The following is a 53,905-nucleotide window of genomic DNA, read 5'->3' as shown; positions in this document are numbered from 1 at the left end:
CCGGATCGAGCCCGACGGGCGCAAGACCCACCATCTCAGACATTTCCTGCTCTCCAGGGAAATCAGTGCCGAGGCTTTCCTGCGGGTAGTCAGGGCGCACTGGACGATCGAAAACCAGTTACACTGGGTACTCGACGTAGCCTTCTGTGAAGATGCGGCCCGTAATCGCAAAGACAACGGCCCGCAAAACCTCTCTATCTTGCGAAAACTCGCACTCAACATCATCCGCCAGCACCCAGACAAAGCATCCATCCGACGAAAAATCAAAAAAGCGGGATGGGACGATCAGTTCCTCATCTCAATGATCGCTCATATGCAATAGCCCTGCCCCTCAAGGGGGGAGATCGGCAAGATCAAGGCCCTGTCTACATTCCTGAAAAGGCCGTCATCACAAATAGTCGTTGAAGAATGGCGCTTTGTCCGCATTGCAATCTCCCCCCTTGAGGGGGAGATGCCTGGCAAGGCAGAGGGGGGTAGGCCACGCCGCATTCTTCAGCGTCGTGTACTGTGGTTTCCGTGAAACAATGAACCGCTCTAAAACAGCCTTGACGCGAGAATATTACTTGAAAAACATACTCATGTTTTATATCGAGGGTGGAAAACCCGCGCCATTTCGACTTTCGCGCTGATGCGCCAATCCGGGAGCGGGCTTTATTCGACATCTGGAAGGATAGAAACATGGTTCAAGGCAGCCCGAAACCTTTCATTCGCATGAGCGCCGTGCTTGTCATGGCGCTTGGCGGTTGCCTTGTTTCGGCAACGGCTCCGGCACAGCAGCCCGCAACACAGGCGGAAATGCCGTTGAGCCCGGCCCCTGCCGCCGAACAGGCCGCACCGCAACCGCAATCGGCAGCGCCCGCACCGGCTGCGGCATCGGCACAAGACGCCACCATTCAGTCCCCATCTGGCCAGTCCCCATCTGGCCAAACCCCATCCGGCCAAACCCCATCCAGCGAGACCCCGTCCGGCCAATCTGCAAGCGGGCAGGAAGGTGCCCAACATGAGACGGCCGCACACGGCACGACCGCGCGCGCGGATATTCCTCATGACCTTTCGCCTGTCGGCATGTTCATGGCCGCCGACTGGGTGGTCAAGGCGGTCATGACGGCTCTTGGTCTTGCCTCTGTTGCCACCTGGACGATTTTTCTGGCAAAATTCCTGCAACTTTCCACGGCAAAGGCCAAGCTTGGCCGTGCCACACGGGTGCTGCAATCCTCCGGCACGCTGGCCCAGGCGCTTGGCGAATTGCAGAACCGCCGCGGCACTGTGCCGTCCATGGTGGTTGCCGCCGCCCGCGAGGTCAAGGCATCCGAGCCGGCCATCGACTATGCTGGAAACGAGGGCGTCAAGGAGCGCGTCACCTCGGCCCTGTCGCGGATAGAGGCAAGTGCCGGCCGCGCCATGACCGGCGGCACGGGCACGCTGGCAACCATCGGTTCGATCGGCCCCTTTGTCGGTCTGTTCGGAACGGTATGGGGTATCATGAATTCCTTCATCGGCATTTCTCAGGCCCAGACCACCAATCTCGCGGTTGTTGCGCCGGGCATTGCCGAGGCCCTGCTGGCCACTGCCATCGGTCTCGTGGCCGCCATTCCCGCCGTCGTGGTCTACAACATCTTCGCCCGCGCCGTGACCGGCTATCGGGCGCGGCTGGTGGATGCCGCCGCGATGATCGAGCGCCTCGTTTCCCGCGATCTCGACTTCCGCAAGATCCCCGCAGACCTGCGCGCCTCGCGCCTGAAAGTGGTGACGGAGTAAGTCATGGCTGGCGGTATTCGCGAACATCATGGCGACGATCTCGTGGAAAATCACGAGATCAACGTCACTCCCTTCATCGACGTCATGCTGGTGCTGCTCATCATCTTCATGGTGGCCGCGCCGCTTGCCACGGTGGATGTCAATGTCGATCTGCCCGCCTCCAGTGCCGCACCGGCCAAAAGGCCGGATGAGCCTGTCTATCTCACGCTCAAGCAGGATCTGACGCTGGCGCTCGGCAACGAGACCGTGGCGCGTGAAGGACTGCCAGCAGCGCTTGAGCGGGTATCGCAAGGCAACCGGGATACCCGTATTTTCCTGCGCGCCGACAAGAATGTCGGCTATGGCGAGTTCATGACCGTCATGAACCTGCTGCGCGATGCGGGCTATCTGAAGATTGCGCTGGTTGGGCTTGAGACCCTGCCTGCCGCAACCACGGCACCGGCTGAGGATCAGAACGGCCAATGAAAAAAGGCAACCATTCCACCGGGCGCAACCCTCTTGCAGAAGGGCTCATCTGGGTGGCGGCAGGCGTCACCGCCTTTGCCGCCCATGCCGGTGCGGTTGCCTATATGTTGCAGGAACCGCCAGCACCGGCCGGAACCAACGAGCCACCCGCCGCAATCATGATCGAAATGGCGCCGGAGCCGCAGGCAACCAATACCGAGGAAGACCAGGTCGCGCCCGACCAGCAAAACGTGGAAGAGGTAAAGAGCGAGGCAACGGAACCGCCGCCCGAGCCCCAGCCTGAACCGCCACCGGAAGAACCGGCACCTGAGCCGGAGCCGGTGGTGGAGCCACAGCCGGAACCGCCCCCGGTGGAGCAGCCGCAAATCGTGGAACAGCAGCCACCCGAACCGGAAAAACCGCCGGAACAGGCAACCGCGCCGATGGAAAATGTCGAGGTGCCGCTTCCCGTGGTCCGCCCGCCGCCGCCGGTGCAGAAGAAAAAAGAGGTTGCCGAACGCAAGCCTGAGCAAAAACCGAAACCGCAGCCGCAAAAGCAGGTTGAACAGGTGGAGGCGAAGGCTCAGGTCACGCAGTCTGACCGGACAGCCGCCAGCCAGAACAGTTCCGGCCTGTTTTCCTCTTCGCCATCGCCCGCCAAATGGCAGTCCCGATTGGTGTCCTATCTGGAGCGCCGCAAGCGCTATCCCAAGGAATCGCGGGAAAACAAGGAAGAAGGCACCGTTACGGTTCGAATGCAGATCGACGATAGCGGTAATGTGCTTTCAGTCTCGGTCTCACGCTCGTCCGGCTTCCCGGCGCTCGATCAGGCAACGCTGGAAGCGATCCGCAAGGCCTCGCCCGTTCCAGCACCACCGCCCGGAGCGGGGAAATCCATCACCGTTCCCTTCCGCTTTTCGCTGCGATAGGGGCCTGCCCCGAGAAAGATGCTGAAATTCCCGCTTTTCTCGGGGCGAGTCACCCACAGTTGATGTGAGGCGCATCATGCCAATGGTCTTTCCAAAGACCACTGGCATCACGCTGCAAGCGATGCCAGCTCCTGCGGCAGGCAATGGCGGGTGGCAGCGATCATTTCGTTGAACATGCGCTCTGCCTTGTCCAGCCCGATCGGCTGAACCAGCGGATCGGAAACGAAAAGCGGAAGCAGGGCCGAAACCTCCCTGTCGATCACCGCATTCAAAAGCGCCGTTTGCCGGGTGGCGTGGGGCAGCACCAGCGCCTCCACCGCAGGCGGCAGGCGTCCGGCAAAGACCGGCTGGATGCCAAGCCCGCTGAACCGGGCATTGGTTTCAACGATTGTCCCCTCCGGCAACCCGGCGACCTGGCCGCGATTGGGCAGGTTGACATTGCTGACATGTTCCTCGCCGCCCATCAATGCGCGCATCTGCTCGACGATTGCCTCCTCCGAAGGAGCGGCAGGCGGCAAGGGTCCGCCGGCATCGAGCGCCTCGGCGGCGGCGACCTTCTCCTGCCGCTCGCGAATGCGGTAATCCACCGGCGTCAACCCGAAGGCAAAATCCTGATGGCGGTCGAGATACCAGCTTTGCGGCAGAAATTCGCTCAAATGCCGGTCGCCAGCCGCCGCGGCAATACCGAAACGGCAGGTGAGATCGAACTTCACCCGGCTCATATCCTCGAAATAGCGGGCATGTTCGTCACGCATGTCGATGGGGCGCTCCCGCCAGCCGCTGTCGCGATGTCTGGCGGCAAAGGCAAGATAATCCTCCATCATGTCAACGCCATCCACGCTCATGCCCGTGACCCAGGTGAAGTGGTTGATGCCAATGACATTGACCTTGGCGTCGGCGATGCGATAGCGAATTTCGCCGCGCTTCTGATTGGCAAGAAAGGCAAGCGTGCGCCGTGTCTTGATAACCTCGTGGCAGGCGCCCCAGGCACGCATCTGTGGGAAGGCCCGGAACAGTGCCCCGGTCAGCACCGACATGGGATTGGTGAGATTGACGACGAAAGCCTTGGGGCAATGCTCGGCTATGGCGAGCCCGATGTCGTAAATCGCCGGAATGGCCCGCAGGGCGCGGATGAAACCGCCCGGCCCCACCGTATCGCCCACCGATTGAACGATGCCGTATCGTTCGGGAATGGCAATATCGCTCGCCATTTCCGCAAAACTGCCGGGAAGAATGGAAATCACGACGAAATCGGCGCCACGCAGCGCCGCCGCCAGCGTTTTTTCCGCCCGGTAGCGGACCTTGACGCCAGATGCCATGGCGCCATAACGCTCACCGATGCGCGCGTTTCGTTCCGCTGCCGCATGATCGATGTCGTAAAGCGTCACATCGGCGGCCATGCGCCCGTCATGGGCCAGATCGCCCATGAGCTTGGTGGCCCAGTTCAGCGATCCACCGCCCACATAGGCAATCCGTACCGGCTTGTCATTTTCGAATGTCCGCATTTCCTTCTTCGGGCCGGTCGGAAAGGGCGCAAACCCGCCTGCTCCGGCCTTCGCCCGCTCCTCCCGTGAACAGGTTCAAACCGTGACATCATATCCGCTCCTCAAAAGCGGATAAGCTAGTATGTCAGATTGACTGCCGCACGTACAGCGGAAAGCCGGGCCTTCTCACTTTTTGAGGATAACCCAGATGGCGTGAATGATGCCTGGAATGTAACCGCAAAGCGTCAGCAGGATATTCAGCCAGAAATGCAGGCCCAGGCCCACCTGGAGGAACACCCCGACCGGCGGCAGGATGATGGCAAAGAGAATGCGAATGACGTCCATGACAGTTCCTTTCCTGTTCGATGTCTTCGAAATGGGAAGGAGGGTGCTTTTGATCCAGAGCCTGACGGAAAAATGAAAATCCCGTGAAACGGCCCCGATGTCATAAAGCCTGTGCCGCCTTGCAGCGCAGCAACATGCCATAGAGGTCGCGCGGTTCGTCGGGATCGGCCAGAAGGTCGAGTTCGCAGAAAAGCCCGGTCTGCTCAAGCTTGCCGCGCACATAACGCAGCGCCGAAAAATCCTCGATGGCAAAGCCGACGGAATCGAACAGCGTGATCGCCCTTTCGCTGGAACGGCCCGGCCTCTGCCCGTTGATGACCTGCCAGAGTTCCTGCACCGGAAAATCCTCCGGCATCTGCTGGATTTCACCTTCGATGCGCGTTTGCGGCGGATATTCCACGAAGACTTCGGAGCGGGTGAGAATATCCCTGTGCAGTTCCGTCTTGCCGGGGCAATCGCCGCCCACCGCATTGATGTGCACGCCCGGACCAACCATGTTATCGGTCAAGACCGTCGCCAGGTTCTTGTCGGCCGTAACGGTGGTGATGACGTCTGCCCCTTCCACCGCCTCTTCGGCGCTTGCGGCAATGATGATGTCGAAACCCTCTCCTTGCAGATTGGCCCGGCATTTTTGGCTGGCCGCGGGGTCAATATCGTAAAGCCGCAGCCGGTTGACGCCGCAAATGGCCTTGAAGGCCAGCGCCTGAAATTCCGATTGCGCGCCGTTGCCGATGATTGCCATGCAGCGCGCATCCGGCCGTGCCAGATATTTGCCCGCCAGCGCCGAGGTGGCCGCCGTGCGCAGCGCCGTGAGAATGGTCATTTCCGACAACAGCGCGGGGTAGCCATTGCCAACATCGGCCAGCACGCCAAAAGCCGTCACGGTCTGGCGGCCCTCCCGCATGTTCTTCGGGTGGCCATTGACATATTTGAAGCCATAGAGCCTGCCATCGCTGGTCGGCATCAATTCGATCACGCCCTCATCGGAATGGCATCCGATACGGGGACGCTTGTCGAACACCTCCCAACGGCGGAAATCCTCTTCGATGACCCCGGCCAGTTCGCGAATGAAGGTTTCCACCCCCACCGTCAAAACCAGTTTCATCATGTGATCGACACTGACGAAAGGCACGATATTGAGATTGGCAGGCGCCTGAGGTTTCATGGTCTGTGTCATGATCTGCTTCCCACATAATCCTGGGTGGGACGGTCCATTACCTGCCGCCCCATGAGGCTTGCCGTCAGATCGGCCATCAGCAGGGCCGTGCGGCCCCGCACATCGAGAAAAGGGTTGAGTTCCACGAGATCGAGGCTGCGCACCAGCCCGCTGTCATGCAGCATTTCCATTGCCAGATGCGCCTCGCGGAAGGTGGCGCCCCCCGGAACCGTGGTGCCGACGGCGGGCGCAATCGACGGATCGAGAAAATCCACATCCAGGCTCACATGCAAAATCCCGTTTTCAGATTTCACACGCTCCAGAAATCCCCGGAGCAGCACGCCCATTCCGTATTCATCGATCATGCGCATGTCATGCACCGTAATGCCGCTGCCCTTTAAGGCCTGGCGCTCGGCGGGATCGACGCTGCGAATGCCGATCATGGCCATGCGGGCCGGATCGAGGGGATGCGACAGCGGCGGATAATAGCCCCCGAAACCGGAGCGGCCAGTGAAATAGGCAACCGGCGTTCCATGCAGATTGCCGCTGACGGTGGTTTCGAGCGTGTGGAAATCGGTATGCGCATCGAGCCACAGCACGAAAAGCGGACGATGTTCTTCGGCTGCGCGCCGCGCCATGCCTGCAACCGTTCCTGCGGAAAGCGCGTGATCGCCGCCCAGAAAGATCGGCATGGAGGACAGGCTTTCACGAAACGCCGTCTCGCTTAAAACCTCTATCCAGGCCGCCGTTTCGGCCAGATGATGCACCGCCGGGTTGGGGTGCGGCATATCCGTGAAGGGGCGCGGCGCAACATTGCCAATGTCGCGCACGCCATGTCCCAGATCGGCAAGAGCAGCGTGCAAACCGGCAATGCGCAAGGCGCTTGGCCCCATTTCGCATCCCAGCCTGCCAGCCCCGATCTGTATGGGCACCCCGATGAGCGTTACATCCATGACAATTCTCCCTCCCCTCGATTGAAACAGCCAGGACTGGCGATGTGAACAGGACAGATTGGCAATATTTGCGATTTGACTTATCGTTCTGGCAAATCAGGGAAAGCAAAACGGCAATGGACGGTCTGGACGAAAAGCTCATCACCCTTTTGCGCCATAACGGGCGGCGCAGTATCTCGGATCTGGCCATCGAAACCGGCGCCTCGCGCGCCACCGTGCGGACAAGGCTGGAAAAGCTGGAAAAGGATGGCACGGTTCTGGGCTATACGGTCATCCTGCGGGGCGATGCGCTGGATGTGCCGGTGCGCGGCATCATGATGATCGAGATCGAAGGCCATGTGAGCGACAAGGTGGTGCGTCTTCTGGCTGGCCTGCCGGAAATTTCCGCCATTCATTCCACCAATGGTCGCTGGGATCTGATCGTGGAGCTGGGTGCGGCCACCTTGAGCGCTTTTGACGGCGTGCTGAGCCGGATCCGCCGCGTGCCGGGTATTGCAAACAGCGAAACCAGCCTTATCCTGTCCACACCGCGCAGCACGAAGGCGCGGCTTGGTTGAGCATTCGACCCGCATTATCCGGGCGGATGTCAGGCGCCATGCTGTTTGCCGTCGGTGAAAATCGCGCGCACGAGATCGTGCAGGTCTGCCGCGGCCGGCGTGAGCGGCACGCCCTTTCTGGAAACAAGGCCAATCTGTCGCGTGACGCCGGGATTGTGCAGAAGGCACAGGCGCAGCCAGTCTTCATCGGCAGATGAAAACGCCATGCGCGGCACCACCGCCAGCGCTGCCCCCGCCCGCGCCATCGCCAAGGCCGTCTGCAAATGTTGCGCCTCATACTGCCAGAACAGATGATCGCATCGTCCGGCCAGGGCATCGTCGATAATCATCCGGTTTCCGGATTGCTGGCTCACCCGCACCAGAGGGTGGCCCTCAAGGTCGGCCCAGTTCACCTGTTTTTTGCGGGCCAGCACATGGTCCAGCGGACAGGCCAGCACGAAAGGATCATCCACCAGCACGTCCGTATCGAAATCCCAGCGATGGCTGGCAATGATGGTCACGCCGAAATCGACGATGCCGCGTTCGACCAGATCGGAGATTTCAGACGCGGACTTATCGTATATTTCGACGGCAACGCCCGGCCGCGCCTGCTGAAACCCTTTCAGCACATGGGGAAGCCTGCCTGCGGCGATGGTGGGCAGACAGGCGATCGCCACCTTGCTCTGCCGCTCCCGGCCTGCCTGCTTCAACCCATCGACGGTGGCCATCAGATCCGCAAGCGTCTGCTTTACCTTCGGCAGAAGATCAAGCCCGGCCTGGGTCAGGCTGACTTCGCGATTGCTGCGCACGAAGAGTTTGGTGCCCAGATCCTCTTCCAGCTTGCGAACACGATGACTGATGGCCGTGTGAGAGAGATTGAGATGCACGGCCGCATCGCGAAAGCTACCGCGATCGGCAATCGCCACGAAAGCGCTCAGGCCCAGAAAGTCGATTCGTGAAGAGTAGTTCACGTCGATAACTCCGTTCGAGATGAAATTCATTCATTAAGTGGTTCAGAAAAATCGTTTGTTTCATACCACAAAATCCCCAATCCTTGCGGAAATGCAAGGGAGGTGCATGAATGTCGATTCAAGGGAGGTTCAGGTTCGATCAGGACATGATCGGTGGCCTGACATTGATTGCCGTCAGTGCCGGTGTGCTTTGGCTATCGAGCGATCTTTCGCAAGGCAGCCTCGCATCGATGGGTGCTGGCTTTCTGCCCCGCTGGCTTGCACTGGCCATCGGGCTGATCGGGGTTGCGCTCGTCGTCAATTCCATGCGTTCCCAAACCTCTGCATTCGGGCAGGCAAGCTGGCGGGGCGTGGGGCTGGTTCTTCTGGCCATCATCGGCTTTGCCGTCATGATCCGGCCGTTTTCCCTGGGAACGATCACGCTTCCCGGCCTTGGCATCATCGTCGCGGGGCCTTTTGCCGTTATTGTCAGCGGCTTTGCAACGCCTGAGGCGCGCCTGCGGGAACTCGTTGCGCTCGCGCTGATGTTGACGGCTTTCTGTATGCTGCTTTTCGGCGATCTCCTGAACCTGCCGATCCCGATATTCCCGCAGGGCCTGTTGAAGATCCTTCCCGGCATATCGGCAAAGCTGCTGTTGCGCATCACGGCGGCCCTGATGATTGGCGTTTCCGTCGCCGTGATCCTCATCAAGCGCCAGGCCGGGCATGTCGGCGGCAAAGCCCCTGTGCCGGTTGCGGAGAAACGGTCATGACCGATCTCCTTGCCAATCTCAGCCTCGGCTTTTCCGTGGCCTTCACGCCGATCAATCTCTGGCTTGCCTTTGTCGGCTGCCTCGTCGGCACGCTGATCGGCGTTCTTCCCGGCGTCGGCCCCATCGCAACGATTGCCATGCTGTTGCCGATCACCTTCGGCTTCGACCCGACCGGTGCGCTCATCATGCTGGCGGGCATTTATTATGGCGCCCAATATGGCGGCTCGACCACGGCAATCCTCGTCAATATTCCGGGCGAGGCCTCCTCGGTGGTGACGGCGCTGGATGGCCACCAGATGGCACGACAGGGCCGGGCGGGCGTGGCGCTTGGCGTGGCGGCCATCGGCTCCTTCTTCGCCGGAACCGTAGCCACCGTGGTCATCGCCGCCCTGAGCGGCCCGCTCACCAGCGTTGCCCTGATTTTCGGCGCTCCGGAATATTTCGCACTTGTGGTCATGGGGCTGGTTTTCGCCGTCGTGCTGGCGCGGGGCTCGGTGTTGAAAGCCGTCGCCATGATTGTGCTCGGCATCCTGCTCTCGACAATCGGCACGGATCTGGAAACCGGCGAGGAGCGGATGACATTCGGCCTTCCGTTTCTGGCCGATGGCATTGATTTTGCCGTTCTGGCCATGGGCCTGTTCGGCGTTTCGGAAATTCTGCGCAATCTCGATGCCCCGGAAACACGCGATACCGTGCGGCAGGCAATCGGCAGGCTTCTTCCAAACGCCCGCGACTTCGCGCAATCCTACAAGCCCGTGCTGCGCGGAACCGCAATCGGCGCCATTCTCGGCATTCTTCCCGGCAGTGGCGCCGTGCTTGGCCCCTTTGCCTCCTATACACTCGAAAAGAAGATTGCCAAGGATCCAAGCCGCTTCGGCAGAGGGGCAATCGAAGGGGTTGCAGGCCCTGAATCGGCCAATAATGCCGGTGCGCAGACCTCGTTCATTCCCCTGCTGACGCTTGGGATTCCCTCCAATGCGGTCATGGCGCTGATGGTCGGCGCCATGACCATCCACGGCATCATTCCCGGTCCGCAGGTGATGACCAAAACCCCCAACCTGTTCTGGGGCATGATTGCCTCCATGTGGGTTGGCAATCTGATGTTGCTGGTCATCAACCTGCCGCTGGTGGGGGTCTGGGTCAGGCTGCTGAAAGTGCCCTACAGGCTGATGTTCCCGGCCATCCTGCTGTTTTGCTGCATCGGCATCTATACGGTCAATTCCCTGCCCACGGACGTCATGTTCATCGGGATCTTCGGGCTGGCGGGCTATCTTCTGATCCGCCTCGGCTTCGAACCGGCGCCGCTGCTGCTGGGCTTCGTGCTGGGCGATCTTGTCGAGGAAAACTTCCGGCGGGCGCTGATCATCTCGCACGGGTCACTATCGACCCTGATCGAAAGTCCGATCAGCAAGATCCTGCTCGGCCTTGCGGCCATCACGCTCCTGCTCTCGCTCATTCCATCGATCCGGCGCGGGCGCGAGGAGGTCTTCGTCGAAGACTGAAGCGCCGCGCAGACATGGGGCTTCCATCCGAAAATGGGTAAGAACAAAAAGCATAACATTTCCCTGTCTCCACGAGACACGGAAAGACTTCAGGGAGGAGAATGCAAATGAAGAAAACGGCTCAATTCGCCATCACCCGCCGTCACGCCCTTGCCGGGGCCTCGGCGGCAGCGCTTGCCGCCATGGGCTTTTCGCGGGCCCGGGCAGAGGCCTATCCCACGCAGAATATCACCCTGGTCGTGCCTTTCACGCCGGGAGGCTCCACCGACATTCTGGCCCGTGTGATCGGCCAGAAGCTGGAGGCCTCGCTTGGCTATCCGATCATCGTCGAATCGCGACCGGGGGCTGGCGGCACGGTGGGCGTTGCATCCGTTGCCCGCGCATCGGCGGACGGATATACCATGGTCATGGGGCATATCGGCACTTTGGGCGTCGCCCCTGCCCTCTATCCCAAGCTCTCCTACGATCCGTTGAAAAGCCTCGATCCCGTCAGCGGCATCGCCCAGGTTCACAACATGCTGGTCGTTCACCCGGACGTGCCGGCAAAGACGCTTGCCGAACTCGTGGACTATGCAAAGCAAAACCCCGGCAAGCTCAACTATGCTTCCGGCGGCAATGGCAGCGCCGCCCATATCGCCATGGTGGCGCTTGCCGACCGGGCCGGCATTCAGCTGACCCATGTGCCTTACAAGGGAACGGCCCCTGCCGTGACCGATCTTCTCGGCGGGCGCGTGCAATTGACCTTTACCGGCGCTCCCAACCTGCTCCAGCATGTGGAAGCAGGCAAGATGCGGGCGCTGGCCGTATCGGGAACCACACGCCTGAAAGCGGCGCCATCGGTTCCCACTGTCGCGGAATCGGGCTATCCCGGTTTCGAAGCCTCGCAATGGTACGGCATTCTGGTTCCGGCAGGCACGCCGAAGGAGATTATCGATCGGCTCAACAAGGAGATCGTGGCCGCACTCTCCGGCAGCGAAGTGCGCGATCGGCTGGCGCTTGAAGGCGCCGACGTCTGGACCAACACGCCAAAGGAATTCCACGATCACATTGCCGCGGAAATTGACCGATGGGGCGCACTGGTAAAGAAAACCGGCATCCGGCTCGACTGAAGCCGCCGTCTACGGCGTAATTCCTTAAATCGGAATCGATTTAAGGTAAAAATTATGCAGCAGATTTAAAGTGTTACAGCGTCCTTCGTGCGTTTGATAAAACGCACGGCGCTGTAGCCTGCGCGGGGGATTGCCCTCCCCGCGCATTTTCTTGCCGTGCCTTTCCTTCCCCCGCTCCACAAGCGGATCAGGGATAGATCACACCCTTTTTCAAAATGACATTGGCGTAAAGGCGCGGTTCGCTGGTCTGCACCACGGTATGGGCCGCCTTGACGCGCGGGTAGAAATCCGGCCCCAGCAGCGGCACCACATTTTGCTGTGGCTCATGGCGGGCGCAGCAGGCGATGATTTCCTCATGCACCGGATCCAGCCGGTCCCGCTCGGCGCGCACGGTGGAGCGGAAGATTGCTTCCGGCACGAAATCATCGATCGGCATGACAGAGAGAATGGCATCCAGCACCGGCACCAGCGCCACCCCATCCAGCCGGATCAGCCGCCGGGCATGTTCCAGCGCCGGATAATTGCCATCCACAATGGCGATTTCATCGCCATGGCCCATGGCCCGCAGGGTAAACAGCAGCTCGGGGCTGAGAATGGGGTTGAGACCCTTCAACATTATTGCAACTCCTTGAACAAGACATTCTGATCCAGCAGATAACGGGAAAACAGCGGCAGGCTGGCGCCACCGATGGAGCGGGCCTGATGGCCGACCGCCCCTTCGACAATATCGGGCATCAGCACGCCCTGAAGATCGAGCGACTGCACGGCCGCGCGCGTCGCATCCACCAGCCGCCTGCGCACCCAGTCGGGAAAGCCGCCATCGATCACGGCAGCGGAAAAATCGATGACCGAGGCCGAAGCGACAATGGCCTGGGCAAGGGCTGCCGCCGCATCCTGAATCCAGATTTCCAGCGGTTCGCCATAATCCACCCAGTTTCGCGGCGAATACCATAGCGGCTGGCTGTCATGCCCGTGGTCGCGCAAAAGATTTTCCAGCACGAAAATCGAGGCGATCTTCAGAAGCTGCACCGTCTTGCCCTGACGGTTCTGCACCGGCAGCGGCCCCAATGCGCCCGCCGTGCCGCTGCGGCCGGAAAACAGCGACGAGTTCAGTACAATGCCGCCACCAATGAAGGAGCCGATGAAGAAATACACGAAATCGGGATATTGCGATCCAACGCCAAACACCAGTTCAGCCGCACAGGCGCTGGTGGCGTCGTTTTCGAGAAAAACCGGATAGGGCACAAGGGCGGCCACATCGGCATGGAGATCGGCCTTGCGCCACGCGGCCATCTCTTCCTCCGGCGCGCCGGTTTCTTCCGCCCAGCTCCACAATTCGAAGGGTGCTGCAATGCCAACACCGGCAACGCGCCGCCTTTCTGCCGCGCTCATGCGCCCCTCAAGCTCGGCCATGCCGGAAACAATGAAATCCAGCAGCGGTTGCGGCAGCGGATAGGGATAGGTGCGTGTCACCTCATGGCGGATGGTGCCGACGAAATCCATCAGCACGAGGCTTGCGCTGCGCCGCCCGATCTTGACGCCAAAGGAAAAGGCGCCGTCCGGGTTGAGCATCATCGGCACGGAAGGCTGGCCAACACGGCCGCGCATCGGCTGCCCGCGAATGAGCAGGCCTTCCTTTTCCAGAACACGCATGATGACGGTGACGGTCTGGGCAGAAAGACCGCTGCGCCTTGCAATCTCTGCCTTGGACAAGGAACCGTGGCGGCGCACCAGCGACATGACCAGCCGCTCGTTATAGGCGCGCACGCCGATCTGGTTGGCGCCGCCGCTGATGTCGAGGATCGGAGCCGCCTGCCCCGCCTCCAGGCCCGCCTCATCGGCCATATCGCTTCCTCCCGGTCTCCGGCTAAGGGCAACGCCCTGGCCGGATGTCATTCCTTGTCCGCTCGCCGCCTTTCCATGCCGCCTGCCCGCATGGGAGAGCGGCACCATCCTGCCCGGCCGAACTTTCCCGCAGAATGCCACAGCACATTAATAATTCAACTCGATTTATTTATTGACAGCCGAAAAATTTGATGATGTTCTAATTCGCGGATCAGGCGCCGCGCGGGAGATGCAGGCCCTGTTCACCGTGAAGCCTCGGAAAGAGGCTCCATTCATCGATTATCCTTTGGGAGGAATCCAATGAAGTCCAGTTTGATCGGCGCCACGCTCGGCGCCTTGGCCCTCGGCGTTGCCTTTTCCACCGGCGCGCACGCCGCGGATGTTTCCGCCTGCCTGATCACCAAGACCGACACCAACCCCTTCTTCGTGAAGATGAAGGAAGGCGCCAGCGCCAAGGCCAAGGAACTCGGCATCACGCTGAAGTCCTATGCCGGCAAGATCGACGGCGACAGCGAAAGCCAGGTTGCCGCCATCGAGACCTGCATTGCCGATGGCGCCAAGGGCATCCTGATGACCGCCTCCGACACCAAGGGCATCGTGCCCGCCGTCAAGAAGGCCCGCGAGGCAGGCCTGCTGGTAATCGCGCTCGACACGCCGCTCGATCCGATCGATGCAGCCGACGCCACTTTCGCCACCGATAACCTGCTTGCCGGCAAGCTGATTGGCCAGTGGGCCGCCGCAACGCTGGGCGACAAGGCCAAGAGCGCCAAGGTTGCCTTCCTCGACCTGACCCCTGCCCAGCCCTCCGTGGACGTGCTGCGCGACCAGGGCTTCATGATCGGCTTCGGCATCGACCCCAAGGATCCCAACAAGATCGGCGACGAAAAAGACCCGCGCATCGTCGGCCATGACGTGACCAACGGCAATGAGGAAGGCGGCCGCACCGCCATGGAAAACCTTCTCCAGAAGGATCCCTCCATCAATGTCGTCCACACGATCAACGAGCCTGCCGCAGCTGGCGCCTATGAAGCGCTGAAGGCCGTCGGCAAGGAAAAGGACGTGCTGATCGTTTCCGTCGATGGCGGCTGCCCGGGCATCAAGAATGTCAAGGAAGGCGTGATCGGCGCAACCTCGCAGCAATATCCGCTGATGATGGCGGCTCTCGGCATCGAGGCCATCAAGAAATACGCCACCACCGGCGAAAAGCCGAAGCCGACCGAAGGCAAGAACTTCTTCGACACCGGCGTTTCGCTTGTCACCGACAAGCCGGCCAAGGGCGTACCTTCCATCGACACCAAGGAAGGCACCGCCAAGTGCTGGGGCTGATGCCCATCTGAACCAACCATCGCAAGGGCGGCCCGGACATCGGGTCCGGGCAGGCCAGGACCACCGGACACGGCCCAAGGGCCGCCCTTGGCGCAAGCAACGACAGCAACTGCAACGTGTTTGCGCAAGTTGAATAGTGTCAAGGTTTCACTGCCTGAGGGAGCTTTACCCGCCCCCCGGCCCTCACATCCTCGCAAGAGGCACACGGGAGGAAGATCATGAGCGAGCCACAAGCCGCCACCAAACCCCATCTTGAATATGAAAAAGTCCTCTCGGGCAGCTCCACGCAGGTTGCCCAGTTCGACTCGCATGACAAGACGCCCTTGCAGAAGTTCCAGCACTTTCTGCATGGCAGCCCGGCTGCGGTTCCGCTGATCGTGCTGCTGCTGTCGGTTGGCGTGTTCGGCGCCATTCTCGGCTCGAAATTCTTCTCCGCCTTCTCGCTGACGCTGATCCTGCAACAGGTGGCCATTACCGGCATTATCGGCGCGGCGCAAACGCTGGTCATCCTCACGGCCGGCATCGATCTTTCGGTTGGCGCCATCATGGTGCTGTCATCGGTCGTCATGGGCCAGTTTGCCGTGCATTACGGCATTCCCGGTCCGCTGGCGGTGCTGTGCGGCTTTGCGGTCGGGGCGCTTTGCGGCTTCATCAATGGCTGGCTGGTGGCGCGGGTCAAGCTGCCGCCCTTCATTGTCACGCTCGGCCTCTGGCAGATCGTTCTGGCCTCGAACTTCCTCTATTCGGCCAATGAAACCATTCGCGCCCAGGATCTTCAGGAAAATGCGCCGATCCTGCAATATTTCGGCCAGAGCCTGCGCCTTGGCGGCGCGGTCTTCACCTATGGCGTCATTGCCATGGTGCTGCTGGTCTGTGCGCTGTGGTATGTGCTGAACCAGACCGCCTGGGGCCGCCATCTCTATGCGGTTGGCGACGATCCGGATGCGGCAGAGCTTGCGGGCGTCAATGTCAAGCGAATGCTCGTTTCCGTCTATACACTGTCCGGGCTGATCTGTGCGCTGGCGGGCTGGGCGCTGATCGGCCGCCTCGGCTCCGTATCGCCAACGGCAGGCCAGTTTGCCAATATCGAATCCATCACCGCCGTGGTGATCGGCGGGCTCTCGCTGTTTGGCGGGCGTGGCTCCATTCTCGGCATGTTGTTCGGCGCGCTCATCGTCGGCGTCTTCCAGCTGGGGCTGCGTCTCGTAGGCACGGACCCGCAATGGACCTATCTCTTGATCGGCGTGCTGATCATTGCCGCCGTCGCCATCGACCAGTGGATCAGAAAGGTAGCAGGCTGATGACCAAGGAACCCATTCTTTCCGCCCGTGGCCTCATCAAGCGTTACGGCAAGGTAACGGCGCTCGACAATGCCGATTTCGACCTCTATCCGGGCGAAATCCTGGCGGTGATCGGCGATAATGGCGCGGGCAAATCCTCGCTGATCAAGGCGATTTCCGGTGCGGTGACGCCCGATGAAGGCGAAATCCGCCTGGAAGGCAAGCCGGTGCAGTTCCGCTCGCCCATCGAGGCGCGCAAGGCCGGGATCGAAACCGTCTACCAGAACCTTGCGCTTTCGCCCGCCCTTTCCATTGCCGACAACATGTTCCTTGGCCGGGAATTGCGCAAACCCGGCCTTGCGGGCAGCCTGTTTCGCAAGCTCGACCGTCCGGCCATGGAAAAATTCGCCCGCGACAAGCTGTCGGAACTTGGCCTGATGACGATCCAGAACATCAATCAGGCGGTGGAAACACTCTCCGGCGGCCAGCGCCAGGGCGTGGCTGTGGCCCGTGCCGCCGCCTTCGGCTCCAAGGTGGTGATCCTTGACGAGCCGACAGCTGCTCTCGGCGTCAAGGAAAGCCGCCGCGTGCTGGAACTCATTCTCGATGTCCGCGCCCGCGGCCTGCCCATCGTGCTGATCTCGCACAATATGCCGCATGTATTCGAGGTTGCCGACCGCATCCACGTCCACAGATTGGGCAAGCGCCTCTGCGTCATCAATCCGAAGGACTACACCATGTCCGATGCGGTTGCCTTCATGACCGGCGCGAAAGAACCGCCTCAGGACGTTCTGGCCGCATGAAGCTGCAAGCCCTGAAAAACGAGGTGTTGCGGCTGGCCGGTTCGGCCAGCCGTTTCATTGTTGCCATCGCCGGCCCCCCCGGCTCCGGCAAATCGACGCTTGCCGAGGCCCTTGCCGAAGCACTGACCGCGTCCGGCGAAACGGCGGACGTGCTGCCCATGGATGGCTTCCATATGGATAATGCCATTCTGGAGGATCGCGGCCTTCTGGCCCGCAAAGGCGCGCCGGAAACCTTCGACGTCCGCGGCTTTCTCGACATCGTGACCGCCGTGCGCCGTGGCGGTGAAGAGGTTCTGGTCCCCGTCTTCGACCGCTCGCGGGAGCTGGCCATTGCATCGGCACGCGCCATCGCGCCCGAGACCCGCTTCATTCTGGTGGAGGGTAATTACCTTCTGCTGGACGAGGCGCCCTGGACGAGGCTGGAAGGCGCCTTCGATCTGACGATCTTTACCGCCCCAGCGCTTGGCGTTCTCGAACAGCGCCTGCGGCAACGCTGGCAGCATTACGGCCTCGACCCCGCCACTATCGACAGGAAGGTTGGGGAAAACGACCTTCCCAACGGCAAACGGGTGATCGAACGCTCCCGCCCTGCCCGCATTTCTGTGGACATCGTCGAGATCTGAACCATGGCAAGCGCGGTAGAAGGGCCACAGCTGCCGCTTTTCCACAGGCCATGGCGCAGGAAAAATCCATTATGACGCATAAATATTGTATCTGAGGGAATTCGTTAAGATTGTTTCAATAGCGTTGCCGCCCAAGGTCGCGTCTTGTCTTTGTCCTTCAAGCTGGGTAGTAGTTTGACGCGCGGATCTGACGATCGGTTTCGATCGAGAGTCGCGTATATGCAGGAGTCGCCAGAGTGGAAAGCTGTGCTGTGAAGAAAGTCATTGCCATCGTACTGACTGCGGGACTTGCCGCCTGTGACACACTTCCCGCCGCCGGGCCTCTCTCCTCACAGATCGAAGGCCAGGCTGGCAAATCCCGCCAGGAACTGAACCGCGCCAATGCCGCCGTTTACGAGGTAGTGGATGTGGATCAGAGAGCAGCACGCCTTGTCGCGAACTTCTCCAGCAGCCTGTTCAGCCGCCGCTTCGGCATGGGCGGACGTGCCGGCCGCGTGGTGATCGGTGTTGGCGACCAGTTGAAGATCAGCATTTTCGAGGCAGGCGCGGATGGCCTGTTCTCCACCGCCGAATCCAAGCAGACCACCATCGATGTGGTCGTGCAGCCGGATGGCACCGGCACCATTCCCTATGTCGGCCAGATCAAGCTTGCCGGCAAGACTCAGGAAGAGGCCCGCAAGGCCATTCTTGAAAAGCTGGTAAACAAGGCGGTGGAGCCGGACGTTCTCGTCAATGCCGCCGCCACGGCCTCGCGCACCGTTGCAGTCTCGGGCGCGGTTGGCGCCCCCTCCAACGTACAATTGACACTGGCGGGTGACCGCGTCACGGAAGTGATTGCCCGCGCCGGCGGCCCGTCCAGCGAGCCCTATGAAACCTATGTAACGCTGGTACGCGGCAACAGCACGGCCTCCGTGCTGCTGAAGTCGTTGATCGAAAATCCGCGTGAAAATATCTATGTCGAACCGCGTGACCAGATCTTCGTAAGCCATGATCCGCGCACCTTCACAGCGCTCGGTGAAGTGCCGAAAAACGGTCGCCAGCCCTTCGGCTCCAACGATGTCAATCTGCTCGAAGCCATCGCGCTTTCGGGCGGCGGCACCGATAGCCGCGTCGATGCGGAAGGCTATTTCATCTTCCGCTACGAAGAGCCGGAAATCGTCATGGACCTGCTCGGCCCGCAGCGTTTCCACGCTCTTCAGGCCAAGGGCATGGCGGCGAACAAGGACGGGCGCTACCCGCTGGTCTATCGCTTCAACATGCATTCGCCAGACAGCCTGATCATCGGCCAAAGCTTCCCGGTGAAGAACCGCGACATCATCTATGCATCGCGCCACCCCACGGTGGACTTCCTGAAGTTCATGCAGCTCGTGACCACCCCGGTCGGGGCCGCGAACTCCATCCACAACATGACGGATTGAGGCTAGAGCGGTTCATTGTTTCAGGGAAAGATTGAACCGTTCTAAGTGTTACAGCGACCTTCAACAGGCATCGGGGCATGGGGCAACCAGCCTGTTGGAGATTTCAGGCCGAAAGCAGAAATTCGACACTGCGGGCGCGCAGTGTCAGCCGCAATGCGGCCATTTCACCGGACAGTCTCTTCCAGGCCCTCTCCGCTGGCAGGGCCACGCAAAGATCACAGCCAGCGCGATTGAAGAGAATGGCAAGCCCTGCCATTCCGCCTGCCTTGTTATCCGGCGTTTCGATCACCATGCCGAGGAAGGCAGCCTGCGGATCCTCCCAGTCTTCCACACACATGGGCTCGCCCTGAAGATTGAACCACGTCACGTCCCCCTGACCGGTGAAGAAATCCTGCTCTCCCAGCGCCGCAAAACGCTTGCGCAAGCTGGAAAGCTGCGCTGTGTGGTTCAGCAAGTCCTCGTCCAGTGCGCTCCAGTCCAGCCAGGTGATCTCGTTGTCCTGCGCATAGGCATTGTTATTGCCGCGCTGGCTGCGGCCCGCCTCATCGCCCGCCGTCAGCATGATCGTTCCCCGGCTGGCAAAGAGCGTGGCAAGGAGTGCGGCACGGTCGGCGGTTCTGGCTGCCCGCACAGGCATGTCTGACGTCGGGCCTTCCACGCCGTTGTTCCAGGAGTGGTTGTCATTGTGGCCATCGCGATTGTCTTCGCCATTGGCCTCGTTATGCTTGACGTTATAGGTAGTGAGATCGGCCAGCGTGAAGCCGTCATGGGCGGCGATGAAATTCACACTGCGCGTTCGACGCTGACCAGGCCGTGCGAACACATCGGAAGAGCCTGCCAGCGCCGTGGCGAAGGCGCCCGTCATATGCGCATCCCCCCGCCAGTAGCGGCGAATCGTGTCGCGGGCGCGGTCGTTCCATTCCAGAAAGGGCGGCGGGAAATTGCCTGCCTGATAGCCGCCGGGGCCAATGTCCCAGGGTTCGGCAATCATCACCCTTCCCTCCAGCACCGGATCGCGCAGCAGCGCAGTCAGCGTTTCGCCCTGCGGATCGAAACCCTCCATCGTCCGCCCGAGGATTGGCGCCAGATCGAAGCGAAACCCGTCCACGCCCGCCGCCGTCACGAAATGCCGCAGGCTATCGACAATCAGCCGGCGCACCTGCGGGTGGTCGCAGGCCAAGGTATTGCCGCAGCCGGTATCATTGACCAGCACCCCCGGCTCCCCCGCCACATGGCGGTAATAGCTTGCATGATCGATGCCGCGCAGGCTGAGCGTTGCGCCATGGCGGTCGCTTTCGCCGCTGTGATTGAAGACGAGATCCAGAATGGTGCCGATTTCTTCGGCCCGAAGCGCTGCCACCGTCTGGCGCAATTCCGCAAGGCCGCCGGGGCACAGACGCGGATCGAGCGCCATGAAGGCCACGGGATTATAGCCCCAGCTATTGGAAAGGCCGAGTGGCGGCAAATGGCGCTCGTCGATCCAGGCGGTGATCGGCAAAAGTTCGACGGCATCGACACCGATGCGCTTGAGATGTGCGATGACAGCGGGATGGGCAAGGGCCGCAACAGTGCCGCGCTGCGCCTGCGGCACATCGGGGTTCAACATGGTAAAGCCGCGCACCGGCACTTCATAGATAAAGCCGCCCGCTTCGAAGACCGGCGGCTCGACCGTCACCGCCTCTGAGCGTGTGACAATGGCCTTCGGCACGAGGTCGGCGGTATCCTCGCCGAAAACGGCAAGCCGGGCATCGTGGCGAAAGGGCCTGTCGAGGTGAACGGCATAGGGATCGACAAGCAGTTTGGCGGGATCGAACCATAGCCCCCGCTCAGGCTCATAGGGGCCGTGAACGCGGTAGCCATAGCGGGCGCCCGCTTTCAGTCCAGTCACGAAAAGGCGGTGCATATCGCCTTCCCGCATCATCGGCAGGCGGCGCAACTCCCGTTCCCCCGCCGCGTCGAACAGGCAAAGCTCCACCCGCTCGCCATGCCGCGACCAGAGCGAAAATTCCGCTCCGGCCTCTGTCAGAACAACGCCGCCCCCTGTCGTCATGCGAAGATCAGGTGATGACGCTGGGCGTGTCACGCCCGGTGCGCGAGCGGATCTGCGCAAGCTCCTCGGCTGCGGCGATCAGGTCAGCAAGCGCCTCCTGCGTTTCGATGCCGTGCCGCGACGAATCCGGTTCATAGCGCTCGATATAGACGCGCAAGGTCGCCCCTGAGGTTCCCGTGCCGGACAGGCGGAAAACGACGCGGGATCCGCCGGCAAACAGCACGCGCACGCCCTGTTTGCGGCTTTCGGAATGATCGACCGGGTCGTGATAGGCAAAATCATCGGCCTTCTCCACCGTCAGCGCGCCGATCTTCGTGCCTGGAAGCGTCGGCAAGCTGGCGCGCAGAGCGTCCATCAGGCCGTTTGCCGCATCGGCATCCACTTCCTCATAGTCATGGCGGGAATAATAATTGCGGCCAAAGGCTGCCCAGTGCTGGCGCACGATTTCCTGCACGCTTTCGCCGCGCGCCGCCAGCACGTTCAGCCATAGCAGCACGGCCCACAGCCCGTCCTTTTCGCGCACATGGCTGGAGCCCGTTCCCGCACTTTCCTCGCCGCAGATCGTCACCTTGCCCGCATCGAGAAGATTGCCGAAGAATTTCCAGCCGGTTGGGGTCTCATAAATGCCGATCTTCAGCTTTTCTGCCACGCGGTCTGCGGCGGCACTGGTCGGCATGGAACGGGCAATGCCCGCAATACCATTGGAGTAACCGGGCGCCAGGCTGGCATTGGCGGCCAGAATGGCCAGACTGTCCGACGGGGTTACGAAAATGCCCTGTCCGATAATCAGATTGCGGTCGCCATCGCCATCGGAAGCCGCGCCGAAATCGGGCGCGTCGTGGCCCATCATCTCGTCATAAAGTTCCTTGGCATGAACGAGATTGGGATCGGGGTGGTGGCCGCCGAAATCCGGCAGCGGCGTGAAATTGCGCACCGTGCCTTCCGCCGCACCCAGACGATTTTCGAGAATTTCCTTGGCATAAGGCCCGGTCACGGCGCTCATGGCGTCGAAGACCATGCGGAAGCCGAGGCTGAACATGTTGCGAATGGCGTTGAAATCGAAAAGCTGTTCCATCAGCGCCGCATAATCGGCAACCGGATCGATGACATCGACATGCATTTCACCGAGGTCGAAATTGCCGACCTGGTCCAGATTGATGTCTGGCGCATCGACGGTCTTGTAGGAGGTGATCGTCTTGGAATTGGCATAAATGGCGTCGGTGATCTTTTCCGGTGCCGGACCGCCATTGCCGATATTGTATTTGATGCCGAAATCTTCCGTCGGACCACCGGGATTGTGGCTTGCGGACAGAATGATACCGCCAAAGGCCTTGTATTTGCGGATGACATTGGACGCGGCGGGCGTGGAAAGAATGCCGCCCTGCCCGACCAGCACCCGGCCGAAACCGTTGGCCGCCGCCATCTTGATGGCCTTCTGGATGACCTCACGATTGTAGAAGCGCCCATCGCCGCCGATGACCAGCGTCTTGCCCTTGAAATCCTCCAGCGAGTCGAAAATCGACTGGATGAAATTCTCGGCATAATTTTCCTGCTGGAAATGCGGAACCTTCTTGCGCAGGCCCGATGTGCCGGGCTTCTGGTCAGAATAGGGTTTGGTGGGAACCGTAATGATCATGCGTTTTTCAGCCTTTTTCGAGGAGGCGGTTATAAAGTTCGGCGTAACGTCTGGCACTTGAGGCCCAGGATACGTCGGTTTTCATGCCCTGCTTCTGGATCTGATGCCATGTTTTTGTGTCATGGAAGAGACGTATGGCCCGCCGCAGCGCCTGGCGCAAGCCTTGGCGTGAAACAGAACCGAACTGTATGCCGGTGGCGGCATGGGCCGCAAGCCCTGCCTCATTGGCGTCGATAATGGTATCGGCAAGCCCGCCGGTGCGCGACACCACCGGAACACAGCCATAACGCAGACCATAGAGTTGCGTGAGCCCGCAGGGCTCGAAACGCGAGGGAATGATGATGGCATCCGATCCGGCCTGCATGAGATGCGACAGCGGCTCATTATATCCGATCCGCATTGCCACACGGCCGGGATGGCGCGTCACCGCAGCCTGAAGCGCCTGTTCCAGCTCGGCATCTCCCGAACCGAGAATGACCAGCGAACCGCCATCGGCCACAAGTTCATCCACGCATTCGGCCAGCACATCCATGCCCTTTTGCCAGGTCAGGCGGGAGATCACGCAGAAGATCGGCTGGCCATGATCCTCCAGCGAGAATTCCTGACACAGTTTTTCGCGATTGGCAGCGCGCTTTTTCAACGTTGCCGCCGAATAGCCACGGGCAATCGCCCCATCGGCTTCAGGATCCCAGACATCGGTATCGATGCCATTGACAATGCCGAAGAGCGCATCGGCGCGGCTGGCGATTACGCCCTCCAGCCCCATGCCGAATTCCCCTGTCAGGATTTCCTCGGCATAGGAGGGGCTGACGGTGGAAAGCGCATGAGCCGTCACCAATCCGCCCTTCAGGAAGGAGGTGCCGCCATAATATTCCAGCGCCTCGGCAAAGGCATGGGCCGGAAGCCCCAGCGCCGACACCGTCTGCGGCCCGAAATGACCCTGAAAGGCAATATTGTGAATGGTGATGAGCGATGGAATTTCCGGCTCCAGCGCATAGCGCATGAAAACCGGCACCAGCGCGGCCTGCCAGTCATGCACATGCACGAGGTCGGGTCGCCAGCTCGCAAGGGCGCCCTGCGCAATACGCGCGCCCGCCAGGCAAAGCGCACCGAAACGTTTCCAGTTGTCGGGGTAATCCCTGCCGTCCAGCCCGAGATAAGGGCCGCCGTCACGCTCGAAAAGGGCTGGACATTGCAGCACCAGAAGATCGAGCCCCGCATGGCGGACAAACAGCAGACGGGCCTCCTCCCCCAGCAGGTCGGAAAACTCCAGCACGGTTTCAGCCCCCTCAAGCGCCGCCAGCACCTTTGGATAGCCCGGCAGCAGCGTGCGGGTCTCGATACCCAGCGTCTCGAGCGCAATCGGCAGGGCGCCGGCTACATCGGCCAGCCCCCCGGTCTTGATCAGCGGATAGACCTCCGATGCAACGGAAAGCACCTTCATCGCTCAACCGCCCAGCTTGTCGATCATGGCCTGGGTAATCAGGCAGATGCCGTTTTCCGAACGCCGGAAGCGCTTGGCGTCGATTTCCGGATCCTCGCCGACGATCAGGCCCTCTGGGATCGTCACGCCGTGATCGATTACCACATTGGTCAGCCGCGCATGACGCCCAACCGTGACCCTTGGCAGGATGACGCAGCCTTCCAGCCGCGAATAGGAATTGGCCCGCACCCCGGTAAACAGCAGGCTGCGATAAAGTGCCGAGCCGGAAATGATGCAATCGCCCGACACCAGCGAGGAAATGGCCGATCCCCGCCGCCCCTCGTCGTCATGCACGAATTTGGCCGGAGGATTGATTTCCGCATAGGTCCAGATCGGCCAGGATTTGTCATAGATGTCGAGTTCCGGCACAATGTCGGTAAGGTCGATATTGGCCTGCCAATAGGCATCGATGGTGCCGACATCGCGCCAGTAGGGCTTGCGCTCGAAATCGGAGCGCACGCAGGAACTGGCGAAGCGATGCGCCACCGCTTTGCCGTTCTTGACGATATAGGGGATGATGTCCTTGCCGAAGTCGCGGCTGGAATTGGGATCGGCCGCATCGCGCCGCAGGCAATCCATCAGGAATTTCGTGTGGAAGACGTAAATGCCCATGGAGGCGAGCGCCATGGTTTCATTGCCGGGAATGCCCGGCGGATCGGCGGGCTTTTCGATGAAGTCGATGATCCGGTCGGTGGGGTCCACATGCATCACCCCGAAGCCGGTGGCGTCCATGCGCGGCACCTCAAGGCAGCCGATGGTCACGTCCGCGCCCGAATCCACATGCTGTTGCAGCATGAGTTCATAGTCCATCTTGTAAATATGGTCGCCTGCCAGGATCACCATATATTCAGGGGCATAGGGCTCTATGATGTCGATATTCTGGTAAACCGCATCTGCCGTTCCCTCATACCATTGCGTTTCGGAAACCCGCTGGCTGGCGGGCAGAATATCGAAGCTTTCATTGCGTTCGGGGCGGAAAAAGTCCCAGCCGCGCTGCAAATGGCGGATCAGCGAATGCGCCTTGTATTGGGTGGCAACGCCAATGCGGCGAATGCCGGAATTCAGCGCATTCGACAACGCGAAATCGATGATGCGCGCCTTGCCGCCGAAATAGACGGCAGGCTTTGCCCGCCGGTCCGTCAGCTCCTTCAGACGGCTGCCACGCCCCCCTGCCAGCACATAGGCCATCGCATCGCGCGACAGCGGCTGGATCCTTTTTTCCGTCATGACAACATCCTCCCGCAATAATCCCTTTTATTCCAATTCCAGCATGATGACCGCCAGCGGCGGCAGCGAAAGACCAGCCCTGGCCCAACCGCCCTCCTGCCTTTGCGCCTCCACGCGGCCCCCGTTCCCCTTGCCGCTGCCACCATAGATCTCGGCATCGGTATTGAGGATCTCCCGCCAGCGCCCGGCCACCGGCAGCGGCACCTCGTAGTGATCGTGATAGAGCGGCGTAAGATTGGCAATGACCGCCACCGGCTTTTCCCCCGGCGCCTTGCGCAGCCAGGCGAAGACGGATTGCTCCATGTCTTCCGAAACCAGCCACTCGAAGCCTTCGCCCTCGCAGTCGCGCGCATGAAGGGCGGCCTTGCTGCGATAGGTGAAGTTGAGGTCGCGCACCAGCCGCCTCATGCCCTCATGCATCCGGTATTGCAAAAGCGTCCAGTCCAGCGGGCGCGCCTCGCTCCACTCGCTCCACTGGGCAAATTCCTGCCCCATGAACAGCAGTTTCTTGCCGGGATACCCCCACATGAAGGCGTAATAAGCCCTCAGATTGGCGAATTTCTGCCAGTCGTCGCCCGGCATCTTGGCAATCATAGAGCCTTTGCCATGCACCACTTCGTCATGCGAAATCGGCAACACGAAATTTTCGCTGAAGGCATAGACCAGCCCGAAAGTGATTTCCTGATGGTGATATTTGCGATGCACGGGATCACGCGCAAAATAGCTCAGCGTATCGTGCATGAAACCCATGTTCCACTTGAAGCCGAAACCGAGCCCGCCTTCATGCACGGGCTGCGATACCTTGGGCCAGGAGGTGGATTCCTCGGCAATGGTCATGATTTCCGGATGCGCGGCATAGACCTCCTGGTTCATTCGCTGCAAAAAGCGTACCGATTCCAGATTTTCGCGTCCGCCATATTCGTTCGGGATCCACTCCCCGTCTTTTCTCGAATAATCGAGGTAGAGCATGGAAGCGACGGCATCGACGCGAAGCCCGTCGAGATGGAATTTCTCCGCCCAGTAAAGCGCGTTGTTGACGAGATAGGAGAGAACCTCCACCCGGCCGAAATTGTAGATCGCCGTATTCCAGTCGGGATGGAAGCCCTTGCGCGGGTCCTCATGCTCGTAAAGGGCCGTACCGTCGAACCAGCCAAGCCCGTGGGCGTCGGTGGGAAAATGGGCAGGCACCCAGTCCAGAATGACGCCCACCCCCACCTTGTGACAGCCATTGACGAAACGGGCAAAGCCCTCCGGTTCGCCAAAGCGGGCGCTTGGCGCATAAAGCCCGGTGGTCTGATAGCCCCAGGAGGGGTCATAGGGATGCTCGGTCACGGGCAGGAATTCGATATGCGTGAAGCCCATGTCCACGACATAGGGAATAAGCCTGTCGGCCAGCTCGTCCCAGCTGAGGAAGGTGCCATCGGCCCGCTTCTGCCAGGAACCGGCGTGAACCTCATAGATCGACATGGGCTGGCGGCGCTTGTCGATGGTTCCCCAATGGGTACGATGCGCATCGTCTTCCCAGACCGGCGAAAGCTCCGCCGCCGTCACGGACGCCGTTTGCGGGCGGAATTCGCTGCGCCTTGCAAAAGGGTCGGCTTTCAGCGGCAGCCGTTCGCCATTCTTGCCGATGATCTCGTATTTATAGGCCGAGCCCGCCGCCACGTCCGGCGCAAAAATCTCCCAGATGCCCGAATCCGCACGCAGCCGCATGACATGGCGGCGTCCGTCCCAATCGTTGAAATCGCCCACCACCGAGACACGCGCGGCATTGGGCGCCCAGACGGCGAAATGAAAACCATCGACGCCCTGATGCTTCATGGGATGCGCGCCGAGCTTGTCGAACAGCCGCAGATGCGAACCCTCGCGAACGAAATAATCGTCCATCGGCCCCAGAACCGGCCAGAAACTGTAGGGATCGGTCACGGACCATTCCACATCGCCCCGTTCGGCGCGGTAGCGAAGCGGCTGATAGGTCTTGATTGCCACGGACCCGGCAAACAGTCCTTCGGGATCGATCAGGGATAATTCCCCGGCCAGCGCCCCATCCAGCGTCAGCGCGGTCACGTGATCGGCGCCCGGAATGAAAGCGCGGGCGACAAAGCCGCCCGGCACTTCATGCACGCCCAGCACCGAAAACGGATCGGCATGGACGCCAGCCAACAGGGCCGCGATTTCCTCCGCCGGAGGGACAGGCGCGCCAACGGTTGCAGCACCGTTGCCCGCCTGCATGGCATCTTTTTTCATCAGGCTCTCCAGATGTCAGCCGTATATTGTCTGATCGTCCGGTCGGAGGAGAACCAGCCCATGCGGGCCGTGTTGAGAATGGCCTTGGAATTCCACTGGCTCTGGTCGGTCCACAATTGGTCCGTATCGCGTTGTGCCTTGGCATAGGCGTCGAAATCGGCCGCCACCATGAACCAGTCGTGATTATAGAGCCCGTCGATAAGGCCGGAGAAACGGTTGCGGTCATCCGGCGAAAACACCCCGGAGGCGATGGCAGACAGGGCCTGCGACAATTCCCGCGAGTTTTCGATGATGGCGCGGGGGCTATGCCCTTCCGCGCGAACCTTGCCGACCTCTTCGGCCGTCATTCCAAAGATGATAATGTTCTCCTCGCCGACATGATCGCGCATTTCAACATTGGCGCCGTCGAGCGTGCCAATGGTCAATGCACCGTTCAACGCAAATTTCATGTTGCCGGTTCCAGAGGCTTCCATGCCAGCGGTGGAAATTTGCTCGGACAGGTCGGCGGCGGGCACCATCATCTCGGCCAGCGAGACATTGTAGTTCGGTACGAACACCACTTTCAGAAGACCGCGCACCGAAGGATCGTGGTTGATGACGCGGGCCACGTCGTTGATGAGTTTGATGATCAGCTTGGCATTGTGATAGCTGGGCGCGGCCTTGCCGGCGAAAAGCTTGACGCGCGGCACCCAGTCCCGCTCCGGGTGGGAGCGGATCTGGTCGTAAAGCGCCACCGTCTCGATGATGTTGAGCAGCTGGCGCTTGTATTCATGGATGCGCTTGATCTGGATGTCGAACATTGCCGAGGGATCGAGGCGGATGCCCATGCGGCTTGCCACGAGATTGGAGAGGGCTTCCTTGTTGGCGCGCTTGACGGCGGCAAACTTCTCCTGAAAGGCCGCATCGGCGGCAAAACCGTCCAGCGCCTTCAGCTTTTCCGCATCGTCCATGAAGTCCGTGCCGATCGCCTCGCGCAGCAGCGAGGTGAGGCGCGGATTGCACTGCATCAGCCAGCGGCGCGGCGTGATACCGTTGGTCTTGTTGTTGATCCGGTCGGGATAGAGCTTGTGCAGATCGGCAAAGACCGTTTCCTTCATCAGCTCGGTATGCAGGGCCGAAACGCCGTTGATGGAATGCGAGCCCATGAAGGCCAGATTGCCCATGCGCACCCGCCGGTCGCCGCTTTCGTCGATCAGCGAAATGGCGGCGATTTCCCGGTCGGAGAAGTTTTTCTGCTTGCGCGCCTCCACCAGGCACTTGGCGTTGATGGCGTAGACGATCTGCATATGGCGTGGCAAAAGCCGCTCGAACAGCGGCACCGGCCAGCTTTCCAGCGCCTCCGGCAGGAGGGTGTGGTTGGTATAAGCGAAAGTGTCCTTGGCAATCTCCCAGGCCGCATCGAAATCCAGCCCGTGAATATCGGTGAGAAGCCGCATGAGTTCGGCCACCGATACCGCCGGATGGGTATCGTTGAGCTGGATGGCCACCTTGTTGGGCAGGTCCGCCAGCGTGTTGCCCTGTTGCAGGTGGCGGCGCAAAATGTCCTGAAGCGAGGCCGAACAGAAGAAATATTCCTGCCGCAGCCGCAATTCCTGACCGGCGGGCGTGGCATCCGCCGGATAGAGAACGCGGGTCAGCGATTCGGCCTTGTTGCTCTCGCGCAGCGCCCCGATATGGTCGCCCGCATTGAAGGCATCGAGCAGGATGGGGTCGATGGGCTGGGCAGACCACAGCCGCAGCGTATTGATGCGCTCGCCCCGCCAGCCGACGATCGGCGTATCATAGGCCGCCGCGATCACGCGCTCGCTGGGTTTCCACACATGGCGCAACTCATCGGCACTGCCGCTTACGGTTTCCACGCCGCCGCCGAAGCCGATCTCGTAGGCGCTTTCGCGCCGCTCGAACTCCCAGGGGTTGCCATGGGCAAGCCAGGTTTCCGGCAGTTCCACCTGCCAGCCCTCCGCCATCTGCTGACGGAACAGGCCATGGACATAGCGGATGCCATAGCCATAGGCGGGAATGTTGACCGTGGCCATGCTTTCCATGAAGCAGGCGGCCAGACGGCCAAGGCCGCCATTGCCAAGGGCGGCATCCGGCTCAAGCCCGGCAATGACCGAAAGATCGACGCCAAGCGAGGTCAGCGCCTCGCGGATTTCTTCCATCAAGCCGAGATTGGACATGGCATCGCGCATCAACCGGCCAATCAGGAATTCCAGCGAGAGATAATAGACCCGCTTTGCATTGGCCGCATAGGTGGCGCGGGTGCTTTCCATCCATTTGTCGATGATGCGGTCGCGCACCACATAGATGGTCGCGGTCAGCCAGTCGTGCGGCTGGGCGACTTTGGCATCCTTGCCGATGCTGTAGGTGAGACGTTCGATGATTTCGGCGGCAAGGGCTTGCGGATCGGAGCTGCGCGGGCTTGGAAGCGGAAGATCGGTCTTGCTGATGGTCTGGGTCACGACAATGCCTTCGAGGTTGAAAGGTCAGCAGGGCCAGGCCCGAGTCATTCCGGCAATCGGCCTTGTCATGCAATCTATGCATCGTTGCAGGACAGTTGCAACGAGGATTTTCGTGGCCTTTGCGCAAGAATTGCTCCCCTGTGGGACGATCAGCCGTCGAGCAGCCGCCCATGGTCGTGGCTGGTGTCGGAAAGAGCATGGAGAATGCCGCAATCGCCAACCCGTCCGTGCGGGGCGGCATGAAGCATGGCCTGCAACTCGGCCTTTAGGGTCAACAGTCTTTCGATCCGCGCCTCCACCGCTGCCAGATGCTTGCGGGCAATGGCATCCAGCCGCCCGCAGGGCCGCTCCGGCTCGGCGGCCATGGCGATCATCTCGCGAATATCGGCCACGTCGAAGCCCAGTTCACGGGCATGGCGGATGAAAGTCAGGCGTGTCGCGTCGTTTTCGTCATAGGCGCGCCTGCCGTTTTCCCGGCGAATGGCGGGCGGAAGCAGGCCGATTTCCTCGTAATAGCGGATCGTGGTGATCTTGATGCCGCTTTGCCGGGAAAGTTCACCAATGGAAAAATTGCGCATGGGGTCTTGATCCTCCAGTCACTGTAGAATGTAGCGTCGCCGCAAACGAAAATCACGCCCCTTTCGCGCTCGCGCCAGAGGAGGCCAAGCGAGGAAACCGACATGACCGCCACAGGCCATCAACACCAGGGCCACCATCACCATGATTGTCACGACGGCCACCATCATCATGGCCACAGTCATGGGCATTCCCATGGTCATGGGCACTCGCATGGGCACTCGCATGGGCACGGGCATGGGCACGGGCACGTCCATGCGCCCGCCCATTTCGGCCGCGCCTTCCTGATCGGCATCGCGCTCAATACCGGCTTCGTGCTGGTGGAAGGCGGCTATGGCCTCTATGCCGGCTCGACCGCGCTTCTGGCCGATGCGGGGCATAATCTTTCCGATGTGCTGGGTCTGGTGGTGGCCTTCGTGGCCGTGGCGCTGGGCAAAACTCTGCCCACGGCCCGCTATACCTACGGGCTTGGCGGCTCCTCCATTCTTGCCGCCCTCATCAATGCCATGCTGCTTCTGGTGGCGCTCGGCGCCATCGGCTGGGAGGCGGTGCAAAGAATGATGGAACCCCAGCCCGTGGCCAGCGGCGTGGTGATGACGGTGGCGGCTATCGGCATCGTCGTCAACGGCGTAACGGCATGGCTGTTCGCCTCCGGCAGCCGCGACGATCTCAACATTCGCGGCGCCTATCTGCACATGCTCGCCGATGCGGCCGTCTCCGCCGGGGTCGTGGTGGCGGGCTTCGTCATCAGCCTCACCGGCTGGAGCATCGTCGATCCCCTGGTGTCGATCGTCATCGTCATCGTCATCTTCATCGGCACCTGGAACCTGCTCAAAGGGTCGTTGAGCCTGTCGCTCAACGCCGTGCCAGCCAGCGTGGATGCAGGCGCGGTGCGCGCCTATCTTTCCGGGCTCGAAGGGGTCAGCGCCATTCACGATCTGCATATCTGGCCCCTCAGCACCGCCGAGGCTGCCCTGACGGTGCATCTCGTCATGCCGCAGACAAATGGCCCGCAGGACGAATTTCTGGCCGCCCTGCAACACGACCTCGAGGACCGCTTCGGCATCGGCCATGCCACGGTGCAGATAGAGAGCGGCGCGATGACCTGCCGTCTGGAGCCCGACCACGTCATCTGAGGGGCACCGGCGCCGGATTGCGCCAGCGCAACACTTGGATTGGCATTGAAAACATGCAACAAACCCTGCAATTCCAAGGCAGGCGGGCTTTTCAATCCTCGAAAGCCCCCGTTATCATGCGTTTCAGGCAGAAAGGGTCCCCTCATGACCGACAAGATCGTTCCCGTCATCATGGCAGGCGGCAAGGGAACCCGGCTCTGGCCCCTGTCGCGCGCAACCGCTGCCAAGCAGTTCCTCAAGGTGGTGGGCGAGGAAACGCTGTTCCAGTCCACCCTGTCGCGCGTGTCGGACGAGACCCTTTACGAAGCGGCGCTCGTCGTCACCAACGAGGAGTTCCGTTTTCTCGTGGCGGAGCAGGCGCGCGAACAAGGTATTGCGCTTTCCGGTATCGTGCTGGAGCCTGAGGCGCGCAACACGGCGGCAGCCGTGGCGGTTGCCGCCTGCGTGGTGGCCGGCCGCTTCGGGCCTGAGGCACGGATGCTGCTTCTGCCATCCGACCACGCCATCACCGTCAACGACACCTATCGTGACTGCATTGTTCGGGCAGCCGAGGCGGCACGGGCCGGCAAGCTTGTGACATTCGGCATCACCCCCACCGAACCGGCAACCGGCTACGGCTATATCGAACGGGGCGCTGAGCTCGGCAACGGCGTTTACTCCGTCAGCCGTTTCGTGGAAAAGCCCGATGCCGAACGCGCCGCGCAGTTGCTGGCCTCCGGCAATTACGACTGGAATTCCGGCATGTTCCTGTTTTCAGCCGGAACGATCATGGCCGAACTCGAGCGCCATGCCCCCGATGTCATGGCAGCAGCCAGCGCTGCCGTGGCTGGCGCAAGCCGTGATTTCGACTTCATCCGTCTCGATGCGGCGGCCTTTGGCGAAGCGCCGTCGATTTCCATCGATTATGCGGTGATGGAAAAGACGCCCAACGCCGCCGTCGTTCCCGCGCCGATCATCTGGTCGGATCTGGGAAGCTGGGACGCGGTGTGGAAGATCGGCGAAAGCGATGGCGAGGGCAATGTCGTCAAGGGCAATGCCACCGTGCATGACACGCGCAATTCGCTGGTCGTTTCCCGTCACAGCCATCTTGCCGTACAGGGCATGGACGGGGTTGCAGTCATCGCCTCGGAAGATGCCGTCTTCGTCGGGCGGCTGGACAATGCCCAGGCCGTCGGCACGCTCGTCAAGACGCTGGCCGCCGACAAGGCCACCGCCAGCCTTACCGAGACCCACCCCACCTCGCTCCGGCCCTGGGGCGGCTACACCTCCATCCTCAACGGCGATCGCTTTCAGGTGAAGCGGCTTTTCGTGCATCCGGGCAAGAAGCTTTCGCTGCAAAAACATTTCCACCGCTCCGAGCACTGGATCTGCGTGAAGGGAACGGCGGAAGTGACGATAGACGACAAGGTGACGATCCTGCACGAAAACCAGTCCGTCTATATTCCGCAAGGCGCCGTGCATCGCCTCAGCAATCCGGGCAAGATCCTGCTGGAAATGATCGAAATCCAGACCGGCTCCTATCTCGGCGAAGACGACATCGTGCGCCTTGTCGATGAGTTCGGGCGGACCTGATAAGGTCGCGACGGCGGGGCTGATATTCATCGACCCCGCCTTGCTTTCTTCTGCCGCATTGCACAAGATCAGCCCCGATAACAAAGACGGTCCGCAATGACGGACGAGGGGTTCCATGGCGATCAAGGCAAGCATCCATCATCTCACCCACTATATCTACGACAAGCCGGTGCGGCTCGGGCCACAGATCATCCGCCTGAAGCCGGCGCCGCATTCGCGCACCAAGGTCATCAGCCACGCGCTGAAGGTTTCGCCCGCCAACCATTTCGTCAATCTCCAGCAAGACCCCTATGGCAATTACCTCGCCCGTTTCGTTTTTCCAGAGCCGGTGAGCGAACTGAAGATCGAGGTCGATCTCGTCGCCGACATGACGGTCTACAACCCCTTCGACTTCTTCACCGAGGAAGAGGCGGTGAAGTGGCCCTTCAGCTACGGCGCCGAAATCGCCGAGGATCTGGCCATCTACCGCAAGCCGGAGCCGGGCTGCCCGCTGCTCGATGCCTATATGAAAACCATCGACCAGACACCGGGCCAGGGCACGGTGGACATGATCGTCGGCATCAATGCCAGGCTGCAACAGGACATTTCCTATGTCATCCGCATGGAACCCGGCGTGCAGACGCCGGATGAAACCCTGACGGCGGGCAAGGGCTCCTGCCGCGATACGAGCTGGCTTTTGGTCAATATCCTGCGGCGTCTGGGTTTTGCCGCCCGCTTCGTCTCCGGCTATCTCATCCAGTTGACGCCGGATCTCAAGGCGCTGGACGGCCCTTCCGGCACGGAGGTGGATTTCACCGACCTCCATGCCTGGTGCGAATGCTATATTCCAGGCGCGGGCTGGATCGGGCTCGACCCCACCTCCGGCCTTCTGACCGGCGAAAGCCACATTCCGCTGGCCGCCACCCCGCATTACAGGAATGCCGCGCCGATTTCCGGTGGCTACTATGGCGAGGCGAAGACGGAGTTTGCCTTCGACATGCAGGTGAAGCGCGTGGCCGAGCATCCGCGCATCACCAAGCCTTTTTCCGATGAAAGCTGGGAGGCGCTGAATGCGCTGGGCCAGAAGGTGGACGCAGAATTGCAGGCCGGTGACGTGCGCCTGACCATGGGCGGCGAGCCGACCTTCGTGTCCATCGACGATTTCCAGTCGCAGGAGTGGAACACCGCCGCCGTCGGCCCGACCAAACGCGCCAAGGCCGATCTCCTGATCCGCCGCCTGCGAGAACGCTTTGCCCCCGGCGGCTTCCTGCATTACGGCCAGGGCAAGTGGTATCCCGGCGAAAGCCTGCCGCGCTGGACCTTTTCGCTCTATTGGCGCCGCGACGGCCTGCCTGTCTGGCAAAATCCCGATCTCGTGGCCATGGAGGACAGGAACTACCATGTGACCCACGAGGATGCGGCCAGACTGTTGCAGGCCATTGCCGTGGAACTGGATCTGGAAACCACCTATGTGACGCCAGCCTATGAAGACCCGGCGGAATGGATCGTCAAGGAATCCAACCTGCCGGAAAATGTCGATCCGGCCAATTCGAAACTCAAGGATCCGGAAGAGCGCAACCGCATTGCCAAGGTGTTTTCCAACGGACTGACCACCCCGTCCGGCTATGTCCTGCCGGTGCAGGCCTGGCAGGGGCGTGTCTCCGGCCGCACTTGGGTAAGCGAGGTGTGGCGGACCCGGCGCGGGCGCATCTATCTGGTGCCCGGCGACAGCCCCGTGGGCTATCGCCTGCCATTGAATTCGCTGCCCTATATCGCGCCCTCGTGGTATCCCTATATCAACCCCGCCGACCCGTCGGTGGAGCGCCCGCCGCTGCCGGATTTCTCCACGGAGAAGGGCCGGGTCATGCCGGAACACTCCTTCCAGGCGGATCTGGGCCAGCAGAGCCGGATGCAGCAGTCCTACGAGGAGATCGGCGGGCATGTGCGCACCGCCATTTCCGTGGAAATGCGCGACGGCCGGCTTTGCGTCTTCATGCCGCCGACGGTGACGCTCGAAGATTATCTCGATCTTCTGGCCTCCGCCGAACGGGCGGCCGCCGCGCTTTCGCTGCCCATCCACATTGAAGGCTATGCGCCGCCGCAGGACGAGCGGCTGAATGTCATCCGCGTCGCGCCCGATCCGGGCGTCATCGAGGTGAATATCCATCCGGCCCACAACTGGCAGGACTGCGTGGACATCACCACCGCAATCTATGAGGAGGCGCGGCAATCGCGGCTAGGCGCCGACAAGTTCATGATCGACGGGCGCCATACCGGCACCGGCGGCGGCAATCACGTCGTGGTCGGCGGCGCAAACCCCAATGACAGCCCCTTCCTGCGCCGCCCGGACCTTTTGAAAAGCCTTGTGCTGCACTGGCAGCGCCATCCCTCGCTCTCCTATCTGTTTTCCGGCCTGTTCATCGGCCCGACCAGCCAGGCGCCACGCATCGACGAAGCCCGCCATGACAGCCTCTACGAGCTGGAAATCGCCATGGCGCAAATCCCGCTGCCCGGTCAGGGTGCGCTGCCGCCCCTGCCCTGGCTGGTGGACCGGCTGTTCCGCAATCTGCTGGTGGATGTGACGGGCAATACGCATCGCTCGGAAATCTGCATCGACAAGCTGTTTTCGCCGGATGGACCCACGGGGCGGCTTGGGCTTGTGGAATTCCGTGGCTTCGAAATGCCGCCCAATGCCCGCATGTCGCTGGCGCAGCAGCTTTTGATCCGCGCGCTGATCGCCCGTTTCTGGAAAAACCCGATCACCGGCAATTTCGCCCGTTGGGGAACGGCGCTGCACGATCGCTTCATGCTGCCGCATTATGTCTGGCAGGATTTTCTGGAGGTGCTGGCCGATCTCAAGGATCATGGCTTCGATTTCAAGCCGGAATGGTTCGCAGCACAGCTCGAATTCCGTTTCCCCTTCTTCGGCGAGGTGGACTATGAAGGCGCGCGGCTGGAACTGCGCCAGGCGCTGGAGCCCTGGCATGTGATGGGCGAACAGGGCGCGATCGGCGGCACGGTGCGCTATGTGGATTCGTCCGTCGAGCGTTTGCAGGTCAAACTCGAAACCGGCAATCCCGACCGCTATGCCGTGGCCTGCAACGGGCGGCGGGTGCCTTTGTCGCAGACCGGCGTCAATGGCGTGGCGGTTGGCGGGGTGCGCTACAAGGCGTGGCAACCGGCATCGGGCCTGCACCCGACTTTGCCCGTAAACACACCGCTAACCTTCGACGTCTATGATCTCTGGTCCGGGCGGGCGATAGGGGGTTGTATCTATCACGTCGCCCATCCGGGCGGTCGAAACTACGATACTTTCCCTGTGAACGGCAATGAAGCGGAGGCAAGACGCCTTGCACGCTTCGAACCATGGGGCCATACAGCCGGCTCTTATGCGCTCTGGCCGGAAAGGGTCTCGCCGGAGTTTCCGCATACGCTGGACCTGAGAAGGCCGCAAGGACTGTAGAACATGACGAAAAGCCCGGTGGCAGATCTGATGGAACCGAAGACGGAGGCGATGAAACCCTTCGTCGAGGGCTATCGTGCGCTGCCGGGCGTGGCAGACGAAATGCTGGACGCCGACGGCAATGTGCGGCCCGTCTGGCAGAACTTCGTCTCCACCATCAATCGCATGAACCCGGAAGAGCTGCACGAACGCTTTGCCCGCGCCGACCGCTATCTGCGCGATGCGGGCGTTTTCTACCGGGCCTATGGCACGGATGCGGGCGGTGGGGATCGCGCCTGGCCCTTTTCCCATATTCCGGTGCTGATTTCGGAAAGCGAATGGCAGGGCCTTGCAAAGGGGCTCGTCCAGCGTGCCGAGCTGCTGGAACAGGTGGTTGCCGACATCTATAGCGAAAACCGGCTGGTGCAACAGGGCTTCCTGCCGCCGCAGCTCGTTGCCTCCAACAGCGAGTTTTTAAGGCCACTGGTCGGCGTGAAGCCGGCGGACGGCCATTATCTGCATTTCTGCGCCTTCGAGATCGGCCGGGGACCGGATGGAAACTGGTGGGTGCTGGCCGACCGCACGCAGGCCCCCTCCGGCGCAGGCTTTGCGCTGGAAAACCGGGTGGCGACGGCGCGCGCCTTTTCCGACATCTATGCCGAAACCCATGTGCATCGGCTGGCTTCCTTTTTCGGGGCCTTCCGCGATGCGCTTCAGGCGCACAAGCACAGCACCGAAGACCGGATTGCCGTTCTAAGCCCCGGCCCCGCCAACGAAACCTATTTCGAACATGCCTATATCGCCCGCTATCTCGGCATCATGCTTTTGGAGGGCGAGGATCTGACGGTGGTAAACGGGCAGGTCATGGTGCGCACCGTGGCCGGATTGAAGCCGGTCAGCGTCCTGTGGCGGCGGCTGGATGCCTCCTTCGCCGATCCGCTGGAGCTGAACCAGATGAGCCATATCGGCACGCCCGGCGTGGTGCAGGCGCTGCGCAACGGCTCGGTCAGCTTCGTCAACGCGCTGGGATCGGGCATTCTGGAAACCCGCGCCTTCCTGGCCTTCCTGCCTTCGCTCTGCCGCCATCTTCTGGGCGAGGAACTGCTTTTGCCTTCGATCGCCACCTGGTGGTGCGGGCAAAAGGCCGAGCGCGAACATGTGGCCCGCCACATCGAAAAAATGGTGATTGGCCCGGCCTATTCCCGCCAGACCTTCTTCGACGACAATCGCCAGTCCGTGCTAGGGGCCAGCCTTCGCGAACCGGCGCAGCGCTCCATCGCCCGCTGGCTGGAAACCGAAGGCGGCAAGCTGGTGGGCCAGGAAGCCGTGACGCTTTCCACCACGCCTGCCATGGTGGATGGACGGATGCAACCGCGCCCCATGAGCCTTCGCGTCTTTGCCGCCCGCACCCGCGATGGCTGGCAGATCATGCCCGGCGGCTTCGGCCGCATCGGCAGCGGCGATGACGTGGCGGCCATTGCCATGCAGGCGGGCGGTTCGGCCGCCGATGTGTGGATCGTTTCCGACAAGCCGGTGGAGCGCATCACGCTGTTGCCCGCGGAGGAAGAATTCACCCGCAACATGCCCGGCAGCCTGCCGAGCCGCGCCGCAGACAATCTCTACTGGCTTGGCCGCTATATCGAGCGGGCGGAAGGCGCATTGCGCATCCTGCGCGCCTGGAATGCCCGCTTTGCCGAAACGGCCGATCCCGGCCAGCCGCTCCTCGCCTATGTCAGCCAATATCTCGAAGCGCTGGACATCAAGACGGAAAAAGGCGTGCCGGAAAGCCTGATCGCCAATATCAACAGCGCCGTCTATTCCGCCAGCAATATCCGCGACCGCTTTTCTCCCGATGGCTGGCTGGCGCTCAACGATCTTGCCAAAAGCGCAAAGCGCCTGCACGAGCGGGTGAAGCCAGGCGACGACGCCACCCATGCCATGACCATCCTGCTGCGCAAGCTGGCAGGCTTTGCCGGTCTGGTGCATGAAAACATGTATCGCTTCACCGGCTGGCGCTTTTTGACCCTTGGCCGCATGTTGGAACGCGGCCTGCACATGACGCGCCTTATCGGCCACATGACCGACGAAAAGGCCCCCGATGGCGCGCTGGATATGCTGCTGGAGATCGGCGACAACGTCATGACCCATCGCCGCCGCTACAATGTCAATACCGCGCAGCTGACAGTGACGGACCTTCTGGCGCTCGATCCGCTCAATCCCCGTTCGATCCTTTACCAGCTCAACGAAATCAAGACCGAGGTGGAGGAATTGCCCAATGCACGCACCAACGGGCAGATGTCGCCTTTCCTGCGGGAAACCGTGCGCGTGCAGGCCTCGCTGGCCGTCATGACGCCGGAAGCGCTGGACCGCAATTTCTACGACAAGCTGGAGCGGGAGCTGGAACGGCTTTCCGACCTTATGGCCAATACCTATCTGGGATGAGGCGAGCGCCAGCGCATTCTCCCCGCCCGGCATAAGAGACGATGTTCATGCTCTACGATCTTTCCCTGCATATGGGCTATAGCTATGACGTTCCGGCAGCAGGCGGGCGGCATATCCTGCGCGTCATGCCGCTTTCCCTTCCCGGCCGCCAGCGGCTGGTCGCCGGTTCCGTTTCCATCGAGCCGACACCCGTGGAGAGGGCCAATTTCACCGATTTTTTCCAGCATCCGGCCATCACCTTCTCCTATCGCTCGCCGCATGACCATCTCGACATTCGAATGCAGGCGCGCATTCAGGTGGAGGCACCGCCACTGACGGCAGACCTTTCCCCCCTTTTGCCAAGCCTTGCGACAGAGCTTTGCGATGTCTGGCAGCTGGATCCCAACTCTCCGCACCATTTCATCGGCGCCAGTCCCAGATTGCACGAAAATCCCGATATTGCCGCCTATGCCCGCGCCCATGTGAAACCGGGAATGACGGTTCGCCAGATTGCCGAAACGCTCTGCACACGCATTCACAAGGAATTTGCCTATGATGCCAAGGCGACCTCAGTGGATACGACCGTCAAGGAAGCGTTCAAACTGAAGCGGGGCGTCTGTCAGGATTTTTCGCATGTCATGATCCTTGCGCTGCGCAGCCTGGGCATTCCGGCGGGCTATGTCAGCGGCTTTTTGCGTACCATTCCCCCGCCCGGCAAGGAAAGGCTGGCCGGAGCAGACGCCATGCACGCCTGGGTGCGGGTCTGGTGCGGCAAATCGATGGGATGGCTGGAATTCGACCCCACGAACAATATTTCCGCCGGAACCGATCATGTCGTGGTGGGCTACGGGCGGGATTATTCCGATGTCGCGCCGGTGATCGGCGTGTTGCGCAGCTATGGCAGCCACAGCACCGTGCAGGCGGTGGATCTCGTGCCGCTTGCGGAAACGGCCAAAGTCCGGAGCGAACAGGACTGAAAGAGCATTGTTCCGAGAAAAGTGCTGTCACGGTTTTGCGTCCGGAAATGCGCCGAAACAAGGATCCCGAGCCCCGGCCATCCACAGCCATACCCCTTCACTGTGTTCAAAAATGTAAATTTCCGGCCTGATAAGGGATAAGTTAAAATGCCGGATTTCTCTTTTACCCCAAAGCAAGATCCTGGGTTTAGCAATTGATGCAAAGAATTACCTAATTTAAGCATCTGCGTATGAAGCGCCGGGCTTGCTTGCGGGGTGGGCGACCATGAGGTTCGTATCAGCGACCATTCGTGCCTTTCAACGGCTTCTTGCTGACAGAAGCGGGAATTTCGGACTGATGACGGCCATTCTCCTGCCCGTGGCGGCTGGCGTTGCCGGGCTTGCCATGGATGTCACCCGTGTGGTGCAGGTCAAGGGGGTGCTGCAAAACTCCGTCGATGCGGCAGCGCTTGCCGCCGCCTCGGCCTTGAGCCGCGGCATGAGCCAGGACGACGCGCTGAAACAGGCGCAGGCCTTCATCGCCTCGCAAATGGCCAACGGCCTGATCAAAAGCGACGACAATGACGCCAGCGAGGAACTGACCAAGGACCTCAACGCGCTGGGCACGATCAGCACCAGCACCAGTTCCAGCAACGCCACCACCTATACCATCGAAATGACGGGGAGTTATACGCTGGCCATGAACCCGCTTTCCTCGCTCATGGGCTGGAAAAGCATGACCATCAAAGCCTATGGCAAGGCATCCTCCGCCAAGGAGGTGGATCAGCGCGCCCTCTCGCTTTATCTCGTTCTGGACCGCTCCGGCTCCATGTCCTTCGTGACGGAGACCGTGGACAGCAGCCGCACATCCTGCCAGAACTATACCCAGAGCAATTGGGGCTCTTATCCAAGGCTTGCAGCCACCAGGCCTTGCTATGTCAACAAGATCACCTCGCTGAAAACGGCAGTGGCCTATATGGCGCAGATTCTCAATGCCTCCGACAGCACCTACAGCGCCTCCAGCACCCCAGCCTCGAAACTGGTGCGTGTGGGTGCCGTTGCCTATAACGACGCGGTTTTCACCGCAAGCGACATGGCCTGGGGCACGGCGACGGCCAATAGCTACGTGCAGAATTTTCCCACCTATCCCACCGGCGGAACCGATGCCCGCGACGCCCTGACGGTTGCCTATAATGCGCTGAAATCATCGAACAATACCGAAGCCAAGGCGCATTCCGGTGCAGGTGTCTCGAAATTCGACCGTTATATCGTGCTGATGAGCGACGGCGAGATGACCGGCAGCTCATCCTCGTGGAATTCCAGCATCGACACCGCCGTTCGCAGCCAATGCACCACCATCAAGACGGAAGGCATCCAGATCTTCACGGTGGCCTTCATGGCGCCGGATCGCGGCAAATCGCTGCTCAGCGCCTGCGCAAGCTCCAGCAGCAATTATTTCGCGCCCAATTCCATGTCGGAACTTGTCACCGCCTTCGGTGAGATTGCCCAGAAAACCACCTACAGCAATACCCGCCTGACGAATTGAACCCGTTTTCGCAAAGGCCGCATCACGCTGCGGCCTCGCCTTCGATCAGTGGCCGCAGCGGCTGTAGCTCGGCGGCAATGAAATCCATGAAAGCGCGAATGCGCGGCGAATGGCGGATGTCCTGATGCGTCAACAGCCAAAGCTGAGCAGCATAATCGGCGTTTGGCGGCTGCAATCGCCGCAAGGCAGGGCGTGTATCGCCAATGAAACAGGGCAAATGCCCGATCCCCATGCCCGCTTCCACCGCCTCGGCCAGCGCCAGCACGGAATTGGTGCGGTAAACCAGCCGTTCCGGCGGAACAAGTGCTGCATCGCGCACGACCTTGAGCGCGGACATGTCCTGCGAAAGCGCCACCCAGTCGGCGCTTGATAAAACGTGTTCGGGCGGGACGCCCGCCTCCTCCGGAGCACTTTTCGATCCTCGTTTCTCTTCGGTCGGATCATGCTCTGGAGCCCGCCCGTAAAGCGCCCAGGCAATCACGCCGATGCGCCGTCCCACCAGCGTTTCGGGCGGGTCATCCGTGGCGCGAATGGCAATATCGGCATCGCGTCTGGAAAGATTGAGGGCCTGATTGCCGATCACCACATCCAGTCTGATCTCCGGACAGGCACTGCGAAAGCTGGCAAAAAGCGGCATCAGCAGATGCAGCAACAGGCTGTCTGCCGTGGCAATGCGGATTTCACCGGATGGCGCGATCTGCTTGCCGCGCAAACGCCGTTCAAGCCGGTTGACATCCTGATCGATCCGCTCGGCCAGCGTCAGCATCTCCTCGCCAGCCGGGGTCAATTCGTAACCGCTGCGCCGGCGCTCGAAAAGCTGGGCGCCAAGATCGGCCTCAAGCGCGCCAAGCCGCCGGAAGACGGTGGAATGATCCACCCCGAGAGCCGCCGCCGCGCCCGCCATGCCGCGCGCATCTGCGACGGCCTTGACCAGATGCAGATCATCCCAGGCGAGCCGTTTCGACATGATCACCTTCTTTCACTGAAGCAATAGAGAGCGGCAATTTGCAAAATAGAGTTTGCATTCATGCAAACATAAAACCATGCAAAACGCAAGAAATGCGCCTACATCTACCGCATCGAAAGGGCGCCCTTTCCGCGCCTCAGGGAGAAGCATCATGGCAAACGGCATTCATCACGTAACCGCCATTGCAGGTCCGGCCAACCGCAATCTGGATTTCTACACCCGCGTCCTTGGCCAGCGCTTTGTCAAGAAGACCGTCAACTTCGACGATCCCGGCACCTATCATTTCTATTTCGGCGATGCTGCCGGCCGTCCCGGCACGATCATGACCTTCTTCCCCTGGGAGCAGGCAGCGCCGGGGCGTCTTGGCGTCGGCGAGACCCAGGAAACGGTCTACCGCGTGCCCAAGGCCTCGCTCGGCTTCTGGATGCACCGCTTCGTCGAACAGGGTGTCGAGCATGAGGATCTGGAGCAGCGTTTCGGTGAGACCGTGCTGCCCTTCCGCGACCCCGACGGGATGCGGCTTTCGCTTGTCGGCCTCGAAGGCATAGAGCAGGAAGAAGCCTGGACGGTGGACGGCATTCCCGCCGAACACGCCCTGCGCGGATTTCAGGGTGTGACGTTGCTTTTGGAGCGCATCGATGCGACGGCGGCCGTTCTCACCAATGTCTTCGGCTTCGAAAAGCTTGGCACCCAGGGAACGGTGACACGCTACAAGGCCCCCGGCATCGACATCGGCGGCATTGTCGATCTGCGTGAGGCAGGCCAGTTCCTGCCGGCCCGGCCCGGCGCGGGCTCCGTGCATCACGTGGCGTTCCGCGCCGCCAATGATGCCGAACAGGCGGCAATGGCCGAAAAGCTGCGCAAGGAGCACGGCTTGCCATCCACCGAGCAGAAGGACCGCGATTATTTCCGCTCGGTCTATTTCCGCAGCCCCGGCGGCGTTCTGTTCGAAATCGCCACCGACGAACCCGGCTTTGCCGTGGACGAACCGGCAGACCAGCTTGGGACGGCCTTGAAACTGCCGAAGGGCCTTGAACCCTACCGCGCCCGCATCGAGCAGGTTCTGCCCGAATTGGCGTGAAACCTTCGTCTACTGCATAATTCCTTAAATCGGAATCGATTTAAGGTGAAAATTATGCAGCAGATTTAAAGTGTTACAGCGTCCTTCGTGCGTTTGATAAAACGCACGGCGCTGTAGCATTGCAAATGCAATGCCTCAAGGCCGTTCCATCCCGGCGAAGCGAAGGCCCCCATTCGGCCTTCGCTTCGCATAGCCCCCAATTGCGCAGCATCCCGGAGAAAACCATGTCGCCAACGGTCTCGAATACCGGCTTCATTCACCGCTTCATCCCTGGCAATGATCCGGCCCGAAAGCCGCTTCTCATGCTGCATGGAACCGGCGGGGATGAAAGCGATCTTCTGCCGCTGGGAAGTCGGTTGAGCCCCGGCGCCGCCCTTCTTTCGCCGCGCGGCAAGGTGCTGGAAAACGGAATGCCGCGCTTCTTCCGCCGCCTTGCCGAAGGCGTGTTCGATGAAGCGGATGTGAAATTGCGCGCCGGCGAGCTTGCCGGGTTCATTGCCGAGGCAAGGCAAACCTACGATCTTGCCGCCCCGATTGCCGTGGGCTTTTCCAACGGCGCCAATATTGCTGCCGCCCTCCTTCTCATGCATGAGGGCGCCCTTTCCGGGGCGATCCTGCTGCGGGCCATGACGCCGCTCAGCGAGCCGCCCACCACACGGCAGGCGGGCGTGCCGGTTCTTGTGCTTTCCGGCATGATGGACCCGATCGTCCCGGCCGATAATGCCGCAACACTGGTGCAGGCGCTTGAAACCGTCGGTCATAAGGTCGAGCAGCAGGTTCTGCCGGCGGGCCACAATCTCTCGCAGACCGATCTGACACTGGCGGCTGAATGGCTGACCCGTTTCGGCGCCTGAGAAGCCGTGAACATGCAGGCTGCGGAAAGCGGTTTCCAACCGGGCCGCAAATGATTTAAGACCAAGGGCGATCAAACGGCGGCAGGCGCCTGCCTGCCGGTTCAGGAGAAGCATATGGCTCTTAAAGTTGCGGTCCAGATGGACCATATTTCTTCCATCAACATTGCCGGAGACAGCGCCTTTGCCATGATGCTGGAGGCGCAGGCACGCGGACACGCGCTGTTTCACTACACGCCAGACCGGCTGGCCATGCGCGCCGACGAGGTTTTCGCCGCCGTAGAACCGGTGGAAGTCCGGGATGAAAAGGGCAATCATTTCACCCTTGGCGAAAAGCGCCGCATGAACATGGCTGAGATGGACGTGATCCTGATGCGGCAGGATCCGCCCTTCGACCTCGCCTATATCGCCGCCACCCATATTCTGGAAAAAATCCACCCGAAGACGCTGGTGGTGAACGATCCGTCTGAGGTGCGCAACGCGCCCGAAAAGCTGTTCGTCACCGAATTCGCCGATCTCATGCCGCCAACGCTGATTACCCGTGACCGGGCAGAGATCGATCTGTTTCGCGCGGAATATGGCGACATCGTCATGAAACCGCTGTTCGGCCATGGCGGCGCGGCGGTGTTTCGCATCACCTCCGACGATCTGAATTACGGCTCGCTCTATGACTTCTTTGCCGCTACCTTCAAGGAACCCTGGGTCATCCAGCAGTTCCTGCCCAATGTGAAGCATGGCGACAAACGCATTCTGCTGGTGGATGGCGAATTCGCAGGCGCCGTCAACCGCGTGCCGCAGGAGGGCGACCTGCGCTCCAACATGGTGCGCGGCGGTGCCGCCCGCGAAGCCGAGCTGACGGAAAAGGAACGGGAAATCTGCGCAAGGCTTGGGCCGAAACTGCGCGAAAAAGGCCTTATTCTCGTCGGCATCGACGTGATCGACGGCCGCCTGACGGAAATCAACGTCACCGCCCCAACCGGCATCCGTGCGGTCAAGCGGCTGGGCGGCCCGGACGTCGCCGCCAGGGTCTGGGATGTGCTGGAGGCAAAGGTCGCGGCCCACAAGGCATGATCCGGGGCGAAGGCTGCTTCCGTTGACAGGCATATAAATAAGGCCCGGACTGCGATGCAGCCGGGCCTTTTTATATGTCAGGAAGGACGCTTCCGAAAATCAGGCGCCGCCGCGTGTGCGGTTCAGGCCATCGCGGGCAGGCTGGTATTTCGGATCGAGATTGAAAGCGTGCTGATAGGATTTTGCCGCCTTGGCCTTATCGCCCTTGCGCTCATAAACCAGTGCCTGATTGGCCCAGCTTTCCGCCAGCTTCGGATTGAGCTCGATGGCATGGTTGAAATCGGCAAAGGCGTTTTCATCGTCGTTGAGCGCGATATAGCTTACGCCACGGCCGTTATAGGGCTCGGGAGCGGAAGGAGACAGGGAGATGGCCTTGGAGAAATCTTCAATCGCCTTGTCGTGCTGGCCGCGAAGCTGGTAGATCAGGCCGCGATTGTGATAGGCGCGGCCATCCGTCGTATCCAGTTCGATGGCGCGGTTGAAATCCTGGAAGGCTTCATCCACGCGCCCCGCCTGCCGGTAGATATTGCCACGGCCGATATAGGCAATGTCATAGCTGGGATTGAGCTTGAGGGCTGCCGTATAATCATTGGCCGCTTCAACCGGCTTGCCCATATTGCGATAGACAAGGGCGCGGTTGGCATAGGCCTGATAGAAATTCGGATTGAGTTGCAGCGCCCTGTTGAAATCGGCGACCGCCTTGTTAAACTCGCCTGCCCGGCCATAGGCCGATCCACGGACGTTATAGCCATTCGGGTCGCCGGGATTGGCAGCGATAACGGAGGAGAGCGAGTCGATATTTTCCCGCGACCCCTGCTCCTTCTCGATGCTGATCATGTCGGAAGGCTGATTGGTGGACTGGCAACCGGAAAGCGCCAGAACAGCCACAAGGCCCGCCGCGGACAATGACTGCCGGAAAATGCCGGTCCGCGTGCCGGACTGGAAGGACTGTTCAGCTTTATTGGCCATGTTCTCGTTCCGCTCGTCTCTTGCTGGCGCCAATCGGGCGCCTTTATGTCGATGCCCACAAACGCTGCAAAAGGTTAAAGGTTCTCTAACGTTGCTTTCAAGCCCAAAACCTGCCCCACAGGCTCAATTTATCGCAAGAGCTTGTCATCGCGATGCGCCAAGGTGGAAGGGCTGCCCGCAGACAAGGCCTGCTCAGCGGCTTCTGTCACTCCTACCGGGCAGATGAGGGCTCGGGCACCATGCCAACCGCTCGTGCCGCCATCTCCGGAACGGGCGTCCATCCGCCTCAGGCAATCAAGAAAAAAGCGGCTGCGAACCAGTCGCCGCCGCTTCATATCTGCTCCGCGCGCCGGAAATGGCGCTGACGCGGATCGACATGCCGAAGGGAAAACCCTTCCGGCAGGACGGATCAACGTGCCGGACGAGCCGGGCCAGCGATCAGGCCTTCGCGCTGCATACGCTTGCGGGCCAGCTTGCGAACGCGGCGAACGGCTTCAGCCTTTTCACGCGCACGCTTCTGCGACGGCTTTTCATAATAGTCACGCATTTTCATTTCACGGAAGATGCCTTCGCGCTGCATCTTCTTCTTCAGGGCGCGAAGCGCCTGATCAACGTTGTTATCGCGGACAAGTACCTGCACGTCGAATCCCGTTCCTTTGGTTTGTTGGTTCATATCCGCCGGAGCCGAGCAGACGGCGGACCAAAAAATAAACATCCGCGTGGCCGCAAGGACCAAGCGATTAGGCAGGGCTCATAACAGAAGGGTCCGGCAAAGTCCAGCAGCATGAAAAATGTTTGACTGGAAAAATCAAAACCACTTGCGATATTCCTTCGGTGTCGAAACACGGATAGCCTCGTGTCGCAAAAGAGGGCTCATGCGAGGCGTCGTTCTGCAAGAGCTAACATTGATCAAAGTGGCGCGCCATGCCGGCGCCACCGACAGGAGCGGATGCGGATGCGCAAATATTCGATTTTTGCCGTGGCGCGGGAAGCCATGCGCGCCCACAAGGGCTGGGGCGCCCACTGGGCCTCGCCGGAACCACTGAAATCCTATGATGTAATCATCATCGGCGGTGGCGGACACGGGCTGGGGGCGGCCTATTATCTGGCAAAGGAACACGGCATCACCAATGTGGCCGTGATCGAAAAGGGCTGGATCGGCGGCGGCAATACCGGGCGCAACACCACCATCATCCGCTCCAACTATCTCTATGAAGAGAGCATGGACATGTACGAACATTCGCTCAAGCTGTGGGAAGGCTTGAGCCAGGACCTCAATTACAATGTCATGTATTCGCCGCGCGGCGTGATGATGCTCTCGCACAATATTCACGACCAGCAGAGCTTCAAGCGCCACGTCCATGCCAATTCGCTCTACGGCATCGACAACGAATGGCTGACGCCGGAACAGGCCAAGGCCTACTGTCCACCGCTCGACATTTCCAAAACCGCGCGCTACCCCATCAATGGCGCGGCCCTTCAGCGGCGTGGCGGCACGGCCCGTCACGATGCCGTGGCCTGGGGCTATGCGCGCGCCGCCTCCGATCGCGGGGTCCACATCATCCAGAATTGCGAAGTCACCGCCATTCGCCGCGGGCCAAATGGCGAAGTGACCGGCGTCGAGACCTCGAAGGGCTTTATCGGCGCGAAAAAGATCGGCGTTTCGGCGTCGGGCCATAATTCACTGGTCATGGGCATGGCGGGCGTGCGACTGCCGCTGCATTCCAACCCCTTGCAGGCGCTGGTGTCGGAGCCGCTGAAGCCGATCTTTCCCTGCGTGGTCATGTCCAACACGGTTCACGCCTATATCTCGCAATCCGACAAGGGCGAACTGGTGATCGGGGCTGGCACCGACCAGTACAACTCCTTCTCGCAGACCGGCGGCTTGCAGATCATCACCCATACGCTGGATGCCATTTGCGAGCTTTTCCCGATCTTCCGCCGAGTGAAGATGATGCGCCAATGGGGCGGCATTACCGACAACACCCCGGATCGCTCGCCGATCCAGAGCGTGACGCCGGTGCAAAACCTTTTCGTCAATGCCGGCTGGGGAACGGGCGGGTTCAAGGCCACACCGGGCTCCGCCCATCTCTTTGCCCATCTGATCGCAAAGGGCGAGCCTCACCCGCTGGCCAGCGGCCTGACACTCAATCGCTTCACCACCGGCCGCCTGATCGACGAAGCTGCCGCCGCAGCCGTGGCGCATTGATAGGGAGAGAGCCCATGTTTCTGATCAAATGTCCCTATTGCAATGAAGAGCGCTCGGAACTTGAGTTCCGCGCCGCAGGCGAGGCCCATATCGCCCGCCCGACGAATATTGCCGAAATTTCCGACCAGGAATTTGCCGATTACTTCTTCTTCCGCGACAACCCCAAGGGCATCATCTTCGAGCGCTGGCGGCACATCCATGGCTGTGGCCGCTTTTTCAATGCCGTGCGCGATACGGTGAGCGACCGGTTCCTGCTGTCCTACAAGGCAGGCGAGCCCAAGCCCGATCTCGATGCCCTTCTCAATCCCTCGCAAAACAAGGGAGCTGCCGAATGAGCGGCGCCAATCGCATTCCCGGCTTCGGCCGCCTCACCCCGGCGAGAACCGCCCGTTTCACCTATGATGGCCGCATCCTGACGGCGCTTGAAGGCGACACCGTGGCCTCTGCCCTTCTTGCCAATGGCATTCATCTGGCCGGGCGCTCGTTCAAATATCATCGCCCGCGCGGCATCCTGACCGCGGGCCCCGAAGAGCCGAACGCATTGCTGGACGTGTCCCGCGATCCATCCCGCCGCCAGCCCAATGTACGGGCGACGGTGCAGGACGTGTTCGATGGCATGAAGATTTCCACCCAGAACCGCTGGCCATCGATCTCCATGGATTTCGGCGCGATCAACGATCTTCTCTCGCCCATCTTTGCCGCCGGTTTCTATTACAAGACCTTCATGTGGCCGAAGAGCTTCTGGCACAAGATCTATGAGCCGATGATCCGCCGGGCCGCCGGGCTTGGCGTTGCGCCTGATGAGAGCGACGGCGACCATTACGCCAACCGCTATGCCCATTGCGACGTGATGGTGGTGGGCGCGGGCGTGGCCGGTCTGACGGCAGCGCTGGCCGCGGCTGAAACAGGCGCCAGCGTCTTTCTTGTCGATGAAAACCCGACCGTGGGCGGCGCCTTGCGCCACGATAGCGGCGCACTCATTGACGGCCAAAACGGTTATGACTGGGCGCAGGCAACGGCCGAGACGCTGAAGGCCATGGCCAATGTCACGCTTTTGACCCGCACCACGGCCTTTGGCTATTACAACCACAATTTCGTGGCACTGGCCGAGCGTGTGACCGACCATCTGGCAAAGCCGCTCAAGGGCGCACCGCGCGAACGCCTCTGGCAGGTGCGGGCCAGAAAGGTGGTGATGGCAACAGGCGCCATCGAACGCCATATGGTCTTTGCCAATAACGACCGCCCCGGCATCATGCTCGCCTCTGCGGCGCGCACCTATCTCAACCATTATGGCGTGGCCGTCGGGGCAAAGGTTGCCGTCTACACGGCCCATGACAGCGCCTATGAGGCCGCCATCGATCTTAAAAAGGCAGGCGTCAGCATTCCCGTCATCGTCGATTGCCGCGAAAAGCCGGGCGACAGCGTGCTGGCGGCTGCCCGCGCACTCGGCATCGAAGTGCTGACCGGCCACGGCGTGGTGGATACGGCTGGCCGCCTGCGCGTCAGATCGATCACCGTGGACAGAAATGGCGGCGGCTCGAAGCGCAAGATCGAGGTCGATGCTCTCATCATGTCCTCCGGCTGGACGCCTTCGGTGCATCTTTTCTCGCAATCGCGCGGCAAGCTGAAATTCGACGCCGCCACCCAGCGCTTCCTGCCGCATATTTATGCGCAGGATGGCGTCTGCATCGGCGCCTGCAACGGCACGGACGATATGGAAGCCCTGCTCACCGAAGCTCATGTGGCTGGCAGCCGCTTGGCGCAAGAGGCGGGTGCCACCGGACAAGCGCACAGCCAGCCCTCAGGCCAGAACGCCCATGGCTGGACCGGCGGCATGATCGGCGCTGCCGAAGGAGCCGGACCGGACGATGCCGTGAAGGCCTTCATCGATTTCCAGCACGATGTCTGCGCCAAGGATATTCGCCTTGCCGTGCGCGAGGGAATGCATTCCATCGAGCATATCAAGCGCTTCACCACCAATGGCATGGCATCCGATCAGGGCAAGCTGTCCAACATGCATGGTCTGGCGATTGCTGCGGAAATGTTGGGCAAGGATATTCCGGAAGTGGGCCTCACCACTTTCCGCGCGCCCTATACGCCCGTGACCTTCGGCACGCTGATCAACCACTCGCGCGGCGATCTTTTCGACCCGACGCGCAAGACGCCGATGCATGATCTGGAAACCGCCCTCGGCGCGGATTTCGAGGATGTCGGCAACTGGAAGCGTGCCTGGTATTATCCCCGCCCCGGCGAGGATATGCACGCCGCCGTCAACCGCGAATGCCGCACGGTGCGCGAGGTGGCGGGCATTTTCAATGCTTCGACGCTCGGCAAGATCGAAGTTGTCGGCCCGGATGCGGTGAAGTTCCTCAACCTTCTCTACACCAATCCCTGGGACACGCTGAAACCGGGCAAATGCCGCTACGGCATCATGACCCGCGAAGACGGCTTCATCTATGATGACGGCGTGGTCGGGCGTCTGGCGGAAGACCGTTTCCACGTCACCACCACCACGGGCGGTGCGCCGCGTGTGCTGGCGCATATGGAAGACTATCTGCAAACGGAATTCCCGGAACTGAAGGTATGGCTCACCTCCACCACCGAACAATGGGCGGTGATTGCCGTGCAGGGGCCAAAGGCACGGGAAATCATCCAGCCCTTCGTGGAAGGCATCGATATTTCCAATGAGGCCTTCCCGCATATGAGCGTGGCCGAGGGGCGGTTCTGCGGTGTGCCGACACGGCTGTTCCGCGTCTCGTTTACCGGCGAAATCGGTTATGAGATCAATGTGCCCGCCGATTTCGGCCCTGCCGTCTTCAAGGCCGTCTGGGAGAGGGCGCAAGCCATGGGTGCCTGCCTCTATGGCACGGAAACCATGCATGTGCTGCGCGCCGAAAAGGGCTATATCATCGTCGGTCAGGATACCGATGGCACGCTGACACCGGATGATGCCAATTACGGCTGGGCCGTTTCGAAGAAAAAAGCGGATTTCGTGGGTATTCGCGGGTTGAGGCGGCCGGATCTTGCGCGGCAAGGCCGCAAACAGCTCGTCGGCCTCATCACCCGGGATCCGAATGAGGTGCTGGAGGAAGGCGCGCAGATCGTGGCCGATCCAAACCAGCCGAAGCCCATGACCATGCTGGGCCATGTGACGTCCTCCTACTGGTCGGAAAATCTCGGCCGTTCGATTGCCATCGCCATGGTGGCGGGCGGACGCAGCCGCATGGGCGAAACGCTCTATGTGCCCATGCCCGGCAAGACCATTGCCGTAGAGGTCACAGACATGGTGTTCTATGACAAGGAAGGAGCCCGCATCAATGGCTGAGATCGCACGCGCTGAACGCCAGACAGCCCTTGACGGCAGGCAAGGCGGCACCGCCAAGGCCCGCATCACGCTGACCCCACCGGCAACCCGCATCAATCTGCGGGCCGGAGAAGAGGCTGTTTCCGGCCTCTCGGCAGCCCTCGGCCTTACCCTTCCCCGTCAACCGAAAACCTCGGCCAGCAAAGATAACCGGCTTGCCCTGTGGCTTGGACCGGATGAATGGCTGGTGATCGATGAGAATGACGCCACGCTGATGGAAGCCTGCGCCGGGTCCGGCACGATCCACTCCGCCACAGATGTTTCTCACCGCAATATCGGCTTTAGCATCGCCGGTCCGGCGGCGGCCCATGCGCTCAATGCGGCCTGCCCGCTCGATCTTTCGCCAAAGGCCTTCCCCGTGGGGTCCTGCGCGCGCACGGTGTTCGGCAAGATCGAGATCGTCCTCTATCGCTACGCCGACGACGCCTTCCGGCTGGAATGCTGGCGCTCCTTCGCCGATTACGCCTTCGGCTTGCTGGAGGAAGGCGCAGCGGACGCTCTAACACTTTAAATCTGCCGCATAATTTTTACCTTAAATCGATTCCGATTTAAGGAATTATGCAGTAAATCGCTTTGAGGAAAACCGGAAACCGGTTTTCCGTCCGAAAATGCGCATAAACAAAAGCCTACAGCGCCATGCGTTTGATAACACGCATGTCGCTGTAACCGTCAGTCGCTTGGGCAAACCTCAGCCGCGCTTTTTGCGCGCGGGTGCGGGTGCCGCGTCTGCCTCGCGCTGCTCGCGCAAAAGCCGGAGCTTCTCCGTCTTGGAGGCGCGCTGCGCATCCTCGGCAGCGATAATCTGCCGGGCGATGGTATTGGTGTTTTCAGCCTTGTCGGCGCTGGAAAGCTTGCCCGGCTTGAAAAACTCTTCCTTGGAAATCGACATTGTCTCTCCCTTGCAGGTTCATTGCGTTTTGAAGAGGGATTGGAGAGAGGCCCTCGCAGACGATGGCCTTTTCTCATCCGCGGGCAAAATTCTTTAGAGCGGTTCATTGTTTCACGGAAACAATGAACCGCTCTAACTTTTTGTTTTTACGCATTTTCAGACGGAAAACCGGCTTCCACTTTTCCTGAAAATGCTCTAGGTCGTGTGGACAGTTACCTGATCCATAGGACGATAGCTGCGATTGTGACGACTGCGAGATAGTTTCGTGCTGTTTTCTCGAAGCGTGTTGCGACCCTGCGGAAGTGCTTGAGCTTGGAGAAGCAGCATTCGATGAGATGGCGTTGGGCATAGAGGTCCTTGTCCAGCGGGTGTTTCTTGGCGCGGGAAGGATTGTTAGGGATCACCGCCACTGCGCCTTTCTCGGCGATGGCGGCACGTAGGCGATCACTGTCATATGCGGTGTCTGCCATCACGATGTCGGCGGGTAAGTCTTCGATCAGAGCATCGGCTTGCGGCGCATCGCCTTTCTGGCCAGCG

The 53,905-nt window shown here is 60.9% G+C and carries 45 protein-coding genes; 26 read left to right on the top strand and 19 right to left on the bottom strand.

Going from position 1 to position 53,905, the window contains the following annotated elements; translation table 11 throughout:
* From T424_RS0117120 to T424_RS0117105, 4 genes are all read left to right on the top strand, one after another.
* Window positions 1–322, top strand: a 322-nt coding sequence (locus T424_RS0117120) for an ISAs1 family transposase (protein WP_027488817.1), incomplete at its 5' end; no start/stop codon positions are given.
* Between the two features lie 356 nt (window positions 323–678).
* Window positions 679–1,758 carry a tonB-system energizer ExbB gene (exbB, locus tag T424_RS0117115; protein ID WP_051559153.1) on the top strand — a complete coding sequence of 360 codons (1,080 nt, stop codon included), beginning with the start codon at window positions 679–681 and terminating at the stop codon, window positions 1,756–1,758.
* Between the two features lie 3 nt (window positions 1,759–1,761).
* Entirely contained in the window at window positions 1,762–2,223 is a 462-nt protein-coding gene (exbD, locus tag T424_RS0117110) for a TonB system transport protein ExbD (RefSeq protein ID WP_027488815.1), read from the top strand.
* Window positions 2,220–3,131 carry an energy transducer TonB gene (locus T424_RS0117105; RefSeq protein WP_027488814.1) on the top strand — a complete coding sequence of 304 codons (912 nt, stop codon included), beginning with the start codon at window positions 2,220–2,222 and terminating at the stop codon, window positions 3,129–3,131. Before exbD ends, T424_RS0117105 begins: the two co-directional genes overlap by 4 nt.
* Window positions 3,132–3,238: 107 nt before the next feature.
* On the opposite strand, the gene T424_RS0117100 is transcribed toward T424_RS0117105, so the two are convergent.
* From T424_RS0117100 to rocF, 4 genes are all read right to left on the bottom strand, one after another.
* On the bottom strand, window positions 3,239–4,636 hold the full coding sequence (locus T424_RS0117100; protein WP_027488813.1) for a family 4 glycosyl hydrolase: 1,398 nt from the start codon (window positions 4,634–4,636) through the stop codon (window positions 3,239–3,241).
* Between the two features lie 165 nt (window positions 4,637–4,801).
* Complete coding sequence (locus T424_RS22280) at window positions 4,802–4,960, bottom strand: YqaE/Pmp3 family membrane protein (RefSeq protein ID WP_037068153.1); 159 nt, start codon at window positions 4,958–4,960, stop codon at window positions 4,802–4,804.
* A 100-nt stretch (window positions 4,961–5,060) separates the two neighbouring features.
* Window positions 5,061–6,125: an ornithine cyclodeaminase gene (locus tag T424_RS0117090; RefSeq protein WP_027488812.1), complete on the bottom strand. Its 1,065-nt coding sequence runs from the start codon at window positions 6,123–6,125 to the stop codon at window positions 5,061–5,063.
* An 8-nt stretch (window positions 6,126–6,133) separates the two neighbouring features.
* On the bottom strand, window positions 6,134–7,069 hold the full coding sequence (rocF, locus tag T424_RS0117085; RefSeq protein ID WP_027488811.1) for an arginase: 936 nt from the start codon (window positions 7,067–7,069) through the stop codon (window positions 6,134–6,136).
* Between the two features lie 116 nt (window positions 7,070–7,185).
* On the opposite strand from rocF, the gene T424_RS0117080 reads away from it, so the two are divergent.
* Entirely contained in the window at window positions 7,186–7,626 is a 441-nt protein-coding gene (locus tag T424_RS0117080) for an Lrp/AsnC family transcriptional regulator (RefSeq protein ID WP_027488810.1), read from the top strand.
* A 29-nt stretch (window positions 7,627–7,655) separates the two neighbouring features.
* On the opposite strand, the gene T424_RS21355 is transcribed toward T424_RS0117080, so the two are convergent.
* A complete protein-coding gene (locus tag T424_RS21355; RefSeq protein WP_161712611.1) occupies window positions 7,656–8,576 on the bottom strand; it encodes a LysR family transcriptional regulator in 921 nt (306 codons plus the stop codon).
* Window positions 8,577–8,686: 110 nt separating this feature from the next.
* On the opposite strand from T424_RS21355, the gene T424_RS0117070 reads away from it, so the two are divergent.
* The 3 genes from T424_RS0117070 (at window position 8,687) to T424_RS0117060 (ending at window position 11,939) form a co-directional block, all read left to right on the top strand.
* Window positions 8,687–9,328: a tripartite tricarboxylate transporter TctB family protein gene (locus tag T424_RS0117070; RefSeq protein ID WP_027488809.1), complete on the top strand. Its 642-nt coding sequence runs from the start codon at window positions 8,687–8,689 to the stop codon at window positions 9,326–9,328.
* Entirely contained in the window at window positions 9,325–10,830 is a 1,506-nt protein-coding gene (locus T424_RS0117065; RefSeq protein ID WP_027488808.1) for a tripartite tricarboxylate transporter permease, read from the top strand. Before T424_RS0117070 ends, T424_RS0117065 begins: the two co-directional genes overlap by 4 nt.
* Before the next feature lie 107 nt (window positions 10,831–10,937).
* The gene (locus tag T424_RS0117060) at window positions 10,938–11,939 is read left to right on the top strand and encodes a Bug family tripartite tricarboxylate transporter substrate binding protein (protein WP_027488807.1); all 1,002 of its coding nucleotides are present in this window, start codon (window positions 10,938–10,940) and stop codon (window positions 11,937–11,939) included.
* 187 nt (window positions 11,940–12,126) lie between these two features.
* Here the strand turns inward: T424_RS0117060 and T424_RS0117055 are convergent, their stop codons facing one another.
* Both T424_RS0117055 and T424_RS0117050 read right to left on the bottom strand, forming a co-directional pair.
* Window positions 12,127–12,555, bottom strand: a complete 429-nt coding sequence (locus T424_RS0117055) for an RbsD/FucU family protein (RefSeq protein ID WP_027488806.1) — start codon at window positions 12,553–12,555, stop codon at window positions 12,127–12,129.
* A complete protein-coding gene (locus T424_RS0117050; protein ID WP_027488805.1) occupies window positions 12,555–13,784 on the bottom strand; it encodes an ROK family transcriptional regulator in 1,230 nt (409 codons plus the stop codon). Before T424_RS0117050 ends, T424_RS0117055 begins: the two co-directional genes overlap by 1 nt.
* A gap of 300 nt (window positions 13,785–14,084) precedes the next feature.
* Here T424_RS0117050 and T424_RS0117045 point away from each other — a divergent pair, with 300 nt between their 5' ends.
* The 5 genes from T424_RS0117045 (at window position 14,085) to T424_RS0117025 (ending at window position 19,234) form a co-directional block, all read left to right on the top strand.
* Window positions 14,085–15,110, top strand: a complete 1,026-nt coding sequence (locus tag T424_RS0117045; protein WP_027488804.1) for a sugar ABC transporter substrate-binding protein — start codon at window positions 14,085–14,087, stop codon at window positions 15,108–15,110.
* A gap of 218 nt (window positions 15,111–15,328) precedes the next feature.
* Window positions 15,329–16,411 (top strand): ABC transporter permease, encoded by a 1,083-nt coding sequence (locus tag T424_RS0117040; RefSeq protein ID WP_027488803.1) that lies wholly within the window; start codon window positions 15,329–15,331, stop codon window positions 16,409–16,411.
* Complete coding sequence (locus tag T424_RS0117035) at window positions 16,411–17,193, top strand: ATP-binding cassette domain-containing protein (protein WP_027488802.1); 783 nt, start codon at window positions 16,411–16,413, stop codon at window positions 17,191–17,193. Before T424_RS0117040 ends, T424_RS0117035 begins: the two co-directional genes overlap by 1 nt.
* The gene (locus T424_RS0117030; protein ID WP_027488801.1) at window positions 17,190–17,816 is read left to right on the top strand and encodes a nucleoside triphosphate hydrolase; all 627 of its coding nucleotides are present in this window, start codon (window positions 17,190–17,192) and stop codon (window positions 17,814–17,816) included. Before T424_RS0117035 ends, T424_RS0117030 begins: the two co-directional genes overlap by 4 nt.
* A gap of 251 nt (window positions 17,817–18,067) precedes the next feature.
* Window positions 18,068–19,234 carry a polysaccharide biosynthesis/export family protein gene (locus T424_RS0117025; protein WP_027488800.1) on the top strand — a complete coding sequence of 389 codons (1,167 nt, stop codon included), beginning with the start codon at window positions 18,068–18,070 and terminating at the stop codon, window positions 19,232–19,234.
* A gap of 103 nt (window positions 19,235–19,337) precedes the next feature.
* Here T424_RS0117025 and glgX read toward each other — a convergent pair whose 3' ends face one another.
* From glgX to T424_RS0116990, 7 genes are all read right to left on the bottom strand, one after another.
* Window positions 19,338–21,284, bottom strand: coding sequence for a glycogen debranching protein GlgX (gene glgX / locus T424_RS0117020; RefSeq protein WP_027488799.1), 1,947 nt, complete (start codon window positions 21,282–21,284; stop codon window positions 19,338–19,340).
* Between the two features lie 7 nt (window positions 21,285–21,291).
* Window positions 21,292–22,920 (bottom strand): alpha-D-glucose phosphate-specific phosphoglucomutase, encoded by a 1,629-nt coding sequence (locus T424_RS0117015; RefSeq protein ID WP_027488798.1) that lies wholly within the window; start codon window positions 22,918–22,920, stop codon window positions 21,292–21,294.
* Window positions 22,921–22,927: 7 nt separating this feature from the next.
* On the bottom strand, window positions 22,928–24,364 hold the full coding sequence (glgA, locus tag T424_RS0117010; protein ID WP_027488797.1) for a glycogen synthase GlgA: 1,437 nt from the start codon (window positions 24,362–24,364) through the stop codon (window positions 22,928–22,930).
* Window positions 24,365–24,367: 3 nt separating this feature from the next.
* Entirely contained in the window at window positions 24,368–25,630 is a 1,263-nt protein-coding gene (gene glgC / locus T424_RS0117005; RefSeq protein WP_027488796.1) for a glucose-1-phosphate adenylyltransferase, read from the bottom strand.
* A gap of 27 nt (window positions 25,631–25,657) precedes the next feature.
* Window positions 25,658–27,862 (bottom strand): 1,4-alpha-glucan branching protein GlgB, encoded by a 2,205-nt coding sequence (glgB, locus tag T424_RS0117000; RefSeq protein ID WP_051559151.1) that lies wholly within the window; start codon window positions 27,860–27,862, stop codon window positions 25,658–25,660.
* A 14-nt stretch (window positions 27,863–27,876) separates the two neighbouring features.
* Window positions 27,877–30,339: a glycogen/starch/alpha-glucan phosphorylase gene (locus T424_RS0116995; RefSeq protein WP_027488794.1), complete on the bottom strand. Its 2,463-nt coding sequence runs from the start codon at window positions 30,337–30,339 to the stop codon at window positions 27,877–27,879.
* Between the two features lie 149 nt (window positions 30,340–30,488).
* Window positions 30,489–30,917 (bottom strand): MerR family transcriptional regulator, encoded by a 429-nt coding sequence (locus tag T424_RS0116990; protein WP_027488793.1) that lies wholly within the window; start codon window positions 30,915–30,917, stop codon window positions 30,489–30,491.
* 102 nt (window positions 30,918–31,019) lie between these two features.
* Between T424_RS0116990 and T424_RS0116985 the strand changes: the two genes are divergently transcribed.
* The 6 genes from T424_RS0116985 (at window position 31,020) to T424_RS0116960 (ending at window position 41,967) form a co-directional block, all read left to right on the top strand.
* Window positions 31,020–32,051 carry a cation diffusion facilitator family transporter gene (locus tag T424_RS0116985; protein ID WP_027488792.1) on the top strand — a complete coding sequence of 344 codons (1,032 nt, stop codon included), beginning with the start codon at window positions 31,020–31,022 and terminating at the stop codon, window positions 32,049–32,051.
* A gap of 144 nt (window positions 32,052–32,195) precedes the next feature.
* Complete coding sequence (locus T424_RS0116980) at window positions 32,196–33,623, top strand: mannose-1-phosphate guanylyltransferase/mannose-6-phosphate isomerase (RefSeq protein WP_027488791.1); 1,428 nt, start codon at window positions 32,196–32,198, stop codon at window positions 33,621–33,623.
* 115 nt (window positions 33,624–33,738) lie between these two features.
* Entirely contained in the window at window positions 33,739–37,065 is a 3,327-nt protein-coding gene (locus T424_RS0116975; protein ID WP_027488790.1) for a transglutaminase family protein, read from the top strand.
* Between the two features lie 30 nt (window positions 37,066–37,095).
* Window positions 37,096–39,486: a circularly permuted type 2 ATP-grasp protein gene (locus T424_RS0116970; protein WP_245269616.1), complete on the top strand. Its 2,391-nt coding sequence runs from the start codon at window positions 37,096–37,098 to the stop codon at window positions 39,484–39,486.
* Between the two features lie 47 nt (window positions 39,487–39,533).
* Entirely contained in the window at window positions 39,534–40,442 is a 909-nt protein-coding gene (locus T424_RS0116965) for a transglutaminase family protein (protein ID WP_027488788.1), read from the top strand.
* Between the two features lie 265 nt (window positions 40,443–40,707).
* Window positions 40,708–41,967, top strand: a complete 1,260-nt coding sequence (locus T424_RS0116960) for a TadE/TadG family type IV pilus assembly protein (RefSeq protein ID WP_037068147.1) — start codon at window positions 40,708–40,710, stop codon at window positions 41,965–41,967.
* A gap of 22 nt (window positions 41,968–41,989) precedes the next feature.
* On the opposite strand, the gene T424_RS0116955 is transcribed toward T424_RS0116960, so the two are convergent.
* A complete protein-coding gene (locus T424_RS0116955; protein WP_027488786.1) occupies window positions 41,990–42,934 on the bottom strand; it encodes a LysR family transcriptional regulator in 945 nt (314 codons plus the stop codon).
* Between the two features lie 148 nt (window positions 42,935–43,082).
* On the opposite strand from T424_RS0116955, the gene T424_RS0116950 reads away from it, so the two are divergent.
* The 3 genes from T424_RS0116950 (at window position 43,083) to gshB (ending at window position 45,937) form a co-directional block, all read left to right on the top strand.
* Window positions 43,083–44,015, top strand: a complete 933-nt coding sequence (locus T424_RS0116950) for a ring-cleaving dioxygenase (protein WP_154664968.1) — start codon at window positions 43,083–43,085, stop codon at window positions 44,013–44,015.
* 224 nt (window positions 44,016–44,239) lie between these two features.
* Window positions 44,240–44,869 (top strand): alpha/beta hydrolase, encoded by a 630-nt coding sequence (locus tag T424_RS0116945; protein ID WP_027488784.1) that lies wholly within the window; start codon window positions 44,240–44,242, stop codon window positions 44,867–44,869.
* Window positions 44,870–44,983: 114 nt separating this feature from the next.
* Window positions 44,984–45,937 carry a glutathione synthase gene (gene gshB, locus T424_RS0116940; protein ID WP_027488783.1) on the top strand — a complete coding sequence of 318 codons (954 nt, stop codon included), beginning with the start codon at window positions 44,984–44,986 and terminating at the stop codon, window positions 45,935–45,937.
* Between the two features lie 99 nt (window positions 45,938–46,036).
* Here the strand turns inward: gshB and T424_RS0116935 are convergent, their stop codons facing one another.
* Entirely contained in the window at window positions 46,037–46,906 is an 870-nt protein-coding gene (locus tag T424_RS0116935) for a tetratricopeptide repeat protein (protein ID WP_027488782.1), read from the bottom strand.
* A 409-nt stretch (window positions 46,907–47,315) separates the two neighbouring features.
* Window positions 47,316–47,546, bottom strand: a complete 231-nt coding sequence (rpsU, locus tag T424_RS0116925) for a 30S ribosomal protein S21 (protein ID WP_027488780.1) — start codon at window positions 47,544–47,546, stop codon at window positions 47,316–47,318.
* Between the two features lie 315 nt (window positions 47,547–47,861).
* Between rpsU and T424_RS0116920 the strand changes: the two genes are divergently transcribed.
* From T424_RS0116920 to T424_RS0116905, 4 genes are read left to right on the top strand one after another with little or no spacing between them, the layout of a single operon-like run.
* Complete coding sequence (locus tag T424_RS0116920) at window positions 47,862–49,115, top strand: sarcosine oxidase subunit beta family protein (protein ID WP_027488779.1); 1,254 nt, start codon at window positions 47,862–47,864, stop codon at window positions 49,113–49,115.
* Window positions 49,116–49,129: 14 nt separating this feature from the next.
* Window positions 49,130–49,450: a sarcosine oxidase subunit delta gene (locus tag T424_RS0116915; RefSeq protein WP_027488778.1), complete on the top strand. Its 321-nt coding sequence runs from the start codon at window positions 49,130–49,132 to the stop codon at window positions 49,448–49,450.
* Window positions 49,447–52,440 (top strand): sarcosine oxidase subunit alpha, encoded by a 2,994-nt coding sequence (locus T424_RS0116910; RefSeq protein ID WP_027488777.1) that lies wholly within the window; start codon window positions 49,447–49,449, stop codon window positions 52,438–52,440. Before T424_RS0116915 ends, T424_RS0116910 begins: the two co-directional genes overlap by 4 nt.
* Entirely contained in the window at window positions 52,433–52,990 is a 558-nt protein-coding gene (locus T424_RS0116905) for a sarcosine oxidase subunit gamma (protein WP_027488776.1), read from the top strand. Before T424_RS0116910 ends, T424_RS0116905 begins: the two co-directional genes overlap by 8 nt.
* Before the next feature lie 177 nt (window positions 52,991–53,167).
* Here the strand turns inward: T424_RS0116905 and T424_RS0116900 are convergent, their stop codons facing one another.
* Both T424_RS0116900 and T424_RS0116895 read right to left on the bottom strand, forming a co-directional pair.
* Window positions 53,168–53,368 carry a hypothetical protein gene (locus T424_RS0116900; RefSeq protein ID WP_027488775.1) on the bottom strand — a complete coding sequence of 67 codons (201 nt, stop codon included), beginning with the start codon at window positions 53,366–53,368 and terminating at the stop codon, window positions 53,168–53,170.
* Between the two features lie 212 nt (window positions 53,369–53,580).
* Window positions 53,581–53,905: IS5 family transposase (locus tag T424_RS0116895; protein WP_027488178.1), on the bottom strand; the 325-nt coding region annotated here is incomplete at its 5' end.

Source organism: Allorhizobium undicola ORS 992 = ATCC 700741 (assembly GCF_000621665.1).
Taxonomy (GTDB): Bacteria; Pseudomonadota; Alphaproteobacteria; order Rhizobiales; family Rhizobiaceae; genus Allorhizobium; species Allorhizobium undicola.
Note: the sequence above shows the minus strand (reverse complement) of the source record. Positions and strands in the feature narration are given on the sequence as shown.

Coding starts and splice junctions, on each gene's coding strand:
- exbD (WP_027488815.1), top strand. CDS start 1,762: ATGGCTGGCGGTATTCGCGAACATCATGGCGACGATCTCGTGGAAAAT.
- T424_RS0116980 (WP_027488791.1), top strand. CDS start 32,196: ATGACCGACAAGATCGTTCCCGTCATCATGGCAGGCGGCAAGGGAACC.
- T424_RS0117070 (WP_027488809.1), top strand. CDS start 8,687: ATGTCGATTCAAGGGAGGTTCAGGTTCGATCAGGACATGATCGGTGGC.
- T424_RS0116975 (WP_027488790.1), top strand. CDS start 33,739: ATGGCGATCAAGGCAAGCATCCATCATCTCACCCACTATATCTACGAC.
- T424_RS0116910 (WP_027488777.1), top strand. CDS start 49,447: ATGAGCGGCGCCAATCGCATTCCCGGCTTCGGCCGCCTCACCCCGGCG.
- T424_RS0116985 (WP_027488792.1), top strand. CDS start 31,020: ATGACCGCCACAGGCCATCAACACCAGGGCCACCATCACCATGATTGT.
- T424_RS0116945 (WP_027488784.1), top strand. CDS start 44,240: ATGTCGCCAACGGTCTCGAATACCGGCTTCATTCACCGCTTCATCCCT.
- glgX (WP_027488799.1), bottom strand. CDS start 21,284: ATGACGACAGGGGGCGGCGTTGTTCTGACAGAGGCCGGAGCGGAATTT.
- glgA (WP_027488797.1), bottom strand. CDS start 24,364: ATGAAGGTGCTTTCCGTTGCATCGGAGGTCTATCCGCTGATCAAGACC.
- T424_RS0117065 (WP_027488808.1), top strand. CDS start 9,325: ATGACCGATCTCCTTGCCAATCTCAGCCTCGGCTTTTCCGTGGCCTTC.
- T424_RS0117060 (WP_027488807.1), top strand. CDS start 10,938: ATGAAGAAAACGGCTCAATTCGCCATCACCCGCCGTCACGCCCTTGCC.
- T424_RS0117045 (WP_027488804.1), top strand. CDS start 14,085: ATGAAGTCCAGTTTGATCGGCGCCACGCTCGGCGCCTTGGCCCTCGGC.
- T424_RS0116955 (WP_027488786.1), bottom strand. CDS start 42,934: ATGTCGAAACGGCTCGCCTGGGATGATCTGCATCTGGTCAAGGCCGTC.
- glgC (WP_027488796.1), bottom strand. CDS start 25,630: ATGACGGAAAAAAGGATCCAGCCGCTGTCGCGCGATGCGATGGCCTAT.
- T424_RS0117015 (WP_027488798.1), bottom strand. CDS start 22,920: ATGATCATTACGGTTCCCACCAAACCCTATTCTGACCAGAAGCCCGGC.
- T424_RS0117040 (WP_027488803.1), top strand. CDS start 15,329: ATGAGCGAGCCACAAGCCGCCACCAAACCCCATCTTGAATATGAAAAA.
- T424_RS0116935 (WP_027488782.1), bottom strand. CDS start 46,906: ATGGCCAATAAAGCTGAACAGTCCTTCCAGTCCGGCACGCGGACCGGC.
- gshB (WP_027488783.1), top strand. CDS start 44,984: ATGGCTCTTAAAGTTGCGGTCCAGATGGACCATATTTCTTCCATCAAC.
- T424_RS0117030 (WP_027488801.1), top strand. CDS start 17,190: ATGAAGCTGCAAGCCCTGAAAAACGAGGTGTTGCGGCTGGCCGGTTCG.
- T424_RS0116990 (WP_027488793.1), bottom strand. CDS start 30,917: ATGCGCAATTTTTCCATTGGTGAACTTTCCCGGCAAAGCGGCATCAAG.
- T424_RS0116920 (WP_027488779.1), top strand. CDS start 47,862: ATGCGCAAATATTCGATTTTTGCCGTGGCGCGGGAAGCCATGCGCGCC.
- T424_RS0117035 (WP_027488802.1), top strand. CDS start 16,411: ATGACCAAGGAACCCATTCTTTCCGCCCGTGGCCTCATCAAGCGTTAC.
- T424_RS0117050 (WP_027488805.1), bottom strand. CDS start 13,784: ATGGCCGATGAGGCGGGCCTGGAGGCGGGGCAGGCGGCTCCGATCCTC.
- glgB (WP_051559151.1), bottom strand. CDS start 27,862: ATGCAGGCGGGCAACGGTGCTGCAACCGTTGGCGCGCCTGTCCCTCCG.
- T424_RS0117100 (WP_027488813.1), bottom strand. CDS start 4,636: ATGCGGACATTCGAAAATGACAAGCCGGTACGGATTGCCTATGTGGGC.
- T424_RS22280 (WP_037068153.1), bottom strand. CDS start 4,960: ATGGACGTCATTCGCATTCTCTTTGCCATCATCCTGCCGCCGGTCGGG.
- T424_RS0116900 (WP_027488775.1), bottom strand. CDS start 53,368: ATGTCGATTTCCAAGGAAGAGTTTTTCAAGCCGGGCAAGCTTTCCAGC.
- T424_RS0116905 (WP_027488776.1), top strand. CDS start 52,433: ATGGCTGAGATCGCACGCGCTGAACGCCAGACAGCCCTTGACGGCAGG.
- T424_RS0116915 (WP_027488778.1), top strand. CDS start 49,130: ATGTTTCTGATCAAATGTCCCTATTGCAATGAAGAGCGCTCGGAACTT.
- T424_RS0116960 (WP_037068147.1), top strand. CDS start 40,708: ATGAGGTTCGTATCAGCGACCATTCGTGCCTTTCAACGGCTTCTTGCT.
- rocF (WP_027488811.1), bottom strand. CDS start 7,069: ATGGATGTAACGCTCATCGGGGTGCCCATACAGATCGGGGCTGGCAGG.
- T424_RS0117055 (WP_027488806.1), bottom strand. CDS start 12,555: ATGTTGAAGGGTCTCAACCCCATTCTCAGCCCCGAGCTGCTGTTTACC.
- T424_RS0116965 (WP_027488788.1), top strand. CDS start 39,534: ATGCTCTACGATCTTTCCCTGCATATGGGCTATAGCTATGACGTTCCG.
- T424_RS0116970 (WP_245269616.1), top strand. CDS start 37,096: ATGGAACCGAAGACGGAGGCGATGAAACCCTTCGTCGAGGGCTATCGT.
- exbB (WP_051559153.1), top strand. CDS start 679: ATGGTTCAAGGCAGCCCGAAACCTTTCATTCGCATGAGCGCCGTGCTT.
- T424_RS0117090 (WP_027488812.1), bottom strand. CDS start 6,125: ATGAAACCTCAGGCGCCTGCCAATCTCAATATCGTGCCTTTCGTCAGT.
- T424_RS0117105 (WP_027488814.1), top strand. CDS start 2,220: ATGAAAAAAGGCAACCATTCCACCGGGCGCAACCCTCTTGCAGAAGGG.
- T424_RS0117080 (WP_027488810.1), top strand. CDS start 7,186: ATGGACGGTCTGGACGAAAAGCTCATCACCCTTTTGCGCCATAACGGG.